Raw genomic sequence first — 57671 nt, 5'->3', positions numbered from 1 at the left:
ATTGCTAACACTCTAGTTCTTAACCTAAATAATAATATCCTGTTTAATCAAACCACTCTTCTATCATATGTACAGGGATCAGGTGTGATAAATGATACTGTACCATTGGTGGTAGGTTCCTTCTCATTACTACCTGTAAACAATAATGTTCTAGCTGATGTCTTTTCTGTTCACTCTATATACACAAACAAACTTGGTGACTCTATTCTTCTTTTTCTCTCTCACAATCTAGTCTCATTTAATTTCATCACTACAGACTTTACTCTTAATGAAACTAGTATTGGTATAGTTTCGGCAACCGCATCTGATGATACCATTACTTTAACACTAAACTCTACAATAGACCTTGGTCAAAGCGTCAGCTTGAGTTTTAGTGCAGCATCATCAACCACACTCAATTACCAAAACACCGCTCTATCTAGTTTCCAAGATGTATCTGTGATTAATGATGTCTTTTCTGATCTCCTGCAATCTGATTGGAATACTAGACAGAAAATTACTATTAACAGTAACCAAATAACTACAACTCTTCAAAACTTTACCCTTCTAGTAAGTATCTCTGATTCTGCTTTGAACAATTCATCTGTTCTACCTAACGGTGCTGATATTATTTTCACAAGCAGTGATGGATTTACTATATTACGGCATGAAATTGAGTCATTTACTAATAATATCACTACCGGTACCCTAGTAGCTTGGGTTCGTCTACCTACTTTGAGCAGTACCGGTGATACCATACTCTACATGTATTATAATGTCTCAACAGCGTCACCTATTGCATATCCTGATGTTTGGGATTCAGACTATGAAATAATTTATCACATGGATCAATCCACTTTTGGTGCACAATCTACACTAGACTCATCAGGGAATGATTGTCATGCAACACCAGAGTCTATAGGCAATACTCCCTTTGAATCTAATGATTTAGTATCTGCACAAATTGGTAATGGACTAAACTTTGATGGAGTAGACGACTCCAACGGAGATTATCTTGATCTTCCAGACTTGGAAGGTAGTCTATTTCACAATACAGACTTTACCATCTCGGCATGGGCAAATATTGATGTCCTTAAAAATTGGGCTAGAATCGTTGATTTTGGCAATGGTCAGGATAATAACAATATTCTAATTGCTGCCCATCGCACTAACCCGCATTTGAGATATGATATGCGACAGGGTACCAGCTCTGATGGTATCACAGCTAGTGATGTTTTGCAGACAGGTCAATGGGCATACTTTACAGTTGTACATGAATCATCAGGTACAGCAACTATCTACAAAAATGGCGCCTCAATTACTAGTGATACCGTACATACATCTCTTAATGAGAATAGAGCATCAAACTATATCGGAAGATCCAATTGGGTAAATGATCAATACTTTGATGGCAAATTCGATGAATTCCGACTATCATCTACTGCTCGCTCTGCAGACTGGATTGCAACAGAGTATGCAAATCAAAACTCTCCTTCTACTTTCTTTACTATATCTGCACCTGAAGATAGAAGTGTAGTGATAACTTCTGCTATTACCAACACACAAGGTGATAACATTATAATTACTTTTAATGAAAACATTATCTATTCGGTTATTCCTACTACAGACTTTACTCTTACTGGTACATCTGCTACAATAGATAGCATAACATCAAACTCCTCTTCAATTACTCTGAATTTAAGCAGAAATCTCTTGGCAAATGAAACCATCACTATCTCATATACTAAAACTAGTGGTGGAATAAACTCTACTCAAAATACAGACATAACACTAGAAAACTTTGTGAATCAACCTGTAATTAACAGCATTTCAGATATTATTCCCCCAGTAATCACACTAAATGGTAATGCTACTGTTTATGTAGAACTTGGCTCATCCTACTCTGAGCAAAACGCTACTACTGATGATGGCTCTCCTATCGTTATTGGTGGTGACACTGTAGATACAAATACTGTAGGCAATTACACCATCACATACAACTCTGTTGATTCAGCAGGAAATAATGCCACCCAGGTAACTAGAACTATAGTTGTTCGTATATCTGCACCTGAAGATAGAAGTATAGTAATAACTTCTGCTATTACCGATACAGCTGGTTCTATTATTACAATTACTTTTAGTGAAAACATTAACTATTCGACTTTTCCTACTACTGACTTTACTCTTACTAGTAGATCTGCTGGTATATTTCCAGTAACAATTGACTCTTCCTCTGTTACTCTGATTATAAACGGAACTCTCTTTGCAAATTATACCGTCACTATCTCATATAATAAAACTAGTGGTGGAATACACTCTACTCAAAGTACAGACATAACACTAGAAAACTTTGTAAACCAATCTGTAATTAACAACATTTCAGATACTATTCCCCCAGTAATCACACTAATTGGTAATGCTACTGTTTATGTAGAACTTGACTATTCCTACTCTGAGCAAAACGCCACTACTGATGATAACTCTACAGTAACAATTGGTGGTGACACTGTAAATTCATCTCTCGTGGGAAATTATACCGTCACCTATGACTCTGTTGATTCAGCAGGAAATAATGCCACCCAAGTGAATAGGCTTGTAATTGTTAGTGACACTATTCCCCCAGTAATCACACTGAATGGCAATAGTACCATAACACTATTTGTTGGCGCTACATATAATGAGCAAAACGCCACTACTGATGATGACTCTCCAGTAACAATTGGTGGTGACACTGAAATTCATCTCTCCATGGGAAATTATACCGTCACCTATGACTCTGTTGATTCAGCAGGAAATAATGCCACCCAAGTTGTTAGAACTGTGATAATTTCTGATGCACCAGATGATACTCCCCCAGTAATCACACTAATTGGTAATGCTACTGTTTATGTAGAACTTGACTCATCCTACTCTGAGCAAAACGCCACTACTGATGATGGTTCTCTAGTAACAATTGGTGGTGACACTGTAAATTCATCTCTCAAGGGAAATTATACCGTCACCTATGACTCTGTTGATTCAGCAGGAAATAATGCCACCCAAGTGAATAGGCTTGTAATTGTTAGTGACACTACTCCCCCAGTAATCACACTGAATGGCAATAGTACCATAACACTATTTGTTGGCGCTACATATAATGAGCAAAACGCCACTACTGATGATAACTCTCCAGTAACAATTGGTGGTGACACTGTAAATTCATCTCTCCAGGGAAATTATATCGTCACATACAACTCTGCTGATTCAGCAGGAAATAATGCCACCCAAGTTGTTAGAACTGTAATAATTTCTGATGCACCAGATAATACTCCCCCAGTAATCACACTAATTGGTAATGCTACTGTTTATGTAGAACTTGACTATTCCTACTCTGAGCAAAACGCCACTACTGATGATAACTCTCCAGTAACAATTGGTGGTGACACTGTAAATTCATTCTCAATGGGAAATTATACCGTCACCTATGACTCTGTTGATTCAGCAGGAAATAATGCCACCCAAGTGAATAGGCTTGTAATTGTTAGTGACACTACTCCCCCAGTAATCACACTGAATGGCAATAGTACCATAACACTATTTGTTGGCGCTACATATAATGAGCAAAACGCCACTACTGATGATGACTCTCCAGTAACAATTGGTGGTGACACTGTAAATTCATCTCTCATGGGAAATTATATCGTCACATACAACTCTGTTGATTCAGCAGGAAATAATGCCACCCAAGTTGTTAGAACTGTGATAATTTCTGATGCACCAGATAATACTCCCCCAGTAATCACACTAATTGGTAATGCTACTGTTTATGTAGAACTTGGCTCATCCTACTCTGAGCAAAACGCCACTACTGATGATAACTCTCCAGTAACAATTGGTGGTGACACTGTAAATTCATCTCTCGTGGGAAATTATACCGTCACCTATGACTCTGTTGATTCAGCAGGAAATAATGCCACCCAAGTGAATAGGCTTGTAATTGTTAGTGACACTATTCCCCCAGTAATCACACTGAATGGCAATAGTACCATAACACTATTTGTTGGCGCTACATATAATGAGCAAAACGCCACTACTGATGATGACTCTCCAGTAACAATTGGTGGTGACACTGTAAATTCATCTCTCATGGGAAATTATACCGTCACCTATGACTCTGTTGATTCAGCAGGAAATAATGCCACCCAAGTTGTTAGAACTGTAATAATTTCTGATGCACCAGATAATACTCCCCCAGTAATCACACTAATTGGTAATGCTACTGTTTATGTAGAACTTGACTCATCCTACTCTGAGCAAAACGCCACTACTGATGATGATTCTCTAGTAACAATTGGTGGTGACACTGTAAATTCATCTCTCGTGGGAAATTATACCGTCACCTATGACTCTGTTGATTCAGCAGGAAATAATGCCACCCAAGTTAATAGAACTGTAATAATTTCTGATGCACCAGATGATACTCCCCCAGTAATCACACTAATTGGTAATGCTACTGTTTATGTAGAACTTGACTCATCCTACTCTGAGCAAAACGCCACTACTGATGATAACTCTCCAGTAACAATTGGTGGTGACACTGTAAATTCATCTCTCAAGGGAAATTATACCGTCACCTATGACTCTGTTGATTCAGCAGGAAATAATGCCACCCAAGTGAATAGGCTTGTAATTGTTAGTGACACTATTCCCCCAGTAATCACACTGAATGGCAATAGTACCATAACACTATTTGTTGGCGCTACATATAATGAGCAAAACGCCACTACTGATGATGACTCTCCAGTAACAATTGGTGGTGACACTGTAAATTCATCTCTCATGGGAAATTATACCGTCACCTATGACTCTGTTGATTCAGCAGGAAATAATGCCACCCAAGTTGTTAGAACTGTGATAATTTCTGATGCACCAGATAATACTCCCCCAGTAATCACACTAATTGGTAATGCTACTGTTTATGTAGAACTTGACTCATCCTACTCTGAGCAAAACGCCACTACTGATGATAACTCTACAGTAACAATTGGTGGTGACACTGTAAATTCATCTCTCGTGGGAAATTATACCGTCACCTATGACTCTGTTGATTCAGCAGGAAATAATGCCACCCAAGTGAATAGGCTTGTAATTGTTAGTGACACTATTCCCCCAGTAATCACACTGAATGGCAATAGTACCATAACACTATTTGTTGGCGCTACATATAATGAGCAAAACGCCACTACTGATGATGACTCTCCAGTAACAATTGGTGGTGACACTGTAAATTCATCTCTCATGGGAAATTATACCGTCACCTATGACTCTGTTGATTCAGCAGGAAATAATGCCACCCAAGTTGTTAGAACTGTAATAATTTCTGATGCACCAGATAATACTCCCCCAGTAATCACACTAATTGGTAATGCTACTGTTTATGTAGAACTTGACTCATCCTACTCTGAGCAAAACGCCACTACTGATGATGGTTCTCTAGTAACAATTGGTGGTGACACTGTAAATTCATCTCTCGTGGGAAATTATACCGTCACCTATGACTCTGTTGATTCAGCAGGAAATAATGCCACCCAAGTGAATAGGCTTGTAATTGTTAGTGACACTATTCCCCCAGTAATCACACTGAATGGCAATAGTACCATAACACTATTTGTTGGCGCTACATATAATGAGCAAAACGCCACTACTGATGATGACTCTCCAGTAACAATTGGTGGTGACACTGTAAATTCATCTCTCATGGGAAATTATACCGTCACCTATGACTCTGTTGATTCAGCAGGAAATAATGCCACCCAAGTTGTTAGAACTGTGATAATTTCTGATGCACCAGATAATACTCCCCCAGTAATCACACTAATTGGTAATGCTACTGTTTATGTAGAACTTGACTCATCCTACTCTGAGCAAAACGCCACTACTGATGATAACTCTCTAGTAACAATTGGTGGTGACACTGTAAATTCATCTCTCGTGGGAAATTATACCGTCACCTATGACTCTGTTGATTCAGCAGGAAATAATGCCACCCAAGTGAATAGGCTTGTAATTGTTAGTGACACTATTCCCCCAGTAATCACACTGAATGGCAATAGTACCATAACACTATTTGTTGGCGCTACATATAATGAGCAAAACGCCACTACTGATGATGACTCTCCAGTAACAATTGGTGGTGACACTGTAAATTCATCTCTCATGGGAAATTATACCGTCACCTATGACTCTGTTGATTCAGCAGGAAATAATGCCACCCAAGTTGTTAGAACTGTGATAATTTCTGATGAACCAGATAATACTCCCCCAGTAATCACACTAATTGGTAATGCTACTGTTTATGTAGAACTTGANCTCATTCCNTACTCTGAGCAAAACGCCACTACTGATGATAACTCTCCAGTAACAATTGGTGGTGACACTGTAAATTCATCTCTCGTGGGAAATTATACCGTCACCTATGACTCTGTTGATTCAGCAGGAAATAATGCCACCCAAGTGAATAGGCTTGTAATTGTTAGTGACACTATTCCCCCAGTAATCACACTGAATGGCAATAGTATCATAACACTATTTGTTGGCGCTACATATAATGAGCAAAACGCCACTACTGATGATGACTCTCCAGTAACAATTGGTGGTGACACTGTAAATTCATCTCTCATGGGAAATTATACCGTCACCTATGACTCTGTTGATTCAGCAGGAAATAATGCCACCCAAGTTGTTAGAACTGTGATAATTTCTGATGCACCAGATAATACTCCCCCAGTAATCACACTAATTGGTAATGCTACTGTTTATGTAGAACTTGACTCATCCTACTCTGAGCAAAACGCCACTACTGATGATAACTCTCTAGTAACAATTGGTGGTGACACTGTAAATTCATCTCTCGTGGGAAATTATACCGTCACCTATGACTCTGTTGATTCAGCAGGAAATAATGCCACCCAAGTGAATAGGCTTGTAATTGTTAGTGACACTATTCCCCCAGTAATCACACTGAATGGCAATAGTACCATAACACTATTTGTTGGCGCTACATATAATGAGCAAAACGCCACTACTGATGATGACTCTCCAGTAACAATTGGTGGTGACACTGTAAATTCATCTCTCATGGGAAATTATATCGTCACATACAACTCTGTTGATTCAGCAGGAAATAATGCCACCCAAGTTGTTAGAACTGTGATAATTTCTGATGCACCAGATAATACTCCCCCAGTAATCACACTAATTGGTAATGCTACTGTTTATGTAGAACTTGGCTCATCCTACTCTGAGCAAAACGCCACTACTGATGATAACTCTACAGTAACAATTGGTGGTGACACTGTAAATTCATCTCTCGTGGGAAATTATACCGTCACCTATGACTCTGTTGATTCAGCAGGAAATAATGCCACCCAAGTGAATAGGCTTGTAATTGTTAGTGACACTATTCCCCCAGTAATCACACTGAATGGCAATAGTACCATAACACTATTTGTTGGCGCTACATATAATGAGCAAAACGCCACTACTGATGATGACTCTCCAGTAACAATTGGTGGTGACACTGTAAATTCATCTCTCATGGGAAATTATACCGTCACCTATGACTCTGTTGATTCAGCAGGAAATAATGCCACCCAAGTTGTTAGAACTGTGATAATTTCTGATGAACCAGATAATACTCCCCCAGTAATCACACTAATTGGTAATGCTACTGTTTATGTAGAACTTGACTCATTCCTACTCTGAGCAAAACGCCACTACTGATGATAACTCTCCAGTAACAATTGGTGGTGACACTGTAAATTCATCTCTCGTGGGAAATTATACCGTCACCTATGACTCTGTTGATTCAGCAGGAAATAATGCCACCCAAGTGAATAGGCTTGTAATTGTTAGTGACACTATTCCCCCAGTAATCACACTGAATGGCAATAGTACCATAACACTATTTGTTGGCGCTACATATAATGAGCAAAACGCCACTACTGATGATGACTCTCCAGTAACAATTGGTGGTGACACTGTAAATTCATCTCTCATGGGAAATTATACCGTCACATACAACTCTGTTGATTCAGCAGGAAATAATGCCACCCAAGTTGTTAGAACTGTGATAATTTCTGATGCACCAGATAATACTCCCCCCGTAATCACACTAATTGGTAATGCTACTGTTTATGTAGAACTTGACTCATTCCTACTCTGAGCAAAACGCCACTACTGATGATAACTCTCCAGTAACAATTGGTGGTGACACTGTAAATTCATCTCTCAAGGGAAATTATACCGTCACCTATGACTCTGTTGATTCAGCAGGAAATAATGCCACCCAAGTGAATAGGCTTGTAATTGTTAGTGACACTATTCCCCCAGTAATCACACTAATTGGTAATGCTACTGTTTATGTAGAACTTGACTCATCCTACTCTGAGCAAAACGCCACTACTGATGATGGCTCTCCAGTAACAATTGGTGGTGACACTGTAAATTCATCTCTAGTGGGAAATTACACCATCACATACAACTCTGCTGATTCATCAGGAAATAATGCCACCCAAGTTGTTAGAACTGTAATAATTTTTAATGCATCAGATACCACTCCCCCAGTAATCACACTGAATGGTAATAATGTCGTTTATGTAGAAATTTACTCATCCTACTCTGAGCAAAACGCCACTACTGATGATGGCTCTCCTATCGTTATTCGTGGTGATACTGTAGATACAAATACTGCAGGCAATTACACCATCACATACCACTCTGCTGATTCATCAGGAAATAATGCCACCCAAGTTAATAGAACTGTAGTTGTTCAACAAATACTAGGTGCCTCTTGGAACACAAGACTACAGATTACTATGGATTCATCCCAAGTAATTGGAAATCATGAAAATTTCACAGCTTTAATATCTATAAATGATACAAATCTTAATTCTATACATGTTCAATCTGCTGGACAAGATATAAGATTCACTACTACTGATGGCACTACCCTCTTAGAGTATGAAATTGTATCATTTACTAATGATGCTTTTGGTGGTACCCTAGTAGCTTGGGTTCGTCTACCTACTTTGAGCAATACCAGTGATACCACACTCTACATGTATTATAATGTCTCAACAGCGTCACCCATTGCATATCCTGATGTTTGGGATTCAGACTATGAAATAATTTATCACATGGATCAATCCACTTTTCGTGCACACTCTATACTAGACTCATCAGGGAATGATTGTCATGCAACACCAGAGTCTATAGGCAATACTGACTTTGACTTTAATGATTTAGTCAGCTGCACAAATTGGTAATGGAATAAACTTTGATGGAGTGGACGAAAACAACGGTGTTTATCTTGAACTTCCAGACTTGGCAGGTAGTCTATTCAACAATACAGACTTTACCATCTCAATATGGGCAAATATTGATATCATTAAAAGTGGGGCTAGAATCATTGATTTTGGCAATGGTGAGGCACAAGACAATATTCTAATTGCTACCACTAGCAATACCGAGAGTTTAAGATATGAAGTGCTACAGACTGACGAATCTCGGGGTGTCACAGCTAGTGATATTCTACAGGAAGGTCAATGGGCATACTTTACAGTTGTACATGAATCATCAGGTACAGCAACTATCTACAAAAATGGTACCTCAATTACTAGTGGTGCTGTGCATACATCTTATGATGTGAATAGAGCGTCAAACTATATCGGAAGATCCAATTGGGAAGGTGATTTCTACTTTGATGGCAAATTCGATGAATTCCGACTATCATCTACTGCTCGCTCTGCAGACTGGATTGCAACAGAGTATGCAAATCAAAACTCACCTTCTACTTTCTTTAATGTATCTGGAGCGCAGGATAGATCTGGCGCTACTGTTGTACCTAGAACCGCTCCAATCATCACACTGAATGGTAGTGCTATTATTTACGTAGAGCAAGGCAGTGCATATACTGAACAAGGCGCCACCGCTCATGATGGCTCTGCAATAGTCATTGGTGGTGACACTGTAGACATTGATACCTTGGGCAACTATACCATCACGTATGACTCTGCTGATTCGGCAGGAAATAATGCCATTCAAGTAAAAAGAATTATAGTTGTTCGTGACACTACTAACCCAATAGTCGTTGGTACTCCGATATATGATACTTTAGCACATACTCTAACTGTTACCTTTAGTGAAAATGTAATCATACCTAATTCACCACGATTGGGTATAATTGCAGGAGCATTCACTACTACTAATGTTGATTCTACAAACAATCCTATTTTGGTTTTTACTTTTAATAACAGTATATCTGAAAATGTGATTAACACAAATCTACAACCAAGTTCTGGAGCTAATGTATATTTCCCTACAGCTTCTGTTTTAGATACTGCAAATAATGCTTTAGCTGAATGTAGGAAAAAACTTAAACGTCCAAAGTAACGTTACATCAAGCGATCAGGTAGTGTCTCCTACACTTCTTCATATAGACGTACCATTAATTGTTACACCTGAACATCAAAATGTTACTATCAATTATACTGCTGCTTCTTTTGGCAATACTATTACTATCACTGCAGGATTAAATGCCAAACTTGTATCTACTAATGACATTACAGTCACGATACCTACTAGTACTAATATCACTCATGATGGTACTTGGGATTCGCAATTCCTTGCACCACGTAATGCTACTATTACTGTACCCTCTACAACTGTAGGTCAAATTGCTACTAGTCATGTAACGATTACAGCTATAACTTTGGGAGATACAACCACTGATTCTAACCTAAACAAAGTTGCATCTCTTTTATTTGAAAATCAAGGCGGAAATAATTATAGTGCATATTATGCAAATTCTACAAACTCTGCACCAACCTCGATTTTCTCTTGTGGTACTAGTAATATCGCAGAAATTAATACTCTTTTAACCACTACTTCCACAAACGAATGTTTTGTAGATGACAATACTCATGTAACAATTTACACCACTCACCTATCCACCTATGCTCTAATATCTTCCACCAATACCTCTATTGGACCACTAATCACACTAATTGGTAATGCTACTGTTTATGTAGAACTTGGCTCATCCTACTCTGAGCAAAACGCCACTACTAATGATGGCTCTCTAGTAATAATTGGTGGTGACACTGTAAATTCATCTCTCAAGGGAAATTATACCGTCACATACAACTCTGTTGATTCAGCAGGAAATAATGCCACCCAAGTGAATAGGCTTGTAATTGTTAGTGACACTATTCCCCCAGTAATCACACTGAATGGCAATAGTACCATAACACTAAGTATAAACTCTACATATAATGAGCAAAACGCCACTACTGATGATGGTTCTCCAGTAACAATTGGTGGTGACACTGTAAATTCATCTCTCAAGGGAAATTATACCGTCACATACAACTCTGTTGATTCAGCAGGAAATAATGCCACCCAAGTTGTTAGAACTGTAATGATTTCTAATGCATCAGATACTACTCCCCCAGTAATCACACTAATTGGTAATGCTACTGTTTATGTAGAACTTGACTCATCCTACTCTGAGCAAAACGCCACTACTGATGATGGCTCTCTAGTAACAATTGGTGGTGACACTGTAAATTCATCTCTCGTGGGAAATTATACCGTCACCTATAACTCTGTTGATTCAGCAGGAAATAATGCCACCCAAGTGAATAGGTTTGTAATTGTTAGTGACACTACTCCCCCAGTAATCACACTGAATGGCAATAGTACCATAACACTAAGCATAAACTCTACATATAATGAGCAAAACGCCACTACTGATGATGGCTCTCCTATCGTTATTCGTGGTGACACTGTAGATACAAATACTATAGGCAATTACACCATCACATACCACTCTGTTGATTCATCAGGAAATAATGCCACCCAAGTGAATAGAACTGTAATTGTTCGTGACACTACTCCCCCAGTAATCACACTGAATGGTAATGATGTTGTTTATGTAGAACTTGGCTCATCCTACTCTGAGCAAAACGCCACTACTGATGATGACTCTTCTATCGTTATTCGTGGTGACACTGTAGATACAAATACTATAGGCAATTACACCATCACATACCACTCTGTTGATTCATCAGGAAATGATGCCACACAAGTGAATAGAACTGTAATTGTTCGTAACACTACTCCCCCAGTAATCACACTGAATGGTAATGATGTTGTTTATGTAGAACTTGGCTAATCCTACTCTGAGCAAAACGCCACTACTGATGATGGCTCTCCTATCGTTATTCGTGGTGACACTGTAGATACAAATACTATAGGCAATTACACCATCACATACCACTCTGTTGATTCATCAGGAAATAATGCCACCCAAGTGAATAGAACTATAGTTGTTCGTAACACTACTCCCCCAGTAATCACACTGAATGGTAATGATGTTGTTTATGTAGAACTTGGTTCATCCTACTCTGAGCAAAACGCCACTACTGATGATGGCTCTCCTATCGTTATTCGTGGTGACACTGTAGATACAAATACTATAGGCAATTACACCATCACATACCACTCTGTTGATTCATCAGGAAATAATGCCACCCAAGTTAATAGAACTATAGTTGTTCGTAACACTACTCCCCCAGTAATCACACTGAATGGTAATGATGTTGTTTATGTAGAACTTGGCTCATCCTACTCTGAGCAAAACGCCATTACTGATGATGGCTCTCCTATCGTTATTCGTGGTGACACTGTAGATACAAATACTATAGGCAATTACACCATCACATACCACTCTGTTGATTCATCAGGAAATAATGCCACCCAAGTGAATAGAACTATAGTTGTTCGTGACACTACTCCCCCAGTAATCACACTGAATGGTAATGATGTTGTTTATGTAGAACTTGGCTAATCCTACTCTGAGCAAAACGCCACTACTGATGATGACTCTTCTATCGTTATTCGTGGTGACACTGTAGATACAAATACTATAGGCAATTACACCATCACATACCACTCTGTTGATTCATCAGGAAATGATGCCACACAAGTGAATAGAACTGTAATTGTTCGTAACACTACTCCCCCAGTAATCACACTGAATGGTAATGATGTTGTTTATGTAGAACTTGGTTAATCCTACTCTGAGCAAAACGCCACTACTGATGATGGCTCTCCTATCGTTATTCGTGGTGACACTGTAGATACAAATACTATAGGCAATTACACCATCACATACCACTCTGTTGATTCATCAGGAAATAATGCCACCCAAGTGAATAGAACTATAGTTGTTCGTAACACTACTCCCCCAGTAATCACACTGAATGGTAATGATGTTGTTTATGTAGAACTTGGTTAATCCTACTCTGAGCAAAACGCCACTACTGATGATGGCTCTCCTATCGTTATTCGTGGTGACACTGTAGATACAAATACTATAGGCAATTACACCATCACATACCACTCTGTTGATTCATCAGGAAATAATGCCACCCAAGTTAATAGAACTATAGTTGTTCGTAACACTACTCCCCCAGTAATCACACTGAATGGTAATGATGTTGTTTATGTAGAACTTGGCTAATCCTACTCTGAGCAAAACGCCACTACTGATGATGGCTCTCCTATCGTTATTCGTGGTGACACTGTAGATACAAATACTATAGGCAATTACACCATCACATACCACTCTGTTGATTCATCAGGAAATGATGCCACCCAAGTGAATAGAACTATAGTTGTTCGTGACACTACTCCCCCAGTAATCACACTGAATGGTAATGATGTCGTTTATGTAGAACTTGGCTAATCCTACTCTGAGCAAAACGCCACTACTGATGATGACTCTTCTATCGTTATTCGTGGTGACACTGTAGATACAAATACTATAGGCAATTACACCATCACATACCACTCTGTTGATTCATCAGGAAATGATGCCACACAAGTGAATAGAACTGTAATTGTTCGTAACACTACTCCCCCAGTAATCACACTGAATGGTAATGATGTTGTTTATGTAGAACTTGGCTAATCCTACTCTGAGCAAAACGCCACTACTGATGATGGCTCTCCTATCGTTATTCGTGGTGACACTGTAGATACAAATACTATAGGCAATTACACCATCACATACCACTCTGTTGATTCATCAGGAAATAATGCCACCCAAGTGAATAGAACTATAGTTGTTCGTAACACTACTCCCCCAGTAATCACACTGAATGGTAATGATGTTGTTTATGTAGAACTTGGTTAATCCTACTCTGAGCAAAACGCCACTACTGATGATGGCTCTCCTATCGTTATTCGTGGTGACACTGTAGATACAAATACTATAGGCAATTACACCATCACATACCACTCTGTTGATTCATCAGGAAATAATGCCACCCAAGTTAATAGAACTATAGTTGTTCGTAACACTACTCCCCCAGTAATCACACTGAATGGTAATGATGTTGTTTATGTAGAACTTGGCTCATCCTACTCTGAGCAAAACGCCACTACTGATGATGACTCTCCTATCGTTATTCGTGGTGACACTGTAGATACAAATACTATAGGCAATTACACCATCACATACCACTCTGTTGATTCATCAGGAAATGATGCCACCCAAGTGAATAGAACTGTAATTGTTCGTGATACTATTCACCCAACAGTCGTTGGTACTCCAGTATATGATGCTCAAACACATACCCTATCCATTACATTTAGTGAAAATGTAAGTATAACTAATCCATCACAATTGCTTATAGGATTCGTTTTCCCTTCTAATATTAATTATACAAACAATCCTACTCTAGTTCTAACTTTTAACAGCACAGCCACCGAATCTATATTTAACGTTTTTATCGGGTCGGTTGGTGGTCCTCAAGTGACTATTAACGCAAATTCAATTGTAGATGTTGCAAATAATGATATACTTACTAATAACTCATCATTCAACGTCCAAAACATCATTTCATCAGACGATCAGGTATTATCTCCTGCCACTATTCATGTGGACGCACCATTAATTCTTACACCTGAACATCAAAATATTACTATCAATTATATCGCCTCTACTTCCAACACTACTAATATCACTGCAGGATTAAGTGCCAAACTTGTATCTATAAATAACATTACAGTCATGATACCTACTAGTACTATTATTACTCATGATGGTACTTGGGATTCGCAATTCCTTGCACCACGTACTGCTACTATTACTATACCCTCTACAACTGTAGGTCAGACTACTACTAGTCATGTAACGGTTACAGCTATAACTTTGGGAGATGTAACAATTGATCTCAACCTAGGTGATACAGTTGCGTCTATTGTATTTGAAAATCAAGGTGGAAATAATCATAATATATATTATGTAAATACTATTGGCTCTACACCAACCCAGATATCATCCTGTGGTACTAGTAATATCGCAGAAATTAATACTCTTTTAACCACTACTTCCACAAACGAATGTTTTGTAGATGACAACACTCATGTAGCAATTTACACCACTCACCTATCCACCTTTGCTCTAACATCTTCCACCAGTACCACTAGTACTCAAGCACCTGCACCTATTCCATTTACTAGTAGTGGTGGTGGCAGTAGCTCAGGAGGAGGAGGTGGCAGCGCAAATCGTATATTCACTGGTGGTCAAGCCCCAATAATTGTAGAGGCTATTATTCACAAAGTATCTTGGGAAGTAGCTGATGATAAAAAACTAGTTGAAATTATTGCTAGCCCATCATCTGATGATGCTTTTGTTACTATTAGTAGTTCCAAACTAGGGGTAATTGCAACTCAACTCTCCCTAACACAGCCCTACTCTGATAGAGCCGTCTATTTGGGTCTAGTGTCTTCTGATGAACGCTTAGTATCTGTAAAGGCTAGTGTATACTCTAATACTTTCTTTACAAGTGAAAAAAAATTAGTAGATGTTTCTCAACCCACCGGTTCCATCACTTTTGATTCTACATTACCTGTTACATCTACCGGTACCATAATGGACGATAAAACCATAGTGGATAATGATACTATGATGGATAATGATACTATGATGGATAATGATACCATGATGGATGATGATACTATGATGGACAATAAAACCATAATGGACAATAAAACCATAATGGACAATAAAACCATAATGGACAATAAAACCATAATGGATAATAAAACCATAATGGACAATAAAACCATAATGGATGATAAAACCATAAAGGATGATAACTCTACTACTACCACTACTGAAGGTGGTTGTCTAATCGCAACAGCAGTATATGGAACTGAGCTTTCACAACAAGTACAAATGCTCAGAGAGATACGTGATACAACTTTAATGACTAGTCTACCTGGAATATCCTTCATAACATCATTCAACCAAATCTATTACACCTTTTCACCTGTAATTGCAGATGCTGAGCGTGAAAACCCTCTACTGCGTGAAATAATTCAGACTATTCTATATCCTCTACTCTCTAGTGTCTCTATAATGACGATGGCAGATGACTCGGAGAATAGTGTGTTGGCTTTGGGATTACTTGTAATTGCTATCAACTTGCTAATTTATGTTGGTCTACCAACATTGGCATTTGTTTATCTACATAAAAAAATTAAATCTGTCAAACTCGTATCTTAAATTCCTTACATAAAATCATTTCACTCAAATCTAATTTTGACCACAGTGGTATGATATAATTAAGGGAAAATTAATTATCTGATATATGCAAGATGACGAATCTGATACTATTAATTTAAAAACACAATCTGAGATATTTGCCGATTATCTATCTAATATATCTGTAAAATCCACACCGAATAAACTTGGTACTAGTTACGTTGAGAATGATGAGTACTTTGCTAGAACTTTTACCCAAGCCCCACGAATGATTACAAATCATGGTACACTAGATATACAAAATTCAAATATAGATATAATTCAAATCTTACAAAAGGGATAACATGCAAAACTCTATAATTTCTTCATGGGGGGCCCAAGATAAATTCATGGCTCATTATATTGTAAAAAAAGATGTGAAGAATAAAGTACTAGATTATACTGCAAACACTATTCTACACACCAGAGGCAGATTTGCACAAAAACAGATATCTGCTGTATCTTGGGATGGTGGTAAACTTGCATATATTTTAAATCAGGACACATCCCTAAACAACATGATTATAAAACAAACTCCCTATGATGGAATTTTATTTGTAGAACCCACAAATTCTGGAGTCCGAATATATGGTAAGTGGAAAAATCTATATGATTTTACCATCTCAAAAGAATTATTCCTGATTTATGATATCATAGCTGGGCATATAAAATCCCTCTAGGCTCTCCACCAATCTAGCGCAACATATTCTATATAATTTCTATACGGAATTGCTAGAATGAATTGTTTTTTCACAGATGTTGCAAGTCTTCCTGCACGTACAATATCTGTTGCAACAACTTTGTCACTTCTAGAATATACCTGAATCAAAAAAGGAGAATGATCAATACCTGGACCCTTTTGATATACTGCAAAATCACAACCAAATTTTATTCCGGGAGTTACGATATATTTTTTTTCTCTAAAATCCTTGTATACCATATATTTTTTAGAAAAATCATGATACTCTTTCTCACACAAATCATATAGTTTCTGCCTACCTAGTTTTTTCCTAGAGTCATAAATGGTTATTATAGAGCTCTCCAATAGGTATAATCCCTCAATAAGATCTAGTATTAGAGGAACATCTATCTCGTCAATTTTGGGTTTTGCAATTCCAATTGGTTTTCCATAATATCCCTGTTTAAACAATTGACGAGATTCCATAATATCCCATACAATGATGCGATTATTTACAAGACTGCCTTTCAAGTTATAGACTCAGGGCCAATAAAATAAAAGAGTCAGATACGCTTTGACACTTGTCTGCCATCTCCTCGATTCCCTCTACAACATCTTTCATTAATAAAATTTCAGTGTTGTTTGTTAGATTATTTAAAATATTTATTGTCATCTTACGATACTTGATATCAATTTCGCGCTCAATTGATTGTGTCTCTTGTGCCAAATCAATAGCAGCACCTGTATTATTATTTAGAGTGCGAATGATTTCATTTAATTTATAAATTTGATCTACTACTAGATCAATCAACTCTGTAATCTCTGTCCCCAGATTATTTTTCTTCAAAGTCGTAGATTTAATGTTGGATAGTTTAAATGATATTCCTGTAATGTAACCGGCGATCTCATCCATCGTATAAGCTGTATTTAATAAATTTTCACGATTCATAATGAGACCTCCAACATCTGCTACTTCTCTAGTTATTTTTCTACGAAGGTTCTCAACCTCTTCTTCAATACTAGATATCTGCTCAAGCGCCATTTTGATGTCAGATTTTTTCTTTTTAACTATAAACTCTGGTAATGCTGATAGCTGTCTTGAGGCATTTAGTATACGATTAATTTCATCTTGAAGTACTGCAATAGCTTTTCGTTTGGCTTGAACCTCTAATTCTCCGCTATACACAAAAAAATTATATCAAATCCCATAATTAAAACCTACAGTTATGAGATGTAATGTCAGTCAATTAACAAACTAGGTGGGAAATTAGAAATATGGCTATACAGTATTTTGCTCATAAATGACAGATGATGTTCATATTGAGAAACTTTTATTCAACAAGGGTGTGAAACTTCATATATTTATGCCAAGTTGGAGAAAAATTTGGACGGTTGTTGGCAAAAATGAAGAATATTGGGTAGACCCAGAAAACAAATACTGTTCATGTCCTGCGTTTTTTTTTGCAGAGAATAATATTTGTTATCATTTAAAATTAATCCCACTGGCATTAGACTCGTTTAATACAGATATAATATGGGGTGATGATGATGAGTGTATTCTTGTCCTAAATGGAATAATGAAAAGTATGGAATGAATTTTAGCACTAAAAGTTTTATATTAAATTAGTTTTTAACAACATTATGATACCTTTGAAAACAATTGGCATTTGGGTTGGAATAATTGGAGGCGGCATTGCATTTTATCTATTTTATGGCATCGCAGCAGAATTTATGAGATAAATTAATTGGTAAATTATAATGGTTGTAATATCTAAAGACATTAAAGAATTCATTCTGCATCAACGTTTAGGATTTGTTGCAAGTATTTCTGAGAATAATCATCCATGTATCTCTCCACGGGGTACAATAATTCCTTGGAGAAAAGACAAATTAGTATTTGCGGATATAAAATCTCCACGTACTAGTCATAATTTAATGAATGGTGGTATGGTAGAGATTTGCATAATTGATCCTCTCTTACGACGTGGATACAGATTCATTGGTAATGCTAAACTTTTAGATAAAACTAGCCTTGAGTATGAAAATCTTTTATCAGAGTATAAAATAATGGGGATAAAAAGTTCTATAAATGATATAATTATTACCAGTGTGGATGTGATAGAGCCTATTCATTCACCCCTGTATGACATTGGTATTTCTGAAGATGTGATTAAAAATATCTGGAAAAAACATTATCTAGATGACTAGAATTATTTTTGTTTTCCCTGATATCGTTTAGCAATATTCAGTTCTTCGGTAAGGTGTTTGACCTCCTTTTTGTATTCTTCTATAATATCACGCATTGCATACACTGCGTTAGAATCTGTTAATTCTGTCTTTATATCTTGATATTTTTTTATCGATATCTCTAAATTTTTATTTTTATCATTTAAAATCTTTAATTTCTGCTCCTCTTGAGATATAGTATTGTAAAGTGTCTTTACATTTGATTGTAATGTGTCCTTTTGTCTACTTGATTCTTTTACTTCTGTGACAAGTTTTTGTAATTGACTATTTTTCAAACTAATCTCTGAATCGTATTTTTCAGACTTTGAACTGTGTGCCTGATTAGATATACTTGTTTTAGAATTTTCCAAGACTTTGATCTTTTTTTGTAATTGCGATTTTTCATCATTCAACGTAATATTTTTTTGTTTATATAATGTAGATGTTTTTTTCATTTCTAATAATTGATTATTAAGAATATCTATTTTTTCAAATTGTGCACCACTCATTTTCACATTTTTTTGTGATTTTGTTTTTTGAGCTAGTTTGTCATTTTGTAAATTCATTTGTTTTTTTTCAAATTCTAAACGGATTAATTGCGATTTTAATTTACCTATGGATTCTTGAAAAGAACTAGACTCTTGTTTTTTTTGCTCAAATGTGTCATTCAATACATCTAATTTCTTCTGTACATCTTGAAGAGCGTTATTTTTGCTAGACTTTTCTGCATACTCTGTATTAATCTGTGCTAAAGATTGTTTCACAAAATCACATTCTTTTTTTAGTGAATTATAATTTGTTTTTACTGTTTGATTATCACGAATAATATCAATTATCTCTTTTTTTACACTAATCAAACTCTCAACAGATACATCATACTCTTTTTTGACACTAGATAATTTACTAGTTAATGACTCAAACTGTTTTTGTTTCTCATCTAATTGTGATTTTAATGTGTCCTCATCTTCTTTTATTAAATTTTCTTCTGTACTGTGTTTTTTGAATAGTTCCATAAACTCACTTTTTATCCTGTCTTCTATTTTTAAAATTTAGATAAAAACCAATCCCTCCTATTATGAAACCTAGTACTACCGCCGGCTGCCCTATGGATGGTGAATCTAAAAGATATGTAGTGGATAATATGAACAGCATGGCTCCAAGTATGATTAAAAATAATCCACTTTTTGCCCCACGTGAATTATGTTCTCTGTGTGCCATTATATCATCTTCTTTATCATCTGCGATGATTCTATTTCTGCCTACATCCTCAATGAATGGTCCAATTTTAGGTCCACGATCAGTTCCGAGTAAAATTTGATACAATATCTTGAAAAACTCTCTTGTAGGAATATTACTACTCTTTGCTATTTGATAAATATCATTTTGTAAATCGTCTCCTCCTTGCTTGTCTAATATTTGAACTAATTTGTATAATGCGTCTCTAAGGGAATCGTCAATTTGAATCTCTTTACTAGGTAGTTCTTTAAAATCATCCACAAAATTTCCAGCCAGAGTGATTCTTTCCTCAATTTCTGATGTGGATTTAGAAATTATTCCATAATTTATCAATTTCTCACTTACGCGTCGCCCCCTATCCTCTTTGAATATACGGCACAGCTCTATTAGTAAATTATAATTTATGTGAATTGACGACGTCTTTTGAGGTATTGCCAAATTGATATATTCATACAATCCTCTGCTTGAAATCATTTTGTCTTGATTTTCTAATTTTATTTTACCAAAGTAGATGTCCTCAATTATATCATATTCGTTCATNAAATCTGGAATATCTTCAAATCCTAATTCTCTTGCACCCTTTATTCTTTTGTATAATAATAATAGTAAAGATTGAGGAGTGCCATATTGTAGCCATTTTTGTGTAGTTAGAACATTACCTGCAGATTTTGATATTTTTTTCCCACCCTTATCTAAAAACATCTCATATCTAACGTGATATGGTGGTGCGTGATTTAGTATACCTTGAGAGATATAGTCATTAACTCGAACCGAATCCATAATATCTTTACCATATGCCTCAAATCTAATATCAAACGCACTCCATCTAGCAGCAAATTCCACTTTCCATGATAATTTACCAAGATCGTTCTCTATACTACACTCTCCAACATGACCACACCCGTGTATGATATTATCGCCAGCTTTGGCATCAAGACATGAATACTCTATCATTTTCTTATCAGGGTTATACTTTTTTGCTGTTGTTGTGTAAATTTTATCACATTTTTCACATACTGCAAAGTATGGTAAACGTTGCATAAATTTCTCTTGTCCTACAAGCTCGTTGATTTTTTCACCAATTAAATTTGCGTTAGATAGAATAGTATGAATTTGTTTTGTAAATAATTTTTTCTCATATGATTCCTTTGCACTCTTGAATGTATACTCTATACCGAGCATGTCTAGTCCTTCAAGTAATAGACTACTCATATGTTGACCAAAAGATTTGTGACATCCTAGTGGGTCTGGTATAAATGATACTGGTTTTCCTAAATGCTCTTCTAAATCCTTTGAGAATCCCAAAGGTATTTTGCGTAGTCCGTCCATATCATCTGAATAAGCGATTAGTTTCGAGTCATATCCTATGTTGTTTAGTGCAAGTTTTACACCATAGGCGCGTACAGCATCTCCGACACTACCAACATGAGGAATACCAGAGGCGCCAAGACCACTTTCGACATTTAGCATGCTAGTGTCTCGACCTAGTGTATTTTCACGTAGTATCATCTCATGAGTTAACTTGTCAATCCAAGTACCACGACCAATAATTTTATCGCGTACCATTATAGTATCTTCTCCATGTATGGTCCTCTCAACGAATAACCTAATTTTTTATAATACAAACGTGTTCCCACTGCGCTAATAATCATTAATCGTTTTGAATCAAATTGCTCTACGGCTATCTTTTCTGCTTCTGATAAAAGTGTCTTACCTATTCCTGAGTGTTGGACACCTTTATTGTGCATATCGAGTTGTAGAGATGTGCCATAGACATGTAACTCACGAACTAGACACGAGTCTTTATTAATTTCAGGTCTTGCTGTCTTTTTACTTGGTTTACGCAATCGTAAGAAACCATAGATTCTATCTTGTGAATCATCACAAGATAGAAATGTTTCTGTCCCTCCAGATGATGCATACTGAATATTGTTTAATGTGATGTCTGAAATATCTGTCTTTTGCAGACCAATTTCTCTACAACGTATACATTTACATGATTTATTGTTACGTCTTAATTCCTGATGAATTAACTGTCGTAGATTTCCTCTTGTAGGCCCGGCGATTATTTCATCTTGTGATATCTCACGTTGTATTCTCATTATTCGAACCCACTTTGGTATCTTGCTTTTTATAGTTGCAAGCACATTTATCATTGCATCATCTGAATATGGTGTATATTTGCCACTAGTGTAATCTGAATATAGAGGGGTGTCTTTTAGAACTAGCGAGGGGTATATTTTCAACATGTCTGGTTTTAGTAACTCATCTGAGAATAATTTATCAAAATCTGCAATGTCATCTTTTGGAGACATTGTAGGTAGTCCTGGCATCATATGTGCAACTAGCTTGTACCCTGAATCTTTGGCTACTTGAAATGACTCTACAACATCCTTGTACGTATGACCGCGATTAATTATCTTATATACTCTCTCTTGTAGACATTGTACTCCAATCTCAATGCGCGTAATTCCAAACTCAAGCATTGAATTTACATGTGTCTGTTTACAGTAATCCGGTTTTGTCTCTATGGTGAATCCAACACAACGTATGTTTGCATGCTCATTATTTATTTTTGCATCATTTAGTGTGATGGATATAAAACCATTTAATGCGTCATAACATGATTTTATAAAATGCTCTTGATAGTCCTTTGGCATAAATAGAAATGTCCCCCCCACAATAACGATTTCCAACTTTGCTACATTATGTCCACATGAAATTAAACGATCAATTTTTGATGTGATCTGTTTTATAGGATCATACATGTGCTCAATTGCATTTATTGTTACAGGTTCTTTTCCAGTATAACTATTTGGTGTATTGATTTCTGCCCCTCCTGGACAATATGTACATCTGCCATGCGGACATGCAAAAGGTTGTGGCATCACTGCTACCACTGCAACACCTGATGCAGTTTTTATGGGTTTTTTTATCAACACTGTGCGTAATGATTCATAGGCGTCTGGATCAGCTTGGGATAGAATTTCATGATTCCTTGGAATACGAGTTAATGAATACTTTGCACAAACTCGTTTAATCTCTTGCCTTGCAAGTGTGCTTGTAATATTATTAATCTCATATAAATTTTGAGTTATTTCTTTACATGCTTGTGTAAATGTGGATTGTGCGAGCTGCATGACAAATATACTTAATTTCACACTATCAATAACTCTTGTGATTAATGATTCATTGTAAGATTTTGAATATGATTAGATTACTTTTTTTCTAACTTTAAAGGAGATCAATTTTTTTGACTGTAATGATGTTTTTCTATCTGTTCTCTGTATACTCGTTTGAGATTTTCTTCTAGTTGTACGTGCCTTGGACACAGTTCGTCTTGCCGGTTTTCGTGATTTAACTTTTCTAGTTGTACGTGCCTTGGACACAGTTCGTCTTGCCGGTTTTCGTGATTTAACTTTTCTAGTTGTACGTGCCTTGGACACAGTTCGTCTTGCCGGTTTTCGTGATTTAACTTTTCTAGTTGTACGTGCCTTGGACACAGTTCGTCTTGCCGGTTTTCGTGATTTAACTTTTCTAGTTGTACGTGCCTTGGACACAGTTCGTCTTGCCGGTTTTCGTGATTTAACTTTTCTAGTTGTACGTGCCTTGGACACAGTTCGTCTTGCTGGTTTTCGTGATTTAACTTTTCTAGTTGTACGTGCCTTGGACACAGTTCGTCTTGCCGGTTTTTGTGTTCTCTTTGATATGTTTGATCCTCTGGCAAGAAGATTTCTTATTTTGATAATATCTAGTCTAATCATGTTGATTTTATCCAATGTATTTTGATCCGGTTTTATTATTTCATCTGCTTTCTTTAAACAATTTATGTGATAACTTGTACCATTGATATACTCTAGATCTGCTTTGGATACGGGGTTTTTACAAAGGTTACAAATTGATACGTAATCTTCGCTCATTGTATAATATGTAAAATCGAGTATGTCAATTTAAGGCTTTATCATTCTAATTAATTGAAATCCAATTATTGGGAAGAATATTATTGCGATTATATCGTAGATTAGCCAATAATCTGCATTATCTATTATCATGCCAACAACTGTTGCACCAGAATATATGAAACATATGATTCCAAGTAGTATGTTTACTTTCATAATTTTATTTTTTTTGAAATTATAATAACTTATCTCATACGTGTATAATTGATGATTTGGCATGTTTAATTTTACGTGGCCTGAATACACCTCCGCCTAGACCTTTTTGCACTAGTTTGTTAAAATACTTCCCATGACTAAGATATGGAAATCTTAGATGAATTAATTCATGTACAATGGTATCCTCAAGTATGATCATATCTGGTATTTTTCTGATATTGAGAAATATTCTATTATGTTCCAAATATGATACTCCATAATACTTGTATGCTGATGTTCTTCGACCTTGGGTGTATTTTTTTGGAGCATCTAAAACTTCCTTTGTACTTAGATATGTGATGGGCTCTGCAATAGAGAATCTCGCTGAATATATGCCTATTTTTTCAAGTATGGTTAATCTCAAATCATTACTACACTTCAAAACTCTTTTCCTCAAATTATTGTTTTGTATGACTATTAGATTTTAAAATTTTTATGTTAACCTTTTCACCATCAGTTGTGTTTTTTCGAATAAATTTTGTTGTACATTTCTTTTGATGTAAAAATTCTTGCATCATATGTGCCCAAGGCAGCGAGCTGCCATTATTACGCATAGAGTCAATGATTATGTTTTGACTATTTTGATCATAACTTACATTACCTGAGCATGTCATATCGAGTATTATGTCTGATATCTCAACCATCTCCTCTAATGTCTTTGTTTTTAGATTAATTCCGTGTTTCTCCAACAACTCTAGTATGTTTCTCCCCTCAGAGTTGAGACTATGCTGAAATCCCTGTTCTTGTATTAGATTAATTATTTCGTATATCTCTTTTGCACGCTTTCCACTCATATCTGAAAGTGCCTTTGTATCTAGCGTGTCATTCCAGAGGGATTGAAATAGTGAATACATTACAGTCACTAGTGTATCTGTGGATGANAACATGGCCCCCTTGCCATTATCTTCATTAATGATTAACAGTTGTCCTTGATCAAATACAAAACAATTTTGAGTTACTTTGGATAATCTGACATTTGCCTGTGCTGGAAGTAGAGTAAATTCTTTCATTTCTATGTGTTTGGGTTTTACTAGAATTTTTATTGGGATTTTACGTTTTGCAGCTGATAAAAACTGTTTTTTACAATTTGCAATCAAACTCAATCCCAACGAATCGACCATAATATCAATAGAACTTGTGGAACCGTCTATCATTTTTATGAGTTGCTCCAATATACCTGACGAATCTAATTGCATGTACATTGTATCTTTAGAGCTTTTAACCTTTCTGTTATTTTCATAAATTTTCTTAAAGTCTGAGACTAGAGTGTTCATAGAGTTTACCCTGCTTATCTGCTCTTGAATTATGTCATCGAATGCTTCCTCAGGAGATGTTGCACTACACGTAATGGGCTTTCCTTTGGATAGTAATACTAATCCTTTCTTCTCTAGACGACCAAGTGTGTGGTATGTCTTGGTTCGTGGTATATCTGCATAATATGCCAATTCACTGACCGAGATTGTTCCTTTGGATATCAAAGTCACATAGGCACGTGCCTCATAACTACTCAAACCAAATTCTTCAAGACTCACCGTCAGCTCTCTATTCATGATATATCTTTTAATTTTTCTTTGGTAAAGTGTTGAGACAAATTCCTTTATTCATCAACTCAAAATTTTTAATCAAAATCACATGTATCTATATATGCTGTCACCGTAGTGACTAGATTCATCAATACGTGCTCCTAATATGCTACAAATGCTAAATGATACCATGTCACTTGTCTCATCTCAATTATACACCCCATTTTGTCAATCCATGACATCTAGGATTACCAGTGCCATGAATCTCATAGGTGACGCTATGTGTAACGTATCATATAAACAAGATACTGCTAAAGACGATCAGGTGTATATGCTATATGGTATCATCATGCACACATTAAAGTCTATAAAAAACATGAATGATATAGTCAATAATCTTACTCCACTTATTCGTGTTGTTCAAGTTGCAGGTCTGTCCATATCTTCAAATCAAACTAGTAAAAACCTATTCCGTGTATTATGTATTCTATTGCAAAGTATTGTGATTGACGCATCTATCCTAACTGGTTCATCTCTTGATTTTACCAAGCATAATCGGCAAAGCAATATCATACTTGGTAAGGTAAAATTGATAGTATAACTGAAATTATTCGATCCATTTGTTAATCTGTGTTTTTCTTTTATGTTAAATGTGGAAAATTGGTCACAAACTTCTGAATCTGGAATGTTGTTAGAATTGCAAAAGTTGGTAAAGCATAAATTAAAAAAAAATGAATTCCCTGCTCTTGATTCTATGGATTTAAAAGATTTTGAAATTCTAGATCAAATTTTATCTACCCTAAATTCCCTTGTGATAAAGTATGAAAATAAACACCTGTTACACCAAATACTTTTAGATGTTCTTGACGCTGCAGAAACCTTTTCGACCTCTGTTAGTCATTTGGATGATGATTTTGAGATGCACATGTTAAACGTTCAGACTCTGATTGAGGATATTCATGATACTCAGAGGCATATCCACAACATCACCAAAGTGGAATCCGAAGAGTAATTGTGACTAATTCATGTGAATTCATGAATGTAGTGCAAAATAATTTGACCAACTCACAAACAACTAATGACAATGGCTTATTACAATATGCTAAAAGAATTACTAATCAGTTAATATGAGTCTTGCACCACAACAACTAGAGAATAGCGCTAGTAAATATGCATCAGAAGTTATCAAGTGTGACTCTCAGGGAGTACGCGGAATGGCGATCACTAATTATCAAAAAGCCATAGACACTTTGGTCAAATTAATACAATTGTACCCTGGAAGCAAACTGAATCCAATTTATAAAGAGCGAACTACTGCGTATCAGAAACGAATTCAGGCTTTACAATCATCTCATGGTGTTGAACCGGTTGTGAACAGTAACACAACTAGTGAACAAAAATCCTCCAACATACAAGATCAAAAAGATTGTTTTGATTTTGATGCATTAATAATGAAAGAGAAACCTGATGTTAGTTGGAATACTGTAATAGGATTGGATGATGCAAAGAATGGATTACGTGAATCTATTGTATATCCTACAAAACGACCAGATCTATTCCCATTGGGTTGGCCACGTGGATTACTCTTGTATGGCCCTCCAGGATGTGGTAAGACTATACTTGCCGCTGCAACTGCCAGTGAGATTGATGGGTATTTCATAAATGTGGATGCCGCTGCGCTAATGAGTAAATGGCTCGGAGAGGCAGAAAAAAATGTGGCGAAATTATTCAAAATTGCTCGTGGATATGCACAAAAAGAGTCAAAACCTGTGATTTTATTCATCGATGAGATTGACTCTCTGCTTGGTGCTCGTAATAATGAGATTGGTGGTGAGGTTCGTACAAAAAATCAATTTCTCACAGAGATGGATGGTGTTAATGGTAAAGGAAAGGACCTGTTATTGTATGTCATTGGAGTGACAAACAAACCTTGGAGTCTTGACTGGCCATTTCTTAGACGATTCCAAAAACGAATCTGTGTGTCTCTTCCATCTGTTGAAGCAAGAGCAAGTTTGTTTGATTTGTACTTGTGTGAACTTAAAAAGGATGTACGAGTGAGAAGTAAAGATTTGGCAAAACTGTTTGAGGGGTATAGCGGAAGTGATATTAAAGATATCTGTCAATCTGCACAACTCAAAATTGTACATGAAATGTTTGACGCTGAAGATTATCATGAACCAGTTGAAGGTGAGGAGCCAATCATACCTCGTAGTATCATGGTAGAAGATTTCAAATATGTCATGTCTAGAAGAAGACCAAGTGTATCTATTGATATGATTCGTGCATACTACAAATGGAGTGAAGAGTTTCAAGCACTCTAATTCTCTTTGTTATCTCTCTCTTCAGTATCTGTATATTCTTTCTCTGGCAAGTCTCTTTTTCTATACCACAGTACGATTCCAGAGATTAACATTACTACTAGTAAAATCCCACCTGACATTACAAGTTCAAAATGATAATAGACCAATATTTTTAATCACTAATAATTATTATAAATTTATTTTCCCTGTTTTTATTTTGTCGAGGTCGTCTAGATTTGATGTGTAATTATATCATGATTGATTTAGTATTTGGTTTTTCCAGAGTGCTATATTGGAAAAACTAAAATTAAATCGAGTCTGATGACTAGTATGAAACATGACATATCACAATATTCAAACTTGCGTATTGGGGTGTTGGGAAGTCACTCTGCATTAGAAATTATGGATGGTGCAAAGGATGAAAATTTCAAAACTATAGTATATTGTCAAAAAGGCAGAGATGTGCCGTATCGACGATTCAGAAGAATTGCAGATGAAATTCGTGTTTTAGATAAATTTTCTGATATGTTGAATATACAAAATGAAATGTTGGCGACACAGACTTTGATCGTACCGCATCGTTCACTTGTTGCGTATTTGGGCTATGACACTATTGAGAATGATTTTAAAATTCCAATATTTGGAAATCGAACTCTATTTCGTGCAGAGGAGAGAGATAATACCAAGGGACAGTATTATTTATTAAAAAAAGCAGGAATCCCACATCCTAGAATATTCAATAATTATAAAGACATTGACTGTCCTGTAATTGTCAAGGTGCAAGAAAAAACACGTAAACTTGAGCGGGCATTTTTTACAGCAAACTCTGTTGTTGACTTTGAGAAGAAATCTCAACTCTTAATTGATCAGGGTAGAATTACTGCGCAAGATTTGGATAAATCTAAAATCGAAGAATTTGTGCTTGGAACATACATGAATTTTAATTTTTTCTATACCCCAATATCAGATCAAGTAGATTTCATAGGTATTGAACGAAGGCTGCAAACTGACTTGAATGATTACACTTCTCTTCCTGCAAAGCAACAATTGGATTTTAACATTGAACCGCAAAATATTGAAGTGGGTCACACCCCTGCAAGTATACGAGAATCACTACTTGAAAAAGTATTCAAAATGGGTGATGACTTTGTAACTGCCGTGAAAAAAGAATACCCACCTGGAATAATAGGACCGTTTTCATTACAAAGTGTAATTACTAAAGATCTCAAATTTGTCGTATATGATGTATCCTTACGTGTACCGGGAAATCCTATAGTTTCTACAACATCCCCCTATACAAAATACCAATATGGTGAGACCTTTGGGGTTGGAAGAAGAATTGCAATGGAAATTCGTAGAGCCATCTCTGAGGACAAGTTGGAGAAAATAATTACCTAAACTTCTAATTTTTCAGTTAATAATGATCTTCTTATTAAAATTGGAATATTGTAGATGCTAGCAAGTGCAAGTGCATCTGATGCCCTATAATTTCGTAGTATTACATCTTTTTTACCTGTCAAATACAAATTTGCACGTAGCATATCTCCGCCTGCATCATAAATCTTTACCTTTACCAACGTTTGCTCATTTTCCTCACACATCTCAAGAACCATCTTGTAAATGGTTGGTACTGACTCTTCTTTATTTTCTAAAAAATCTGAAATGTGTTTTGCAACTTCGCCAGAAAACGCGCGTATTGGAAATTCTTTTCCGCTCTCTGTACGTAATACTAGCACTCCTTCTACTGCATAAGGATCTGCAAATCCAACACAGTCTATAGATACTGTTTCATAACCTGGGTCTTGTTTTTGATTTATTTTCATCTCTGAACATACTAACTTGTTTTACCTATTAAAGATATAATGTATCTTGATTTACGAATGATTAAATCTCATATTTTACTTTATATGTATAATTTAGCAATTTATAACACAGAATGAATAATTGGATTATACCATCATAGATATATTTTTTCTCTAGGATTGAAAATTGAAAAATATCTTGAATTTCAAAGTGTTTGAGAAGAGTATGTATAAAGATTATAACATTTATCATTTTATGAATTATTACACATCTTGTACAAAAGATTTCTGTCTAGTCACATTCTAGTCCAAATGTATGATTTGTGTTTTTATCTGAATGATATATATATCAAGTTTGGGCGTTTTGTCGATTTACTCTCTCTGAATTTATGCTTTTTGCTGGATTTGAGTGCAAGATTGTTAGACCTATTTATCAAAGGGCTGAAAGATGTTAATATATGAAAACTGACAATAACATTATTGGGATTAGAAAAAGCATATAATTTTAAAAAAATAGAGTCGGAGACTAGAGATTGTATTGAGATTCTAAATATTGATGATATAGTGGATGCGAAATCTGGTAAAAAAATAATGTTCATAGAGGGTCCACCGACTATGAATGGTTCACCACACCTCGGTCACCTACGTGGTAGGGTGATAAAGGATTTGTGGTATCGTTATAATACACTGTGTGGAAATCATGTAATATTCAATGGTGGCTGGGACACTCAGGGTCTGCCAGTAGAGTTGCAAGCTGAAAAAGAACTTGGTATTACTGGAGGAAAATCTGAGATTATTAATTCGGTTGGTCTGGGAAAATTAGTAGAGACGTGTAAAAGTATTGTGGATAAATTTAGTAAAGAATGGATTGCCGCCGATAAACTACTTGGAGTTTCACTTGATTCGGATAACGCGTATTGGACACATCATGACAATTACATTCAAAAAGAATGGCAGTTACTCAAACAAGCGAATCAAAATAATATACTGTATGAAGATTATACCGTAATTGCATACTGTCCGGGTTGCCAAACTTCTCTAAGTCATGCAGAAGTAAATCAAGGTTATGAGCAGATCAAAAATCCTTCATTATACTACAAGGTGAAATTACAAGACTCGGATGAATTTTTTATTGTGTGGACGACTATGCCATTCACATTAATTACTGATGCTATGATTGGTATTAATCCTGATGAGACTTATCACTATATCTCTACAAACAATGAGGTGTGGATTGTTGGTGAAACACGGCTGGAGGATTTTGCAAAAGAGATTGATATAGAATATACAACACAGAAGACTGTAAAAGGCTCTGATTTAGATGGAATCAAATATGTGCATCCACTACTGGAATTTATTCCGAGTTTGGAGAGACTTGCACATTCTGATAATTATCACATATCTGTATCTGAGGGATTTGTGGATGTAAATACTGGAACAGGACTTGTACACATGTCACCGGCAAATGGTGAGGAAGACATTAAAGTTGCGAATAAACGTAATGTTGAAATATTCTGCCCAATAGACGATGCAGTAAAATTCACGCAGGATGCAGGAAAGTACTCTGGTCTATTTGTACGTGATGCCGATTCTATTATTCATGAAGATCTCAAAAGTGTAGGCGCCTTGGTAAAGTATGGTACCATTAAACACAAGTATCCACTGTGTTGGCGTTCGGGCCATCCTATTGTGTGGCTTGCAAGAAAAGGGTGGTTTTATCGATTGGACAGACTTGAGAATCGTGCAATTGATGCGGCAAACAAGGTAGAGTATTTCTTTGAATCTCCTAAAAATAGATTTCTTGGAATCATACAAGAGAGGCATCCGTGGTGTATCTCTCGTGAACGTTTTTGGGGCAGCCCATTGCCTGTGTGGGTATGTACTGAGTGTAATCATAAAATGTGGTTTTATTCTAGAGAGGAGATTGTAAATGCTGCGTTTGAATTACCAGACGGATCTGACTTTGAATTACATCGTCCTTGGATTGATAATGTAAAAATAAAATGTGAAAAATGTAATAATGATACCATTCGGGAACCGTATGTACTTGACACTTGGCATAACAGCGGTGCTGCTCCACGATCTTCACTTACTGATGAAGATTATAAAAATTACATCCCTGCACCATTTTTTACCGAAGGAATCGATCAAACACGTGGTTGGGCATATACACTACTAATTGAGAATGTAATATTTCACAATGATTCAATTTCACCATACAACTCTTTTCTGTTCCAAGGACATGTACTGGACAAAAATGGCAACAAGATGAGCAAAAGTAAAGGTAATGTAATACTGGCAAGCTCCATTCTATCTGAACAATCAGTCGATCTCCTTCGATTATACCTCATGGGAAAGACAAGCCCAATTGAGCCATTAAATTTTGATAAAAAAGAGATGATGTCACGTCCATATCAATTATTAAATACTTTATACAACATGCATCTATTTTATACTCAAAATGCACAGTATGACAAATATGATTGTGCAGATCCTGATTCACTAAATGACATTCAATATCCAGATGTATGGTTGTTATCCAAACTACAAACTCTGATATCGCTTGTCACTAGTAATAATGAGAAATGCAGATTTAATGATTCCATTAAAAGCATTGATGATTTTTTGATTGGTAGCATGAGTCAGGGATACATCCCAATGATACGTGATCATCTGTGGAGTGAGGATGACACTCAAAAACAACGACGATTCACAATATACTCTGTCCTCGGTACAACTCTGCATACACTTGACATATTATTACATCCAATATGCCCATTCATCACAGAATATCTTTACAACTCTGTCTTTGGTAATGTCTCTAGTATTCTATCAGGTCAGTGGCCAAGACCCGATACATCTTTGAAAAATCCGTCCATGGAAGAATCATTTGATATCATGATGACGATAATATCTGTATCTGCATCTGTTAGAATGATTGCTAATCTAAAAAGACGATGGCCACTAGAGAAGGCATACATTTGTGTTTTACCTGGAAAAAAATCACAATTGATTAATTTAATTGAATTGTTAAAATCACAAATAAATATTGAAGAGATAGAAATTTTTGAGATTTCACAATCAACTGGTTTAGAATTATTTATCACATTACAAAAACAGCAACTTCCAGTATCCTGTGAGTTATTACTCAACATGGCTAGAATTGGACCGAAGGTGAAACAGCACCTAAGTGCTGTTCGTGAATTGTTCAAAGAATCACAACATGATCTAATTGTATCATCTCTTCAAAAAAATAATACATATACGTTTGACGTGGGTGGGGAATCTATTACTCTTGATGTTGATGATTTTGTGATTAATGTCATAGGTGATAAACAACATGCGTATTCAAGCAAGGATGATGTATCTGTAATAATTCCCAAAGTACGTAATGGTGAAATGATTACAAAGGGATTGATACGTGACATTGCACGCCGTCTACAGTCTCTGCGTAAGGAACGCGGATTCGACCCCACAGATATCTTATCGAAGGCATCCATCTTAGATTTAGATGAAAAGTATGTAGAGATGTTATATGATAAAGTTGATCAATTAAAGTATCTTGTTCGTGTAAAGGATATTACTTTTTCTGATAATTGTAAAGAATACAAACAAGAAGAAATTGATGGTATTAACCTAAGAATTTCTATAGAGTGATTCGTATTTATCTCAATTAATACATCTTTAATCTCAATTATTCCATATATCTTTTAAAGTATAATGATAATTGATATTATGGTACCACAAATTAGTCTTGATGCGTGGCAGATAAAACATTTAGAGAATTTATTGAAAAAAGGATCTCTTGTTGTGATGAAAAATAATATGCCTCTTGTTTTGTATCGTAGACCGATAAGTGAATCAGATCTTGGTTTGGAAGAGACTGTCTGTACTCTAACATCCAATTTTGTAATTGAGCAATTACTAGTCACCGGTGGGGATTTCCCTCCTAGTTTTAGAGAACAACTTGTTTATACGATTAGTGAATTTCCTGATATTTTGAGTAAAAAAAGCAAAGAGAGATTTCTTGAATTGATTGATGATTTAGAATATAAACTGAATGTTGACTCTGACATGGATGATTTTTAATGTCTGAAAGGTCTAAATTATACACTACTTCTTTCTAGTAATACGTTGAAATTGGTTATTGGTATCACTGGAAGCACTGGTGTAATTTACGGAATCCGAATTCTTGAAGCATTAAAGAACATTGCACAGACACATCTTGTAATGTCTGAATGGGCTCAAAAATGCATATCTATGGAGACCGACTTTAACATTGAATATGTGAAATCCCTTGCTACCTATTCTTCAAGTGATCAAGATATGGCATCTGTGATCTCTAGTGGAACAAATCATACAGATGGTATGATAGTAATACCATGTAGTATGAAGACTCTGTCTGCCATTGCAAATGGCTTTGATCAGTCTCTCATAGTTCGTTCAGCAGGTGTCACATTAAAAGAATCTAGAAAACTAGTTTTAGTTACACGGGAAGCACCGTTGAGCGCCATAAATTTGGAGAATATGTTAAAACTTGCACGTCTTGGTGTTATAATACTTCCACCGGTGACTGAATTTTACACAAAACCGGAATCTATTGATGATATAATTAATCACTGTGTTGGAAAATGCCTTGACCAATTTGACATACCTCATAATTTATACAAACCATGGAATCCAAAAGACTAGTTATCTTTCTGAATCTTTGAATTTCTTTAATTCTTCTTCGCCCTCTATCTTACCTTTTTCATATTCGCCCTTTGCCTTTCCAAACGTCTTTGCCAGTTCAGGTATTTTTTTGGCTCCAAATATGAATACGGCTACGATAATAATCACAAATATCCATTCTTGACCAGCTATGAATCCAAATAGATTAAGCATTTAGCATACATGATTTGATTTAAGATTTAAGTGTTGAGTTTGGTATCTTTTGTCTCTCTATTCACGTGTCGATTCACTGCCACTATTCCACATAGATACAAAAGTATCATGGGACCTGCTATGAACCACATAGTGACCCCACTACCATCTGGAGTTACCACAGCTCCGAATATGACTATAATTACTATAGCATACCTGATGTTTTTCTTCCAAAATTTCTCATCTGTTATTCCTGCTATGGTAATCGCATACATGACTAGTGGTAATTGAAATGATAATCCAAATGCCAGTAAAAACTGTAAAACAAATGACACAAAATCCATAATATTAAGAAATGTTACTAGATTAGCTGACGCTCCATATTTGTAAAGGAAATCAAGAATATATGGTATTACGGTATAGTATGCAAATAGACATCCTGTGATGAATAAACCAACTGCAGGTATAGTTATTGTTCTACTAATGTGAATCTCTCTCTCCTTCAAGGCTGGACGGATGAATCCTATTGCCTCTCTTACAAATATGGGTATGGATATTGTGATTCCAATAAGTACTGCTATGTACACTTGGGAGAAGAAAGCTTGTCCTGGAGCTGTCTGGATAAGCTGAACTTCCTGCGGAACAAGATTTGCCTTCATATATGATGTAACTTGAGCTGCAATGTTGTTTAACGGCTCTATTGTTGGATAGTATAATGTGATTCCCGAATATTCAAATTCATTCAAGTGTAATGTTAAGATGAGAGTTGTTATGATACCAACTATAACGACTAGGCGCAAAATACGTTTTCTCAACTCTGCAAGATGTGTTGCAATATGGTCCAAATCGGACATTTTCTTTCATGATTGCTATACTTTTATCTATTTTAGGTGTTTGGTAAATTCTTATGATATGGGGAGCAATTTAGATTCTGGTAACCCCGTTGTTTGTTGCTCTTCTGTATCCATTCCCTCAAACTCTAGTGTTATTATTGACATGGTATGAAATTTCTCATCCACTTGTTCGGCTAGATTGGCAATATCTGTGCTCTTTGTTATCTCATCTGAATGAGACAAAAGTATACGTTCACCTTTGGTTTTCACAGTACCATTAAATTTAGATTGGAGAAATTTTGTAACATCATCTATCATGTCTTTTGTTATATTGTTATGGTAGAATGCTATTCCTGGTATTGACTCATAGTCTACTGGATTTCCATGTTTGTACCAAAACAATCCTACAAATTTTGCATCCTCTGGGTCTAATATTGCCTTGATCTCCCAGTTTAATAATTTGGCAGTATCATAAGTAATTTTTTTTATCTCTTCAGCAGTTAATTTCCAATATCTAATTCTCTTCATGATGATGTGTTATCTTTCTATTATAAATTCCAATATGATATTCAATAGTCAGAATGTCACATAAACTGGTTGTTAATAATAACTATACTGCTCAAGACTCAGGATTTTTCAATCTAGTGTTAAATTCGGGACATATGCACACGAATTAAAGTCATAATAATTTAATTTTCATACCCCTGATTTAACAGCCCTGTCAAATGTCCCTGATTTAACAGCCCTGTCAAATGTCCCTGATTTTGAACAAAACCCATCAAGACCTGATTTAAATAGTTATTGAGACGATTTAAATTATGGTAGAAAAATCAAAACCAAGTAAAAAAGACAGTGACAGTAAAAGATCAGATGGTCGGACTTTTATTGGTAGTAGAGCAGAAGTATCTAGTACAACGTCTGCTGAAAGAAAAGTCTACTCCAAGAACTACAGAGACAACAAACTAATCGATTTTAAACTATTCATTCAATTTTTCTTTATTTGCGGTATTTCATCTAATAACAATTTATAAATATCTGTAATCAAGTGTTAGTTTTTCTTTTGGATACTGGTTTTATATATCACTGCCACTCGAAAGTGAATAGAAAGAATTACCAAACTCATATTACACAGAACCACGAATATCAATCCATATTCTAACAGAACTTTGTGTAAAAAGATTTAATACTTTGCGATATTGTTACATCTTGTGTTGGGATGTACCGTTGTTGTTACAATTCAAAACAAGCCAGAAATTAGTGATCCTGAAGGCACAAGTATACTGAATAATCTAGTTTTACGGTATGGCAACATGAATGTATCTAGCATTAGAACTGCCAAGACTTTGAAATTTACAATTGATTCAGATTCAGATAACATTGAAGATAGAGTACGACAAATGTGCGATGACTTGCACATTTACAATCCTCTAATTAGCACCATAACGGTCAAGAAAGAGATTCAATGATGTGATGTATTCGTCTTTTAGGTTTGTATAATTCATGATTCTTCAATATGTTATCCTTGTAATAATTATCACCTCTCTTGTTTTAGATGCTAATGCAACTCTTCCATTACCTTTTTCTGCTATTAAGAATCATGGAGCATCATATACGGATGTAATATGTAGTGGTGAATTAGTTTTGGTGTTTAAAACAAACGGGAATATCCCTATATGTATTAGTCCTATTTCTCTAGAGATTCTCCTAGAGCGGGACTGGGTAAAACTAGAATACGGTAACATCATTTCAGCTGATACCGTACTGTATAATGGAATCATCTACACCTTTGATGAATTACCTTTTCAGTCTCTGGCCATTACTGATGGTATTATAACATTTATCGGAGATGATGATGACGTTATGTCTTTAATTGATAATTTCACAGAGGTGATTGATCTCTGATGGTAAACTGGTACTGCCAGGATTCCATGATTCCCATCTACACCTTTTAGAATCTGCATCATTAATCGATATGTGTATAATTGATTCACAAGATGACATTGATGGAATTATTGACTCTCTGATTGGATGTAATCCTGAATTAATTAATGAAGATTGGATAGTAGGATATGGTCATTCCATCTCTTCACTTTTTGGCAATACAAAGTCTCCATTAATCATACTTGATGATATATTTCCAAATAATCCTGCAATTATAATGGAGACTACCTCACATTCACACTGGGTAAATTCTCTGGCCTTACAAAAAATAATGAATAATGACACCCTTACAACATCGTCAGGTGGATTTATGGGCTTTGTACAAAATACTACCATTCCTAATGGTATTCTATATGATAATCTTGGAGATGTCGTTATGAGTATTGCTCTGGCATCTAGTCTACAAACTGATAATGCAAATTATGCCGGTATACCATCTGGAATGAATATGTTGGCATCTAATGGAATTACCTCTATAACAGAGGCTCGTGTATTTTTAGATCGTAATCATCATAAATTATGGCAGACAGCCGGCTCTGATGATATACTAACTGGCAACGTGGTTCTTGCGCTTTACGCATATCCTCATCTTGATGACTCTGCACAAATTAATCATCTTGCATCATTATATAATGACTCTTCAAATCCCCGTCTTACCCAAATCAAAATGTATGTTGATGGCGAATTTAGTCATGGCACCTCAAAGTTGATAAATGCATATTCTAATGATACAAATTTTACCTCTACGTTTGGAATAAACTACTTTGATGAACAAAGATTAACAAAATATATCACAACACTTGAAAAAATTGGATTTGATTTTCATCTACATGCTAGTGGTGATAGATTTGTACGTGATGCTTTGAATGCGATTGAAAATGCACGGAAAATTAATGGTGATGTTGGGGCACGACATAAAATAACACACATAACATTGTATCATCCTGATGATGTGAATAGATTTGCAGATCTTGGTGTAGTGGCAGATTTTCAAACATCTGGATTTTTTGCACTACCTGATTTTGAATATGAAATGATTCCTTTGATTGGTGTTGATTGTTTACCCTACTTTTCAAATCCACGCTCCATTCATGATACTGGTGCTGTTACTACTCTGAGCAGTGATTGGAGTGTAGGTAGTCTTGATCCTTTTGTAGGAATTGAAAATGCATTGTCTAAAAATCACAAAAGTATGCCTGATTTAGATTCTGTTATTAGAGCATATACTATTAATGCGGCATACTCTATGCGTCAAGATGATACAACCGGTTCACTGGATGTAGGAAAATATGCTGATCTTTTAGTATTAGATGTGAATATATTTGATGTTCCAGTTAGTGAGATTTCCAAGACCAGAGTATTGTTTAGTATGTTTCAAGGAGATGTGATATTTGTAGATGATTCTTGGAGATGATTCTCTAAAGTTACAAATCAGATCTGTATGTTTGTGTTAAATTGAATCATTTATATCCAAACTCTTAATGTTGTAGTCATGGATGTAGATTCATCTAAAACCGTTTATCTCTTTACTCATGGTAGAGGGGATCTTCGTGATAAAGCGATACAATCTTTAGTTAGTGGTGGGTTCTCTGAGGGAAAAATTACTGATGCATCTCCAAATGTGGTTGGCTCTGTAGGTGACTATATGGCCATGTTGTGGATGCCTCCAAATCCAGATACAATAAAAATTCAGCAAATCACAAATGTTGTAGATGTAGAACCGGAGGGTATGGTTGGTCTGTGGAAAGGTGTGTCCAAAAATGATCTAGATGTCATTCCATTAAATCTCTGATTATTTTCATAACTTTTCTACTTGTTGATTCATACTATTTTTGATTCTATGGGTGTGATTTTATCGAGTATTGTATTATACCTTGATTATATAATATTGTACATTGTCCGTCAATTCAAGTTTATGTTGTAGAAACATCTAATCTTACAATTTACAGGATGTATCGTAATGTTAAAATTATACATATCTGTTTGTAATTATGCGTGAGCTGGTGAACGACACGCTGCTACGGCAGAGGAAACTCCTCCCTCTTGTAGGTGTGTGATTCAGTGATGAGTGATCAGAGATGATCGGTAACAGAACAGAAAATTATCTGATTTGGTAAACTGTGATGGCAAAACCTGAGGTTTCCATTAAAGAATGAAATATCTGTCCCACATAGAGCAAGGTCAAACAAAGTTAAACTCCTACACTAAAGACTTGGGTAGACCGCATAGCGAAATATCGTTAAAACAAAAGGAGGGTTACGACCAGCACACGCTATTAATCCCAACCTTTTGGCATTGTGCCGCGATTGGAATTTTTAGGTTTGTCCTCTGTATACACACTTTTGTGTTGTTGATACTCTGATTCGTCTCTCAATTGTGCCTCTCCTCTATTCGTTTGATAGCTGCCAGAAGATGAGCTAGTTTGAAATCCTTGTAGATCGCGTGGGTCAATTCCTGTTTGTTCACTCCCCTCTTTCTTTAATTTTCTACTACTAATGAAAAGAATACCTATTGCTCCTATCCCTGCCATTCCTGCCATACCATAAATGATTGCTATTGGAAATTCACCTGTAGATGTATCTCCTTTGTCATTAGAGACATCTTTACTTACCCCTATTGCCTCAGTATTCTCTATTAATGTGGGAATTGCAAATCCCAATAGTGTTATCTCTGCAGTACTAGCTGACTCTACTGATTTAACTGCATATTCTTTGTCTAGTGTAAATACTGCCTCGATTATCTTTTCTACCTGTCTGCCTTCTCTAAAACTACTTTCACCCATTGTGAATTTTGTGAAAACTTTGCCCAAAATTTCATCAGATAAACCAGCTCGTTGAGCATCGACGTTAATTCCTGTCGCATCAAATAATTTATGCCAATTTGTAAGTGGTTGATTTTTAACATCATCTGAATTAATTAGCGGTGTAGATAGGATCTCTAATGCATCTTCATTATTAATAGTGGCATAGATATTTGGTATATTTTTTTCAATAACTGATTTTGGTAAATTTATCTCTAAATCATTAATTACTACCGATTCGTCAATTGAAATTCCACGCCACGCAAGATCAATCAAAGCTGGAATATCTGCTCCCTGTTCTTCTCTTATTATATGATCAGTTATCGTTCCTGTTAAAATAATTTTATAATCTATGGATAGTGCCGATGCGCGACCTGTAGCTAGTGCTGAATACGTTACAGTTAAATCATTAATTTTGACACTACTTCCATCTCTTTGGATATTTTGTGTGATTTTTTGACCCAATTCTCTTACTTTGGGATCACTGTAATCTGCGATTATCTGTGTATCCCAATTCTGAGATTGTAGACTAGTCCAAATACCACCCTCTTCATACAAAAAGAATAATGTTCTTTGGAATGTTACTTTAAATGGTGCACTATTCTCTAGAGGTTCTATACTAGTGGAAAACTGTGCTCCAAAAACAGGTGTCATACTCATAGAAATTATGATTAACAGTGTTGAAAATATTCCAAGCTGTTTAAACACAGAATTTAAAAATTTATGTTAATCTAATAAACCTTTACTTGATATTATTCTGTCAAAAATAATATTTGTATATTGTGAGCAATTCGAGTAGTAATGGATTATATAATGAGTAGTGTTTGATCAATTATTAAAATGATAACAATTCTTGCTGGCGGTACTGGCTCTGTTAAAATAATTCGTGGAATTGCGTCTGTAGAAAATAAGGTAAATGTGATTTCAAATGTTGGTGATAATTATTGGTTGTATGGTATGTATATTTGTCCTGATATTGACACGGTTATGTATGGTATGGCAGATCTGCTTGATACAGAACGTGGTTGGGGAATTAAAAAAGATACTTTTAATTTTATACGCCAAATGGAAATATTTGGAGAAGATAGTTGGTTCCGAATTGGTGATCGCGATACTGCAACACATTTGATTAGAACTAATATGCTAAAAGATGGAAAAAACCTTACTGATATTACTCGTTGGATGTGTGAAAAATTTGCTGTGAATGTAAATATAATGCCTGTTACTGATAATGTAATTGAAACTAGAATTAATACTGAAAAAGGTGAGATGCATCTACAAGAATATTGGGTAAAGTATAGAGGTAAAGACAAAATAATAGGTATTGATTATATGGGAATAGACAAGGCACGTCCAAACCCAAATGTGATTAATGCACTACACGATTCAGAACTAGTAATAATTGCACCTGCAAACCCTCTTACTAGTATTGGTCCAATACTTCAAATCAAGGGAATACAAAAAGAGCTCTCTAAAATTAGAAAACGTGTTGTTGCAATAAGCCCATTAATTGGCAATTCTGCTATTAGTGGACCTGCAGGTGATTACATGAAATCTGCAGGTATAGATGTCTCATCCTATGGTTTAGCACGTATGTATTCTAATGTGTGTAAAACCATAATTATTGATACCAAAGATAAATCACTTACCTCGAAGATTAATGATTTAGATATGGATGTGCTTCATACTAAAATTATAATGAATACACCAAGTGCAGAACAAAAATTAGCGTCATTTATCACCAAACAATGTATCTGACTTGTTATCTGCTATTGTACCGGTAAAAACATTTTCACACGCTAAAAGTCGTTTAACTCTGAGCACTAGTCAAAAGATACAATTATCTGAATTGATGCTAAAAGAGGTTCTTGGGACAATTGATTCGTCTGATAAAATTGATGATATATTGCTAGTAACTGCAGATTCTAATGCTTTGAGTATTGGGGAGAAATTTAATGTGACAGAGATAAGAATGGAAACCGATTCTGGTGTAAATGATGCGATAAAACAGGCCGATGAATACTTGAGAAAGAAAAACTGTTCCACATCTATAGTTTTACCGCAAGATATTCCATTAATTCAAACTGAAGATTTGGATTTTTTAACACAATTCATCAAACCCGAATCCGTTTTGATTGTACCATCTAGACAATTTGATGGAACAAACGCGTTAATTAGAACTCCGTGTAGAGTCATTCCACCCTTGTATGATATGGGAGGTTTTAAAACTCACCTAGACTCTGGTAGACTAAACACAAAATACAGTAATGTGTTATACTGTGACAGAATCATGATTGACATAGATACTGATTTAGATATTTTACATGTTTTAAATCTCAACACAAAACCTGATTTTAACAAAATATTGTTAGAGATAATATCCTAGTGTGTAGTAATGCTTACAATTATTTACTAAACAATTAAAGATTATTCATGGCAGTTGAAAGATATATCGCTCTTGCAGGTATGGCTCTATTTGCAATGTTTGTTGGTGAAATTGCTTCTTTGTTTCATTTTATGATTGAATCAGAAACCGATAATGTTTTACAATTATTGATAGGATTTGATACTTCGGCTAAAATACTACAATTCATATCTATTGGTTCGGCTCCGGGGTTAATTCTCACAGGTGTGTCATTTATAATGTCAAAAAGATATGGTTCTAAATCAATTGGTTCTATTATTATCGTCGGCGGATCTATATTATTTTTAGGAATGTATTACTGTTTTACGCTTTTAGATAAAATTGATCCACAGTATCTTGACGGCTTTACTCTGATACTTCCTATACTATTCATGATTATAGCAATACCTGTTATTATTACAGGTGTATCGTTACTGAAGATTAAACATAGACTTCCAAAAAAAGATTTATTGTGAATATTCAATTTTCATGCTATTGGCAAATTTTTTAAATCCAAGTTTTTCATAAAAAGAATTTGACGCATCACTGCAATCAAGTATCGACTTGTAACAACCATACTTTTTGGAAATCTTTAATGCCTCTTTAATCAATGTGATACTAGTCTCTGATCTTGAATCTTTTGTGTAAATATCTTCAATGTGGCATACCAGTCCTCCATTGTGAATAAATTTTGTTTCAATGAATAATGTTATACATCCTATTATGGTATTATTCAATTCGGCCACCAAAATTATATGATTTAGATTATTGATAATCTTCATTAGTGTATTGCTTAGATTTGTCTTCTCCCCATTGTGAATTTTTAATATATCTAATAACCCATTTTCAATATCTGTCAGTTTGATTTTTCTGATTATACACTGCTCCAACTAGATCTACCTTTTTGTCTTTTTTTCAAATACACTTTGAGCTTTTCTGTAAGACTCTATATCTCCTATATCTAAAAAGCCTTTTTTTATCATAAAACTAGATATCTTTTTTTTTGAATTTATTGCCCTTTTTATCACAATATTCATATCATATTTTTTACCTGCCGGTATCATGTCTAGTAAATCATAATTCAGTACATAGCACCCCATATTGATATTTGATTTTATGGTTGGTTTCTCTGCCCAGTCTGTCACAAGACCGTTTTTCGTATCTATCACCCCATACTGTAAATCTGTTTTATGTTCAAAAAGACTCATTGTTACAAACGCTCTAGTTTTTTTGTGCTGTGAGATCATTTTTGCTAAATCAAACCCATAAATGGAATCCCCATACATACACACAAACGTGTCCTCAAGATACTTTTGTGCAGACTTTAATTGTCCTGCAGTAGATAATGGTTTATTCGACACTGCGTATTGGATATCTACCCCAAATTCACTACCGTCTTTAAAATAATTCTCAATAGTTTTTCCCAAATAACTTGTACACAATACTATGGATTTTATTTTATTTTTTTTACACCATTCTATTAAATGCCCCAACACTGGCCTGCCTCCTAATGGAAACATTGGTTTTGGTATAATAGTAGTGTACGGTAACAGTCTAGTCCCAAGCCCTCCTGCAAGTATAACTGCTTTCATACGATTAATTACTCGTTGTAGTATTTATATTATTTAACAAAATCATAATACTAGTTTGTTGATCTTTGAAATTACTTTGTACGGTTCTGTTGCAAAAATTAATATCATGGGCTCTTTACCATAATCCCCCATGTGATATATTAGTTCTGGTGCCTCTTGTGCATGTTTAATTGCATTTGTTGTTCCCCAAAATATTGTATTATTTTCTTTCATTCTCTTGTCTGCCGGTTCGAGTTTTCTGTCATATTTTGCAACTATTAGACCGGCGTTTTTTGCACGAATTATAATCTCCTCGCTGAATTTTATATTCACAGCAGATCTTTCATCTTTGAATTTTTTCATCATTGCCAGTACTGCTGATGCAACATGCTTTGATGATCCATACATCAACTCTCCTGCACACATGACTGTATCCCCTGTTTTGACTATTCTGCCATTTATGCCAAGTATGTCTGATATCGATTTTGGGTTATTTTTTGAATAGACAAAGTTTGTCTGACACTCTGGTATTATTTCTGATACGTGATTAATATTGAGGAAATCCTCAATTGCAAGTGATAATTTTACATGATTATTAGATGGTGATTCTACTATACTTGTACCGTTTGTATATTTTTGCGCATGTTTAATTGATGAAATGGTAAATTTTTGTGCAAATTTTACAGCACTTATAATTTCACATCCCTTTACTAATTGTGTGGCAAGTGCACAGGCAAATCGACATCCCCCGCCTCTATTTTCTGTGTTTATTTTTCTACTTGATAATATTTTTTCATTATTCTTCCAGGCGATTAAATCCGATACTGTATCTGCCTCAAACTCATTTCCTGTTATTATTACATGTTTTACACCCATTTTTAGAATTAATTGGGCTGCTTGTCTGACGTTTTGTTTTGTTTGTAATTTTAAACCAGTCAAGATTGATGCCTCATACACATTCGGTGTGATTGAATGTGCCAAGGGTAGTAGTAATTTTTTATAATGATTAATGGCCTCACTTTTAATCAATTCTCCTTGAGTGGTGGATTTTACTACAGGATCTAGTATGATGTGAGCATCTAAATCTTTTATCTCTGAGTGTATCTGTTGTATAATCTCTGAATTATACACCATACCTATCTTTACTGCATCAATTTTAAAATCACTCAGTATGGAGTGAAATTGGTCCCCGATTACTTGCTTTGATAATGCATGTGTAGAGTGATAATTAACGGTGTTCTGAGATGTGACCGCTGTAATTATGGATGGGCTATACACTCCGAGTTCTGCTAATACCTTGACATCCCCCTGTATTCCTGAAGCCGATGAAGTGTCTGAGCCACCTACAACTAGTATGTTCATGGTAATTATACATAATATTCGTAATATTAAATGTTAAATTCTCTTGATGAATTTTGATTATGTGACATGTGTTTTTACATTGGACAAGATTTTCAGCTGTCTGTATTGATGTTAAAATAAAACCTGAATGACTACATAACATTAGTGTTTAAATGATACTATGCATCAACTCTCCTTATATGACTACACAAATGAGTCAAGCTAGACGTGGCATAATTACTAATGAGATGAAACAGGTTGCCAAAGATGAAGATGTCTCTACAAATTGGCTCTGCTCTAGAATAGCCGATGGTTCTATAATAATTCCAAGTAATAATGTACGAAAGGAAGATATTCACAATGTGGGGATCGGCAAGGGATTAAAGACCAAGGTAAATGTAAACATTGGTACATCTACTTTAAACATAGATCAAGAAAGTGAGGTTGAAAAAGCAAAGATTGCTGTAAAGTATCATGCTGATACCATAATGGATTTGAGTGATGGTGGCGATATTGCAAGTATCAGACGTGTATTGTTGAGTAACGCACCAATTACTTTTGGCACTGTTCCAATTTATGAGGCATACAACAAGGCCGTACAATCCAGAAAGGCCCCTACTGAAATGTCTGAAGATGATTTTTTACATGCGTTTGAGAATAATGTCAAAGACGGTGTCGATTATACCACCATTCATTCTGGAATTACTAAAGATATTGCAAAGCGTATTTTACAGGTGAACAGACATGGTGGCGTGGTAAGTAAAGGTGGGACAATTACTGCGGCATGGATGTTGAAAAATGATAAAGAAAATCCATATTTCGAGCATTTTGATTATTTGGTAGAGTTGGCAAAAAAATATGATGTTACCTTTAGTCTTGGAGATGCGTTAAGACCAGGCTCTATCTTGGATTCACACGATGAGCTACAGGTACAAGAGATGATCAATATTGCCAGACTAGTAAAAATTGCACACAAAAGTGATGTACAAGTCATGGTGGAAGGTCCAGGTCATGTACCGCTGAATGAAGTTGCAGCCAATGTCCGTCTTGCAAAGTCTTTGATTGGTAATGTTCCATATTATGTATTGGGTCCACTAGTAACTGATATTGCATCTGGTCATGATCATATTGCAAGTGCAATAGGAGCTGCCGTATCTGCAAGTGAGGGGGTTGATCTATTGTGTTATCTTACACCATCTGAACATCTGGCACTACCTAATGTGGAGGATGTCAAAGCAGGGTTAATTGCTTATAGAATAGCAGCTCATGCCGGTGATCTTGTCAAACTACGTGAGAAATCAATCAAATGGGATGCTGCCATGACTCTTGCACGTAGAACACTTGATTGGGAAAAACAATTGGCACTCTCTATTGATCCTGAAGCTGCAGCTAGAATTCATGCAAGAACTGGACAACATCCTGGGAATAATGTTCCATGTACAATGTGTGGTGGCGCATGTGTATACATTATGCTACCACAACAAAGAAAATCTACTCCGTCTACTAAACATGACAACATCTCTTCTAAATCTGATGTATTGCTAGAGTAATATGTGATTTATTTTATACTACTTGTCATACTAGATAGTTTTTTTGATGCTTTTGCCGTATCTGTATGATCTGCTATGTCATTTTGACATTTTTTGATATAATCTAACAATTCGTCTGTCTTGTTTTCTTGAATTATGGTCAAAACTCTGCCTAATTCCTTCCAAAATTCTTCAGCATATCTGCGCATTTCTGGATTTAACATAATGCTTTCAATCATCTCTGGTGATTCAGAAGTTAGACCATCTACTAGTACTCGATGTGCCTTGAATGTAGTACCTGACATTTTCTCAATGAGTTGAAGTTTTTCATCTTTAGTAATTATGCTTCCTAGTATTAGATTAATTGTATGTGTAAGACCAAGTATTAATCCAATTTTTTTATCGTGTTCATGTGCATTTGTAGTTACAAAGTTTGCCCCTGCAAATAATGATTTGACTACTGTCAACTCTTTTTTTGCATCTTTAATTGGTATTATGATAATATTTTGTCCGTTAACTTTCTGTGTTCCGGGTCCGAACATTGGGTGAATACAAATTGGGTTAATCTTTAATGGGATTTTAGATAGGGCTGATGATGTTTTTGTTTTCTCCGATGCAATGTCAATAATGAATGCGTCTCGTTTCATCTCTTTAGATATGAGTCTTATGACCTCAGCTGTCTGTCTTATTGGCGTACATAAAAATACAAAATCTGCACTTAAAATTGAACTTACAAGTGACTTTCCAACTATACAATCTTTGATACTGACTTTATTTTGAGAATCAAATCCTGTGACGGTGTATTTTTTCGTCTTGAGGAAATACCTTACAAACCATTTACCCATTCTTCCCCCTGCTCCAATTACTGTGATTTTTTTCATATTTCAATTAACATTTTCATGCCTGATATTAGTTCCTTTACATCTGAGCACAGTGATATCCTCACAAAATTCGTATATTCTCCAAATCCCTCTCCGGGTGCTACTGCTAAACCTTTTTCAAGCAAAGAGTTGGCCAATTCTGAACCATTTCTTCCCATGTCTAAAAATAAATACATGGCTCCATCTGGAACGGTGAATTTCAAATTTGCTTTTTTAGCAATTTTGATTATTTCATTCATTCGATTTTTAATTATTTTAGGGTTGTTACTTGTATCTTGATTTATTGCATTAATTGCTGCGTATTGAATTGGCTCTGACACACTCGTGATACATAATGCTTGTAGTTTTACCATTTTTTGTATTATGTCTTTATGTGTTATTGCATACCCAATTCGAAATCCGGTCATTGCGTGAGATTTTGAAAATGAATTTACAACGATACCTTTCTCATAATTATATTCTAGTATACTTTTAAAAGCAGTGTATGTATATGTAGAGTAAACCTCATCACTGAGTATATACCAATCATTTTCTTTTGCTAAATTAACTATACTGTCTAGAGTTGTGTTTGAGAGAATCTTACCTGTTGGATTGTTTGGATAGTTTAGTATTATCATCTTTGTATTGATACTTGTCGCTTTTCTTATGTCATCTAATGATGGCTCCCAACACTCCTCAATACTCGTCTTTATTATTTTAGTTTTAACACCTGCAAATTCTGCGCATTGTCTGTATGCAGACCATGCCGGTTCTATAATTATTACCTCATCGCCAGGAACTAACAGAGTAGTGATTGCGGCAAATACTGCGAATCTTCCCCCATGAGTAATTATTATATTCTCTGGCATGACTTTGTGCTTTTTTGCCAATTCTTCAAGTAATGTTTGATCTCCTTGAGGCATACCATATTTTGTGAATCCTAATTTGTATGCATCCGATAATGCATTTTGTAATGATTTGGGCGCCATAAAATCTGGCTCACCTATCTCCATGTGTATCATATCTTTACCATTTTTTTCCATCTCTTTTGCTTTGTAAAATATTGACAAATGTGCATTATTCTTAATTGATTGTACTCTTACTGATTCATTAATCAAAAAATTAACAAACCTTCCAGCACTTGCTTTATTTAAACCAATTTCACTGACTAGTATCTGCATTTTATTGAATAATTGCTCTTCTCTGGTTTTATCAATGATTTTTCTTCCTACATCTTTCTTTGCAATACCTATCTTCTGTGATAATTCTAGGCGTTTTTTAAATAAAATAATCATCTCTTGTGTAATTTTGTCAATTTCATTACGAATTGAATCTATATCTTCCATGTTATAGTACCTGTTTAATGAAACCACCAATTAATGCATGATCTGCAAGTACTAGTGATACGAGAGCATCTACGACCGGTACTGCTCTTGGAACTACACATGGATCGTGTCGTCCCTTGATGTGTAGTGTTGCAGATTTACCAGTTTTTATATTGACGGTCTTTTGCTTTTGTGCTACAGAGGAGACTGGTTTGAAAGCTATTCTCATTTTAAGAGGCATTCCAATGGAAAGTCCTCCAAGTATGCCTCCTGAATTATTTGTACTAGTTTTGATGTTTTTGCCTTTTTTAATGTATAAATCATTATTTTCGGTCCCCCTTTTCTCTGAACCGTCAAAACCTGATCCGAATTCTACTCCTTTAACTGATGGTATTGAATAAATTGCTGCACTTAGTTCTGATTCAAGAGATCCAAATATGGGTTCTCCCATTCCAACTGGCAGATCAGTCGTAACTGATTCAATTATTCCACCCAGCGTATCTCCGCTCTTTCGTGCAGATATGATTTCTTGATACATTTTTTTTGCGTCTGCCTTGTTGGGACATCGAGTATCATTGCTGAATATCATTTTTGGTGTGATTATTAATGGTGTGGATCTTATCTGTGTCTTGCCAATTTGTGTTGTGTAAGAATATACCTTTATGGATATCTCTTGTAATAATTTTCTTGCAACTGCCCCTCCCATTACATGAGTTGCTGTGAGTCTGCCAGAGAATCTTCCACCACCACGATAGTCATTAAATTTTTTATATTTTATCATAGCAGGATAGTCTGCGTGACCTGGTCGTAGATTATTTTGCAAATTATCATAATCTTTTGATTTTTTATCCTTGTTCCAAATTATCATTGTAATTGGAGCGCCTGTGGTATATCCTCTGAATACACCTGATATTATTTCTACGATATCTTTTTCTTTTCTTTGTGTGGTTATTGCAGATTGCCCTGGTCTGCGAAGATCTAACATGGGTTGTATGTCTTTTTCACTTCACTCAAGTCCTGCAGGACACCCGTTTAATACGGTTCCAATACATTTGCCGTGACTCTCTCCAAAACTAGTTAAAATTAATTTACGTCCTAAAGAATTCGATGACAACCTATTTTCTTGTGTATAATCATGTTTAAAAATTGTTTGTGAATAATTATATCGTGCCTATTCACAATGTTGCATCTATCATTTAGTTCATCTCCCATAATTTTTGATATCTTGTTGATTTTTACAATAAAACATGTGAATTAATTAATCTCTCCACCAACTTTTTTCATATCTGAGATGAATTCTGGATATGACACTCCAACTGACTCTGGGTCTGATACCGTACAGTCTCCAATATACATACCTGCAATACAGAATACCATGAATAATCTATGATCTCCTTTTGCATCCAAATGTGCTCCGTGCAGATCACCTTTTTCCAGAGTCATACCGTCCTCGCTCTCCTTTATGATTAGTCCAATTTTTGCAAGCTCACTTGATAAAACTGCTATTCTATCTGTCTCTTTAAATCTGGCATGTTTTACGTTTTTGATTTTTATTGGTTTTGTACTCTTTAATGCCAATATTGCTAACGCAGGTAATAAATCCGGCGTATCTCCTAAATCAAACGTTCCTCCTTGGAATAATTTTGGTGATGCAGTAGTAATTGTATCATTTACTAGAACAATATCTGCCCCCAATCTCTCCAACATATCTATAAATGCCTCATCGCCGTGTGGTGTACCTCCCATTTTGATATTTATTGTGAGTTTGTCTCCTAAAAGTACGGCAGCAGCTAATAATATTGCAAGACTTGAGAAATCTGATGGAATGACAAGTGTAGTTGGTTTATACATCTGTGCAGGGATGTGATATTTTTTAAATGGCTCTATCACATCAACATCAACTCCGAATTTTTTCATCATAGATATCGTCATATCTAGATATGGTCTTGATACTAGTTCTCCTTTCACTTGTATTGTTAATCCCTTTTGTGTTCTTGCGCCTATTATTAATAGAGATGTTATGAATTGACTAGAAATATCCCCCTGTATCTTGACTGATCCGCCTAGTACTTTTCCAGTAACTGTGATGGGAGGTTTACCATCATCTGACGTACACTTTGCGCCAATTGATTCGAGCGCATCGAGTAGTGGTTTCATTGGTCGTTTTTTGAGACTTTGATCACCAGATAAGACTGATTTTCCATCGATTAGACTTGCAATGGAGGCAGCTATCCTGATTGTTGTACCGGAATTTTCAGCGTCAATTACAGCGGCGTGCACTGTGGATGTAATAGAATTTTTAATAATTAAATCACTATCTGACTCTTGAATATTTACTCCAAATACCTTACATGCCTCTATTGTTGCAATGGTATCTTGTGATAGTAAAGGATTCTGAATTATACTTTTCCCATCAGATAATGATGCCATAAATATGGCTCTGTGCGTATAACTCTTGTTTGTGGGGCATGTTAAATTGCCATAAAGTTTACTCTTTCCAACACTACAGTTCATATGCTCTTGCCTTTGTATTATTTAACGCCGATACTAAAATTCTTCCTTCATACCTTTGAAATATTTTTTTAATTTTAGGTATACTACTTTTTTTAGATATTGCTGCAACCGACGGTCCGTTTCCAGATATGGATGCTCCAAGAGCACCTGCTTGTAACAACTCTGTAATTATATTTGATTCTACTCCTAAAATTCCAGACACTGCTAAACCATTTAAAATCATGGCATTATACCAGTCACCTTTATTTGCAAGACTCCATGCTTGTCGCAGAGCTGGTCTGACCTGAACGAGTTTTTTAGGATTCTTACGCCTTGTTTTGGGAATTAAAATTACTGCAAAATCGTTTTTACACTTCTCCCTTTTTGTTGTAATCATTCTTGCATTATCTGTTGCCACAAATCCTCCATAATAACATCCACAAGCATCATCGAATCCACCTGTTATGCTCACTTTGGCATCCTTTGAGGCTAGCACTCCGTCGTTTAGTATTTTTTCATCGGTTGTTTTTTTATCAAATGCCTTGTGACATGCCATGGATACGGCCGATGAGATGGAACTTGAACTTTTCAATCCATACCCTGTTGGAATATTTGATTTTATATCCAAATGTATGTGATTGTTATCTAGTTTATTTCTCAACACTGCCCTTTGAACAGTTTTAGTAATTAGACGTGAACTAATTGTTTTATTCTCAGATGTGATGCTCAAACCCTCTCCTTCCTGTACCTCTAGTATTACGGTTGTCTTCAATGCGATGCCCAGAGTTGAGCCTTTTTTTGTAGCAATCGCATTTACGATGGATACAGTTCCGTGTACAACACTCTTTACACGAATCAGGGCTGAACACCAAGTATTGATCTCTTCATTATATCATATGGTGCTTTGATACCGTGCCAAATTTCAAATGCACGTGTTGCCTGACCTAGTAGCATTTCATAACCATAAATTATTTTTGCCTTGGATTCTTTGGCTTTTTTTATAAAATCAGTGTTGATTGGCTTGTATACCAAATCATAAATTATACTACTACTCTGTATTGTATCATTTGATATTGGTATGACCTCATCTGCTAACCCAAGAGATGTTGAGTTTATGATCATATCGAATCCAATACCTGATACATTATTTAGTGTACGAATCTCAGTCTCTACACCAAATTTTGATGCAAAATCTGCCAACTCTTTTGCCCTCTGTTCTGTGCGATTTGCAATACAAATCTTTCCAACAGACTCTTTTTTTAATCCTACCACAACTGCTCTGGCAGCGCCTCCTGCACCCAATAATAAAATAGACATTCCCTTTACTGATATATTGCGTCTGTATATTGGTTCCATAAATCCTGCCACATCTGTATTATACCCTTTCAGGGTACCGTCTTTATTCAATACTGTATTACACGCGCCAGTTATAGTACAATTTTCATCCATCACATCGAGATATTTTACCATCTGTATTTTGTGAGGAATGGTAACATTGAATCCAGATATGTTAATTTTTTTCAATGAATTAATTCCTTCTACTAATTCATCTCTTGGAATTCTATATGCAATGTATGTGCAATCCATGTCTTTGTCTCTGAATACTGCATTGTGAATCGTCGGTGATAATGAGTGATTAATGGGATCACCGATAACTGCATATGTTTTGACCAATACTCATCTCCTCTTTAAAAGCGGTATAATCTCTGCTAGACTGAATTGACCCGGTGCCACCGCTTTGCCTAAACTTACATATGTAAATGGGCTTCCCAAATATAGGCATAACAGTCTGGATATTCTGCCCATTGAGCCCATGCCAAACGCTACTAATTTTGTATCTGCTTTTACTTTGCCATATAATGATATGATTAATGACGCATCAATTGGTTTGGTACACATTGTAACAATCTTGATATTTTTTGACATTTTTTGCATACTGTCTAGTCTCTTGTTTAATAATGATACACTTGGAGTTTTTTTAAAATCATGCCATGATACTAGTATGTTTGATTTTTTTGCCAGTGTGTATAATGATGTATAATTATTGAGTGTGTTGTATTCAATATCTACTAAATATGGTTTAAAACCAATAATAATTTTTAACAGTTCTACTCTCTTTTTTTCACTCTGTGTGAAATTACCCCCTTCACGTTTTGGTCGTAGTGTACAGATACATCTTGACAACTTGGGTCCCAACTCTTCTAGTATGATCTGAACATCTTTTGGTGGAAGATGATCTAATCTTAATTCCACATATTTTGATTTTTTTAAACAAGTAATGGTATCGTTGTAAAGTTTTTTTTTAGATTTGACCGCGATGGATACACAAGTGTTCAAACTAGTCATTTCTCTAGTATGTATTCGTCAGAAACTTCCATTCCAAAGTGTCTACCTGTAGATTGTTTTGAATAAACTAAAACACTGTCTCCTTTTCTCAAATGTGTGACTGATACTAGCTTGCCATTTGGTTTTACAAATCGTATGGTCTCTGCATCCTGGACTATAATTCCACCGTGTTCTCCATCTTCTGTCACTGATTTTATCATAAGCATTGGTCTGCGCTCAATCTTGCTTCTACCAACAGTTACTCTGCGTGCATTTCCACTAGTGCCTAAAATAATTACCTCCTCTCCGGACTCAATTTCTGAGAGATATTTCGTAGTACCGTCAGGGGATAGTGTGTAGCAGTGTACGGCACCGGCGTTTACCCTGAATGGTCTGGGCGATGTAAATGATGAGCCAACTGATTCATTGTGTACTAGAAACAAAAAATTTGATTTGTTTCCAACCAACATTCCTTCTCCCTTTTTAAGTATGGATGCAGTATCCACACAAACACGTTCTCCATCTCCAACCTCTTTGATATCTGTAATCTTTGACTTTACAAGACGCATGTTTTTTGTACCTAGATATAACATTGCTTCTTGAACATGATTAATTGAAGATGTTGCAAATATCACTCCATCAACACCGATATCTAAAATTGAAAACATTTTTCTGACTTCTGCTACTGTGTGGGCACGTGCAAATATTTTTGTATGAATATTGTGTAGTTTGGCAATGATATTCTCTAGTGGGATGATCTTCCAATCCTTAACTTCTATTAAAACAAAATCAAGCCCCTTGCTTGCAGCGCGAAATATTTTATCAATGTCTTTGTTTGATGTTACAAGAAAGTATCTGCCTATTTTTTTTTTACGTGGTATGGTCTCTCCCTCTTTAATAATTACATAATCTGAATTTCGTGATGTATGCATTGTTTTCAATTGTGAACCTGAGACATTCTTTGGATTTGTGTGGACCATGCCTATTCCCTCCTTTTTGAGTAGTGCGAGCAGTTTGATTATACTCTCCCTTGATCCTCGTGGTTCTATGATTAATTCTCTACCCTTGTTCAATTCTATTCAACGCCTCATCTGGAGATCTGTTGTGAAATATTACATCAGCTAGTGCCTCGACTATTCTGTCAGGGTGTTCGTGAGCAAATATGTTTCTGCCATATGTGACTCCTGCTCCACCGGCACGCATTATCTGATATGTCATCTGTAGTAATTCTAAATCTGTCTCTGTTTTAGGCCCTCCTGCGACGACTATTGGTACAGGTGTACTCTTTACTATTTTAGCAAATGAATCCATATCCCCTGTGTATACTGTCTTGACAATATCTGCACCACATTCTGCACCTATGCGTGATACATGTGCTACAATTTCAGGATCATGCGGGTCTGTAATATTTTCACCACGAGGGTACATCATTGCCAATAATGGCATACTGACTTTGTGACATTCCTCTACCATTAATCCCAACTGTTCCAACATCTCTGGTTCCTCATTACCTCCAATGTTAATATGTAAAGATACTCCATCTGCTCCCATTGCAACTGCTTCTTGTGCGCTTCCAATTATCATTTTTCTGTTGGGATATTTTGATAGTGACGTACTTGCAGATAGGTGTAATAATGTTCCAATTTTAAGAGGACTATTAATAGATGCCAACACTCCTTTATTTACTATAACGCTAGTGAGCCCTTTGTCTTGACACGTGTCTAAGAGTTGTTGTGGGTTTTCTAATCCCTTAATTGGACCATTTGATATTCCATGATCCATTGGAATACACAACATCTTACCATCCTTTAAAATTCTACTCATTCTGATATCTTTACCACTTACCATAGCGTAACAAGAGTATTGCCTATTTAAAACCTATTTGCTTGTAATATTAATACTGAATACTTGTCATATAATTACAACTTGAATATTTCTATTATTTTATATATTTGAGATTGCAATTATGTGTGCAAATTATAAAATTAATAATTAATCATATTTTTCACTCTAGAAATCTGAATAAACTCAAAATATGTTTTATCTATGGATTTTTGTACATCTAAAATACCACATTTGTCATTAAGAATTAAATATTGATCATATTTATGGTAATTGTTTTGAGCCTTCTTGAATCTATACATACTAGCGACATTCAAGACATACTCGAGTCCTCACTGTTGGGTAGTAGACCTAGTCAAGATGACTGTATTCGTATGCTAGAATCTGACGATGTCTATCTTTTAGGTATGGTGGCAAATTATCTTACCAAAAAACAGTTTGACATGAATGTGTCTTTTATTAGTAATATAATTTTAAATTATACAAATGTCTGTATAACTGATTGTAAATTTTGTGCTTTTTATCGAAGCCCTGGTGCCTCTGATGCATATACGGAATCACTTGATGATATAATGACTAGAATTAAATTATCATGGGAGATGTTTAAGATTCGACAGGTATTATTTCAAGGAGGACATAATCCTGATCTTGGTATAGAGTATTATGAGGATGTGTTTAGAAACATTAGGGAAAAATTCCCTCAGATAGGAGTTCATGCATTATCAACATCTGAAATTGACATGATTGCACGTGTTGAGAAATCATCTACCTTTGAGATTTTATCTAGACTAAAAGATGCAGGTCTGCAGTCACTTCCCGGAGCTGGAGCAGAAATTTTGACTGATTCAGTAAAGCAAATCATTAGTCCCAAAAAAATTACCTCTGATGAGTGGATTCGAATTATGGATGAGGCCCACTCGTTGGATATTCCTTCATCTGCAACAATGATGTATGGTCATGTAGAGACAAACGCAGACATTGCAGAACACATGTATCGAATTATACAATT

Annotated in this window: 54 protein-coding genes and 1 other RNA gene (2 of these 55 only partly in view); 29 read left to right on the top strand and 26 right to left on the bottom strand. The window is 35.5% G+C overall.

What is annotated here, in order from left to right; translation table 11 throughout:
• The 9 genes from R1F52_07785 to R1F52_07745 all read left to right on the top strand — a co-directional run.
• On the top strand, nt 1-7722 hold the 3' portion of the coding sequence (locus R1F52_07785) for a DUF2341 domain-containing protein (protein ID WOV92988.1). 3885 nt of this gene lie to the left of the window's left edge; 7722 of the gene's 11607 nt are visible here — the last part of the coding sequence; its start codon lies beyond the left edge, outside the window; its stop codon occupies nt 7720-7722.
• Nucleotides 7703-8182 carry a DUF5011 domain-containing protein gene (locus R1F52_07780; protein ID WOV92987.1) on the top strand — a complete coding sequence of 160 codons (480 nt, stop codon included), beginning with the start codon at nt 7703-7705 and terminating at the stop codon, nt 8180-8182. The genes R1F52_07785 and R1F52_07780 overlap by 20 nt, the downstream gene beginning before the upstream one ends.
• The gene (locus R1F52_07775) at nt 8163-9284 is read left to right on the top strand and encodes a DUF2341 domain-containing protein (protein WOV92986.1); all 1122 of its coding nucleotides are present in this window, start codon (nt 8163-8165) and stop codon (nt 9282-9284) included. Before R1F52_07780 ends, R1F52_07775 begins: the two co-directional genes overlap by 20 nt.
• A 19-nt stretch (nt 9285-9303) precedes the next feature.
• Nucleotides 9304-10410 (top strand): LamG-like jellyroll fold domain-containing protein, encoded by a 1107-nt coding sequence (locus R1F52_07770; GenBank protein WOV92985.1) that lies wholly within the window; start codon nt 9304-9306, stop codon nt 10408-10410.
• Nucleotides 10411-10432: 22 nt separating this feature from the next.
• Nucleotides 10433-12193, top strand: coding sequence for a DUF5011 domain-containing protein (locus R1F52_07765; GenBank protein WOV92984.1), 1761 nt, complete (start codon nt 10433-10435; stop codon nt 12191-12193).
• Nucleotides 12194-12235: 42 nt separating this feature from the next.
• On the top strand, nt 12236-12868 hold the full coding sequence (locus R1F52_07760; protein ID WOV93895.1) for a DUF5011 domain-containing protein: 633 nt from the start codon (nt 12236-12238) through the stop codon (nt 12866-12868).
• 1392 nt (nt 12869-14260) lie between these two features.
• Nucleotides 14261-16597 carry a DUF5011 domain-containing protein gene (locus R1F52_07755; protein ID WOV93894.1) on the top strand — a complete coding sequence of 779 codons (2337 nt, stop codon included), beginning with the start codon at nt 14261-14263 and terminating at the stop codon, nt 16595-16597.
• Between the two features lie 85 nt (nt 16598-16682).
• Entirely contained in the window at nt 16683-16919 is a 237-nt protein-coding gene (locus R1F52_07750; protein ID WOV92983.1) for a hypothetical protein, read from the top strand.
• Between the two features lies 1 nt (nt 16920).
• Entirely contained in the window at nt 16921-17295 is a 375-nt protein-coding gene (locus R1F52_07745; GenBank protein WOV92982.1) for a hypothetical protein, read from the top strand.
• On the opposite strand, the gene endA is transcribed toward R1F52_07745, so the two are convergent.
• Entirely contained in the window at nt 17292-17825 is a 534-nt protein-coding gene (endA, locus tag R1F52_07740; protein WOV92981.1) for a tRNA-intron lyase, read from the bottom strand. The genes R1F52_07745 and endA overlap by 4 nt on opposite strands.
• 1 nt (nt 17826) lies before the next feature.
• Nucleotides 17827-18480, bottom strand: coding sequence for a DUF47 family protein (locus R1F52_07735; GenBank protein WOV92980.1), 654 nt, complete (start codon nt 18478-18480; stop codon nt 17827-17829).
• 115 nt (nt 18481-18595) lie between these two features.
• Here R1F52_07735 and R1F52_07730 point away from each other — a divergent pair, with 115 nt between their 5' ends.
• Both R1F52_07730 and R1F52_07725 read left to right on the top strand, forming a co-directional pair.
• Entirely contained in the window at nt 18596-18889 is a 294-nt protein-coding gene (locus R1F52_07730) for a hypothetical protein (protein WOV92979.1), read from the top strand.
• Nucleotides 18890-19052: 163 nt separating this feature from the next.
• The gene (locus R1F52_07725) at nt 19053-19502 is read left to right on the top strand and encodes a pyridoxamine 5'-phosphate oxidase family protein (GenBank protein WOV92978.1); all 450 of its coding nucleotides are present in this window, start codon (nt 19053-19055) and stop codon (nt 19500-19502) included.
• Between the two features lie 2 nt (nt 19503-19504).
• On the opposite strand, the gene R1F52_07720 is transcribed toward R1F52_07725, so the two are convergent.
• The 3 genes from R1F52_07720 to R1F52_07710 form a co-directional block, all read right to left on the bottom strand.
• Nucleotides 19505-20533: a hypothetical protein gene (locus tag R1F52_07720; GenBank protein WOV92977.1), complete on the bottom strand. Its 1029-nt coding sequence runs from the start codon at nt 20531-20533 to the stop codon at nt 19505-19507.
• Between the two features lie 4 nt (nt 20534-20537).
• The gene (gene lysS / locus R1F52_07715) at nt 20538-22322 is read right to left on the bottom strand and encodes a lysine--tRNA ligase (protein ID WOV92976.1); all 1785 of its coding nucleotides are present in this window, start codon (nt 22320-22322) and stop codon (nt 20538-20540) included.
• Nucleotides 22322-23896, bottom strand: coding sequence for a tRNA uridine(34) 5-carboxymethylaminomethyl modification radical SAM/GNAT enzyme Elp3 (locus tag R1F52_07710; protein WOV92975.1), 1575 nt, complete (start codon nt 23894-23896; stop codon nt 22322-22324). The genes lysS and R1F52_07710 overlap by 1 nt, the downstream gene beginning before the upstream one ends.
• A gap of 184 nt (nt 23897-24080) precedes the next feature.
• Between R1F52_07710 and R1F52_07705 the strand changes: the two genes are divergently transcribed.
• Nucleotides 24081-24545: a hypothetical protein gene (locus R1F52_07705; protein WOV92974.1), complete on the top strand. Its 465-nt coding sequence runs from the start codon at nt 24081-24083 to the stop codon at nt 24543-24545.
• A 161-nt stretch (nt 24546-24706) separates the two neighbouring features.
• On the opposite strand, the gene R1F52_07700 is transcribed toward R1F52_07705, so the two are convergent.
• From R1F52_07700 to R1F52_07690, 3 genes are read right to left on the bottom strand one after another with little or no spacing between them, the layout of a single operon-like run.
• Nucleotides 24707-24871 (bottom strand): hypothetical protein, encoded by a 165-nt coding sequence (locus R1F52_07700; protein ID WOV92973.1) that lies wholly within the window; start codon nt 24869-24871, stop codon nt 24707-24709.
• Between the two features lie 34 nt (nt 24872-24905).
• Nucleotides 24906-25292: a hypothetical protein gene (locus R1F52_07695; GenBank protein ID WOV92972.1), complete on the bottom strand. Its 387-nt coding sequence runs from the start codon at nt 25290-25292 to the stop codon at nt 24906-24908.
• A gap of 16 nt (nt 25293-25308) precedes the next feature.
• On the bottom strand, nt 25309-26460 hold the full coding sequence (locus R1F52_07690) for a helix-turn-helix domain-containing protein (protein ID WOV92971.1): 1152 nt from the start codon (nt 26458-26460) through the stop codon (nt 25309-25311).
• 139 nt (nt 26461-26599) lie between these two features.
• Here R1F52_07690 and R1F52_07685 point away from each other — a divergent pair, with 139 nt between their 5' ends.
• The 3 genes from R1F52_07685 to R1F52_07675 all read left to right on the top strand — a co-directional run bounded on the left by R1F52_07685 (nt 26600) and on the right by R1F52_07675 (nt 28754).
• Nucleotides 26600-27034 (top strand): hypothetical protein, encoded by a 435-nt coding sequence (locus tag R1F52_07685; protein ID WOV92970.1) that lies wholly within the window; start codon nt 26600-26602, stop codon nt 27032-27034.
• A gap of 42 nt (nt 27035-27076) precedes the next feature.
• Nucleotides 27077-27445: a hypothetical protein gene (locus R1F52_07680; GenBank protein ID WOV92969.1), complete on the top strand. Its 369-nt coding sequence runs from the start codon at nt 27077-27079 to the stop codon at nt 27443-27445.
• Between the two features lie 115 nt (nt 27446-27560).
• Nucleotides 27561-28754, top strand: coding sequence for an AAA family ATPase (locus R1F52_07675; GenBank protein WOV92968.1), 1194 nt, complete (start codon nt 27561-27563; stop codon nt 28752-28754).
• Here R1F52_07675 and R1F52_07670 read toward each other — a convergent pair.
• Nucleotides 28751-28900, bottom strand: coding sequence for a hypothetical protein (locus R1F52_07670; protein ID WOV92967.1), 150 nt, complete (start codon nt 28898-28900; stop codon nt 28751-28753). The genes R1F52_07675 and R1F52_07670 overlap by 4 nt on opposite strands.
• Nucleotides 28901-29063: 163 nt before the next feature.
• On the opposite strand from R1F52_07670, the gene R1F52_07665 reads away from it, so the two are divergent.
• On the top strand, nt 29064-30131 hold the full coding sequence (locus R1F52_07665) for a formate--phosphoribosylaminoimidazolecarboxamide ligase family protein (GenBank protein ID WOV92966.1): 1068 nt from the start codon (nt 29064-29066) through the stop codon (nt 30129-30131).
• Here the strand turns inward: R1F52_07665 and R1F52_07660 are convergent.
• A complete protein-coding gene (locus tag R1F52_07660) occupies nt 30128-30556 on the bottom strand; it encodes a DUF151 domain-containing protein (protein ID WOV92965.1) in 429 nt (142 codons plus the stop codon). The genes R1F52_07665 and R1F52_07660 overlap by 4 nt on opposite strands.
• A gap of 459 nt (nt 30557-31015) precedes the next feature.
• Between R1F52_07660 and ileS the strand changes: the two genes are divergently transcribed.
• The 3 genes from ileS (at nt 31016) to R1F52_07645 (ending at nt 35227) form a co-directional block, all read left to right on the top strand.
• The gene (gene ileS / locus R1F52_07655; protein ID WOV92964.1) at nt 31016-34192 is read left to right on the top strand and encodes an isoleucine--tRNA ligase; all 3177 of its coding nucleotides are present in this window, start codon (nt 31016-31018) and stop codon (nt 34190-34192) included.
• A 63-nt stretch (nt 34193-34255) separates the two neighbouring features.
• Nucleotides 34256-34624 carry a hypothetical protein gene (locus tag R1F52_07650; GenBank protein WOV92963.1) on the top strand — a complete coding sequence of 123 codons (369 nt, stop codon included), beginning with the start codon at nt 34256-34258 and terminating at the stop codon, nt 34622-34624.
• A 45-nt stretch (nt 34625-34669) separates the two neighbouring features.
• A complete protein-coding gene (locus R1F52_07645; protein WOV92962.1) occupies nt 34670-35227 on the top strand; it encodes a UbiX family flavin prenyltransferase in 558 nt (185 codons plus the stop codon).
• On the opposite strand, the gene R1F52_07640 is transcribed toward R1F52_07645, so the two are convergent.
• Genes R1F52_07640 through R1F52_07630 form a run of 3 tightly spaced genes read right to left on the bottom strand, consistent with a single transcriptional unit; the run spans nt 35228 to nt 36759 of the window.
• On the bottom strand, nt 35228-35419 hold the full coding sequence (locus R1F52_07640; protein ID WOV92961.1) for a twin-arginine translocase TatA/TatE family subunit: 192 nt from the start codon (nt 35417-35419) through the stop codon (nt 35228-35230). It lies immediately after the preceding gene.
• A 26-nt stretch (nt 35420-35445) separates the two neighbouring features.
• Nucleotides 35446-36252 carry a twin-arginine translocase subunit TatC gene (tatC, locus tag R1F52_07635; protein WOV92960.1) on the bottom strand — a complete coding sequence of 269 codons (807 nt, stop codon included), beginning with the start codon at nt 36250-36252 and terminating at the stop codon, nt 35446-35448.
• A gap of 51 nt (nt 36253-36303) precedes the next feature.
• Nucleotides 36304-36759 carry a hypothetical protein gene (locus R1F52_07630; protein ID WOV92959.1) on the bottom strand — a complete coding sequence of 152 codons (456 nt, stop codon included), beginning with the start codon at nt 36757-36759 and terminating at the stop codon, nt 36304-36306.
• 680 nt (nt 36760-37439) lie between these two features.
• On the opposite strand from R1F52_07630, the gene purS reads away from it, so the two are divergent.
• The 5 genes from purS (at nt 37440) to rnpB (ending at nt 40443) form a co-directional block, all read left to right on the top strand.
• Nucleotides 37440-37697, top strand: a complete 258-nt coding sequence (gene purS / locus R1F52_07625; protein WOV92958.1) for a phosphoribosylformylglycinamidine synthase subunit PurS — start codon at nt 37440-37442, stop codon at nt 37695-37697.
• Nucleotides 37698-37731: 34 nt separating this feature from the next.
• On the top strand, nt 37732-38133 hold the full coding sequence (locus tag R1F52_07620; GenBank protein WOV92957.1) for a DUF561 domain-containing protein: 402 nt from the start codon (nt 37732-37734) through the stop codon (nt 38131-38133).
• Nucleotides 38123-39586, top strand: coding sequence for an amidohydrolase family protein (locus R1F52_07615; GenBank protein WOV92956.1), 1464 nt, complete (start codon nt 38123-38125; stop codon nt 39584-39586). Before R1F52_07620 ends, R1F52_07615 begins: the two co-directional genes overlap by 11 nt.
• Nucleotides 39587-39664: 78 nt before the next feature.
• Complete coding sequence (locus tag R1F52_07610; GenBank protein ID WOV92955.1) at nt 39665-39964, top strand: hypothetical protein; 300 nt, start codon at nt 39665-39667, stop codon at nt 39962-39964.
• A 203-nt stretch (nt 39965-40167) separates the two neighbouring features.
• Nucleotides 40168-40443: RNase P RNA component (gene rnpB, locus R1F52_07605), an RNA gene on the top strand.
• A gap of 4 nt (nt 40444-40447) precedes the next feature.
• Here the strand turns inward: rnpB and R1F52_07600 are convergent.
• On the bottom strand, nt 40448-41680 hold the full coding sequence (locus R1F52_07600) for a hypothetical protein (protein ID WOV92954.1): 1233 nt from the start codon (nt 41678-41680) through the stop codon (nt 40448-40450).
• A gap of 132 nt (nt 41681-41812) precedes the next feature.
• On the opposite strand from R1F52_07600, the gene cofD reads away from it, so the two are divergent.
• Genes cofD through R1F52_07585 form a run of 3 tightly spaced genes read left to right on the top strand, consistent with a single transcriptional unit; the run spans nt 41813 to nt 43852 of the window.
• On the top strand, nt 41813-42730 hold the full coding sequence (gene cofD, locus R1F52_07595) for a 2-phospho-L-lactate transferase (GenBank protein ID WOV92953.1): 918 nt from the start codon (nt 41813-41815) through the stop codon (nt 42728-42730).
• 1 nt (nt 42731) lies between these two features.
• On the top strand, nt 42732-43358 hold the full coding sequence (gene cofC / locus R1F52_07590) for a 2-phospho-L-lactate guanylyltransferase (GenBank protein ID WOV92952.1): 627 nt from the start codon (nt 42732-42734) through the stop codon (nt 43356-43358).
• Between the two features lie 47 nt (nt 43359-43405).
• Nucleotides 43406-43852, top strand: a complete 447-nt coding sequence (locus R1F52_07585) for a hypothetical protein (GenBank protein ID WOV92951.1) — start codon at nt 43406-43408, stop codon at nt 43850-43852.
• On the opposite strand, the gene R1F52_07580 is transcribed toward R1F52_07585, so the two are convergent.
• From R1F52_07580 to thiD, 3 genes are read right to left on the bottom strand one after another with little or no spacing between them, the layout of a single operon-like run.
• Entirely contained in the window at nt 43844-44266 is a 423-nt protein-coding gene (locus R1F52_07580) for a GNAT family N-acetyltransferase (GenBank protein WOV92950.1), read from the bottom strand. The genes R1F52_07585 and R1F52_07580 overlap by 9 nt on opposite strands.
• Before the next feature lie 6 nt (nt 44267-44272).
• Nucleotides 44273-44968, bottom strand: coding sequence for a nucleotidyltransferase family protein (locus R1F52_07575; protein WOV92949.1), 696 nt, complete (start codon nt 44966-44968; stop codon nt 44273-44275).
• 42 nt (nt 44969-45010) lie between these two features.
• On the bottom strand, nt 45011-46309 hold the full coding sequence (gene thiD / locus R1F52_07570) for a bifunctional hydroxymethylpyrimidine kinase/phosphomethylpyrimidine kinase (GenBank protein WOV92948.1): 1299 nt from the start codon (nt 46307-46309) through the stop codon (nt 45011-45013).
• 179 nt (nt 46310-46488) lie between these two features.
• On the opposite strand from thiD, the gene thiC reads away from it, so the two are divergent.
• Nucleotides 46489-47838 carry a phosphomethylpyrimidine synthase ThiC gene (gene thiC, locus R1F52_07565; protein WOV92947.1) on the top strand — a complete coding sequence of 450 codons (1350 nt, stop codon included), beginning with the start codon at nt 46489-46491 and terminating at the stop codon, nt 47836-47838.
• Nucleotides 47839-47846: 8 nt separating this feature from the next.
• On the opposite strand, the gene R1F52_07560 is transcribed toward thiC, so the two are convergent.
• The 9 genes from R1F52_07560 to R1F52_07520 form a co-directional block, all read right to left on the bottom strand.
• Complete coding sequence (locus R1F52_07560; protein ID WOV92946.1) at nt 47847-48698, bottom strand: prephenate dehydrogenase; 852 nt, start codon at nt 48696-48698, stop codon at nt 47847-47849.
• A complete protein-coding gene (locus R1F52_07555) occupies nt 48695-50023 on the bottom strand; it encodes an aminotransferase class I/II-fold pyridoxal phosphate-dependent enzyme (GenBank protein WOV92945.1) in 1329 nt (442 codons plus the stop codon). Before R1F52_07555 ends, R1F52_07560 begins: the two co-directional genes overlap by 4 nt.
• 1 nt (nt 50024) lies before the next feature.
• A complete protein-coding gene (aroC, locus tag R1F52_07550; GenBank protein ID WOV93893.1) occupies nt 50025-50996 on the bottom strand; it encodes a chorismate synthase in 972 nt (323 codons plus the stop codon).
• A gap of 260 nt (nt 50997-51256) precedes the next feature.
• Complete coding sequence (gene aroA, locus R1F52_07545) at nt 51257-52516, bottom strand: 3-phosphoshikimate 1-carboxyvinyltransferase (GenBank protein ID WOV92944.1); 1260 nt, start codon at nt 52514-52516, stop codon at nt 51257-51259.
• Entirely contained in the window at nt 52506-53315 is an 810-nt protein-coding gene (locus tag R1F52_07540) for a shikimate kinase (GenBank protein WOV93892.1), read from the bottom strand. The genes aroA and R1F52_07540 overlap by 11 nt, the downstream gene beginning before the upstream one ends.
• Before the next feature lie 35 nt (nt 53316-53350).
• The gene (gene aroE, locus R1F52_07535) at nt 53351-54169 is read right to left on the bottom strand and encodes a shikimate dehydrogenase (GenBank protein ID WOV92943.1); all 819 of its coding nucleotides are present in this window, start codon (nt 54167-54169) and stop codon (nt 53351-53353) included.
• Nucleotides 54170-54172: 3 nt separating this feature from the next.
• Nucleotides 54173-54841 carry a type I 3-dehydroquinate dehydratase gene (locus R1F52_07530; GenBank protein WOV92942.1) on the bottom strand — a complete coding sequence of 223 codons (669 nt, stop codon included), beginning with the start codon at nt 54839-54841 and terminating at the stop codon, nt 54173-54175.
• The gene (locus tag R1F52_07525; protein WOV92941.1) at nt 54838-55893 is read right to left on the bottom strand and encodes a 3-dehydroquinate synthase II; all 1056 of its coding nucleotides are present in this window, start codon (nt 55891-55893) and stop codon (nt 54838-54840) included. The genes R1F52_07530 and R1F52_07525 overlap by 4 nt, the downstream gene beginning before the upstream one ends.
• Nucleotides 55880-56668, bottom strand: coding sequence for a class I fructose-bisphosphate aldolase family protein (locus R1F52_07520; protein WOV92940.1), 789 nt, complete (start codon nt 56666-56668; stop codon nt 55880-55882). The genes R1F52_07525 and R1F52_07520 overlap by 14 nt, the downstream gene beginning before the upstream one ends.
• A 272-nt stretch (nt 56669-56940) precedes the next feature.
• Here R1F52_07520 and mqnC point away from each other — a divergent pair, with 272 nt between their 5' ends.
• Nucleotides 56941-57671 carry the 5' portion of a cyclic dehypoxanthinyl futalosine synthase gene (gene mqnC / locus R1F52_07515; GenBank protein ID WOV92939.1) on the top strand. It continues 376 nt past the right edge of the window, so the window shows 731 of its 1107 coding nt (coding positions 1-731); it begins with the start codon at nt 56941-56943; its stop codon lies beyond the right edge, outside the window.

Source organism: Nitrosopumilaceae archaeon AB1(1) (assembly GCA_033471095.1).
GTDB classification, from domain to species: Archaea; Thermoproteota; Nitrososphaeria; order Nitrososphaerales; family Nitrosopumilaceae; genus Nitrosoabyssus; species Nitrosoabyssus spongiisocia.
The sequence above is the reverse complement of the archived record's forward strand: the minus strand, read 5'-3'. Positions and strand labels throughout refer to the sequence as shown.

Excerpts from the sequence above, each read along its gene's own strand:
- R1F52_07750 (WOV92983.1), top strand. The coding sequence starts at position 16,683 with ATGCAAGATGACGAATCTGATACTATTAATTTAAAAACACAATCTGAG.
- R1F52_07745 (WOV92982.1), top strand. The coding sequence starts at position 16,921 with ATGCAAAACTCTATAATTTCTTCATGGGGGGCCCAAGATAAATTCATG.
- R1F52_07730 (WOV92979.1), top strand. The coding sequence starts at position 18,596 with ATGACAGATGATGTTCATATTGAGAAACTTTTATTCAACAAGGGTGTG.
- R1F52_07725 (WOV92978.1), top strand. The coding sequence starts at position 19,053 with ATGGTTGTAATATCTAAAGACATTAAAGAATTCATTCTGCATCAACGT.
- R1F52_07720 (WOV92977.1), bottom strand. The coding sequence starts at position 20,533 with ATGGAACTATTCAAAAAACACAGTACAGAAGAAAATTTAATAAAAGAA.
- R1F52_07710 (WOV92975.1), bottom strand. The coding sequence starts at position 23,896 with ATGCAGCTCGCACAATCCACATTTACACAAGCATGTAAAGAAATAACT.
- R1F52_07700 (WOV92973.1), bottom strand. The coding sequence starts at position 24,871 with ATGAAAGTAAACATACTACTTGGAATCATATGTTTCATATATTCTGGT.
- R1F52_07685 (WOV92970.1), top strand. The coding sequence starts at position 26,600 with ATGCTACAAATGCTAAATGATACCATGTCACTTGTCTCATCTCAATTA.
- R1F52_07680 (WOV92969.1), top strand. The coding sequence starts at position 27,077 with ATGTTAAATGTGGAAAATTGGTCACAAACTTCTGAATCTGGAATGTTG.
- R1F52_07675 (WOV92968.1), top strand. The coding sequence starts at position 27,561 with ATGAGTCTTGCACCACAACAACTAGAGAATAGCGCTAGTAAATATGCA.
- R1F52_07665 (WOV92966.1), top strand. The coding sequence starts at position 29,064 with ATGAAACATGACATATCACAATATTCAAACTTGCGTATTGGGGTGTTG.
- R1F52_07660 (WOV92965.1), bottom strand. The coding sequence starts at position 30,556 with ATGAAAATAAATCAAAAACAAGACCCAGGTTATGAAACAGTATCTATA.
- R1F52_07650 (WOV92963.1), top strand. The coding sequence starts at position 34,256 with ATGATAATTGATATTATGGTACCACAAATTAGTCTTGATGCGTGGCAG.
- R1F52_07640 (WOV92961.1), bottom strand. The coding sequence starts at position 35,419 with ATGCTTAATCTATTTGGATTCATAGCTGGTCAAGAATGGATATTTGTG.
- tatC (WOV92960.1), bottom strand. The coding sequence starts at position 36,252 with ATGTCCGATTTGGACCATATTGCAACACATCTTGCAGAGTTGAGAAAA.
- R1F52_07630 (WOV92959.1), bottom strand. The coding sequence starts at position 36,759 with ATGAAGAGAATTAGATATTGGAAATTAACTGCTGAAGAGATAAAAAAA.
- R1F52_07620 (WOV92957.1), top strand. The coding sequence starts at position 37,732 with ATGATTCTTCAATATGTTATCCTTGTAATAATTATCACCTCTCTTGTT.
- R1F52_07610 (WOV92955.1), top strand. The coding sequence starts at position 39,665 with ATGGATGTAGATTCATCTAAAACCGTTTATCTCTTTACTCATGGTAGA.
- cofD (WOV92953.1), top strand. The coding sequence starts at position 41,813 with ATGATAACAATTCTTGCTGGCGGTACTGGCTCTGTTAAAATAATTCGT.
- R1F52_07585 (WOV92951.1), top strand. The coding sequence starts at position 43,406 with ATGGCAGTTGAAAGATATATCGCTCTTGCAGGTATGGCTCTATTTGCA.
- R1F52_07575 (WOV92949.1), bottom strand. The coding sequence starts at position 44,968 with ATGAAAGCAGTTATACTTGCAGGAGGGCTTGGGACTAGACTGTTACCG.
- thiD (WOV92948.1), bottom strand. The coding sequence starts at position 46,309 with ATGAACATACTAGTTGTAGGTGGCTCAGACACTTCATCGGCTTCAGGA.
- thiC (WOV92947.1), top strand. The coding sequence starts at position 46,489 with ATGACTACACAAATGAGTCAAGCTAGACGTGGCATAATTACTAATGAG.
- R1F52_07560 (WOV92946.1), bottom strand. The coding sequence starts at position 48,698 with ATGAAAAAAATCACAGTAATTGGAGCAGGGGGAAGAATGGGTAAATGG.
- R1F52_07555 (WOV92945.1), bottom strand. The coding sequence starts at position 50,023 with ATGGAAGATATAGATTCAATTCGTAATGAAATTGACAAAATTACACAA.
- aroA (WOV92944.1), bottom strand. The coding sequence starts at position 52,516 with ATGAACTGTAGTGTTGGAAAGAGTAAACTTTATGGCAATTTAACATGC.
- R1F52_07530 (WOV92942.1), bottom strand. The coding sequence starts at position 54,841 with ATGACTAGTTTGAACACTTGTGTATCCATCGCGGTCAAATCTAAAAAA.
- R1F52_07520 (WOV92940.1), bottom strand. The coding sequence starts at position 56,668 with ATGGTAAGTGGTAAAGATATCAGAATGAGTAGAATTTTAAAGGATGGT.